The sequence below is a fragment of the Streptomyces griseus genome, from assembly GCF_900460065.1.
GTDB classification, from domain to species: domain Bacteria; phylum Actinomycetota; class Actinomycetes; order Streptomycetales; family Streptomycetaceae; genus Streptomyces; species Streptomyces griseus.
In genome coordinates this window covers 1-57,671 of sequence record NZ_UAVD01000007.1, presented here as the reverse complement: position 1 = coordinate 57,671, position 57,671 = coordinate 1, and the positions used below count along the sequence as shown (strand labels likewise).

The 57,671-nt window shown below is 72.8% G+C and carries 41 protein-coding genes and 1 pseudogene (1 of these 42 running past the window's edge); 29 read left to right on the top strand and 13 right to left on the bottom strand.

The annotated features are described in order from the left end of the window. The 3 genes from DTB53_RS04050 to DTB53_RS04040 form a co-directional block, all read right to left on the bottom strand. On the bottom strand, positions 1–682 hold the 5' portion of the coding sequence (locus DTB53_RS04050) for a phospho-sugar mutase (protein WP_012379336.1). 962 nt of this gene lie to the left of the window's left edge; the window shows 682 of its 1,644 coding nt (coding positions 1–682); the start codon lies at positions 680–682; the stop codon falls past the left edge of the window. A gap of 241 nt (positions 683–923) precedes the next feature. Next, entirely contained in the window at positions 924–1,748 is an 825-nt protein-coding gene (locus tag DTB53_RS04045) for a purine-nucleoside phosphorylase (protein WP_012379335.1), read from the bottom strand. A gap of 116 nt (positions 1,749–1,864) precedes the next feature. Next, on the bottom strand, positions 1,865–2,302 hold the full coding sequence (locus DTB53_RS04040) for a gamma-glutamylcyclotransferase family protein (protein WP_003966756.1): 438 nt from the start codon (positions 2,300–2,302) through the stop codon (positions 1,865–1,867). A gap of 272 nt (positions 2,303–2,574) precedes the next feature. On the opposite strand from DTB53_RS04040, the gene DTB53_RS04035 reads away from it, so the two are divergent. Continuing rightward, the gene (locus DTB53_RS04035) at positions 2,575–4,014 is read left to right on the top strand and encodes an NAD(P)H-quinone dehydrogenase (RefSeq protein WP_030702601.1); all 1,440 of its coding nucleotides are present in this window, start codon (positions 2,575–2,577) and stop codon (positions 4,012–4,014) included. Between the two features lie 197 nt (positions 4,015–4,211). Next, positions 4,212–5,168, top strand: a complete 957-nt coding sequence (locus DTB53_RS04030) for a DeoR/GlpR family DNA-binding transcription regulator (RefSeq protein WP_003966754.1) — start codon at positions 4,212–4,214, stop codon at positions 5,166–5,168. Positions 5,169–5,202: 34 nt separating this feature from the next. Here DTB53_RS04030 and DTB53_RS04025 read toward each other — a convergent pair whose 3' ends face one another. Beyond that, positions 5,203–5,745 carry a TetR/AcrR family transcriptional regulator gene (locus DTB53_RS04025; RefSeq protein WP_443030999.1) on the bottom strand — a complete coding sequence of 181 codons (543 nt, stop codon included), beginning with the start codon at positions 5,743–5,745 and terminating at the stop codon, positions 5,203–5,205. A gap of 196 nt (positions 5,746–5,941) precedes the next feature. After that, positions 5,942–7,696 carry an acetyl/propionyl/methylcrotonyl-CoA carboxylase subunit alpha gene (locus DTB53_RS04020; protein ID WP_003966752.1) on the bottom strand — a complete coding sequence of 585 codons (1,755 nt, stop codon included), beginning with the start codon at positions 7,694–7,696 and terminating at the stop codon, positions 5,942–5,944. Between the two features lie 354 nt (positions 7,697–8,050). Here DTB53_RS04020 and DTB53_RS04015 point away from each other — a divergent pair, with 354 nt between their 5' ends. Further along, on the top strand, positions 8,051–8,497 hold the full coding sequence (locus DTB53_RS04015; protein ID WP_042496297.1) for a hypothetical protein: 447 nt from the start codon (positions 8,051–8,053) through the stop codon (positions 8,495–8,497). 24 nt (positions 8,498–8,521) lie between these two features. On the opposite strand, the gene DTB53_RS04010 is transcribed toward DTB53_RS04015, so the two are convergent. The 4 genes from DTB53_RS04010 to DTB53_RS04000 all read right to left on the bottom strand — a co-directional run bounded on the left by DTB53_RS04010 (position 8,522) and on the right by DTB53_RS04000 (position 11,222). After that, a complete protein-coding gene (locus tag DTB53_RS04010; protein ID WP_003966750.1) occupies positions 8,522–9,133 on the bottom strand; it encodes a Maf family protein in 612 nt (203 codons plus the stop codon). A 42-nt stretch (positions 9,134–9,175) separates the two neighbouring features. Continuing rightward, positions 9,176–9,304 (bottom strand): morphogenic membrane protein MmpB, encoded by a 129-nt coding sequence (mmpB, locus tag DTB53_RS37260; RefSeq protein WP_012379330.1) that lies wholly within the window; start codon positions 9,302–9,304, stop codon positions 9,176–9,178. Between the two features lie 89 nt (positions 9,305–9,393). Continuing rightward, complete coding sequence (locus DTB53_RS04005; RefSeq protein ID WP_003966748.1) at positions 9,394–9,600, bottom strand: acyl-CoA carboxylase epsilon subunit; 207 nt, start codon at positions 9,598–9,600, stop codon at positions 9,394–9,396. A gap of 41 nt (positions 9,601–9,641) precedes the next feature. Further along, positions 9,642–11,222, bottom strand: a complete 1,581-nt coding sequence (locus tag DTB53_RS04000) for an acyl-CoA carboxylase subunit beta (protein WP_003966747.1) — start codon at positions 11,220–11,222, stop codon at positions 9,642–9,644. 155 nt (positions 11,223–11,377) lie between these two features. Here DTB53_RS04000 and DTB53_RS03995 point away from each other — a divergent pair, with 155 nt between their 5' ends. The 5 genes from DTB53_RS03995 (at position 11,378) to hutH (ending at position 17,525) form a co-directional block, all read left to right on the top strand. Next, positions 11,378–12,247 carry a biotin--[acetyl-CoA-carboxylase] ligase gene (locus tag DTB53_RS03995; protein ID WP_003966746.1) on the top strand — a complete coding sequence of 290 codons (870 nt, stop codon included), beginning with the start codon at positions 11,378–11,380 and terminating at the stop codon, positions 12,245–12,247. Positions 12,248–12,426: 179 nt separating this feature from the next. After that, positions 12,427–13,626 (top strand): adenylate/guanylate cyclase domain-containing protein, encoded by a 1,200-nt coding sequence (locus tag DTB53_RS03990; RefSeq protein ID WP_012379329.1) that lies wholly within the window; start codon positions 12,427–12,429, stop codon positions 13,624–13,626. 170 nt (positions 13,627–13,796) lie between these two features. Further along, the gene (locus DTB53_RS03985) at positions 13,797–14,609 is read left to right on the top strand and encodes an enoyl-CoA hydratase/isomerase family protein (RefSeq protein WP_012379328.1); all 813 of its coding nucleotides are present in this window, start codon (positions 13,797–13,799) and stop codon (positions 14,607–14,609) included. Positions 14,610–14,712: 103 nt separating this feature from the next. Next, on the top strand, positions 14,713–15,867 hold the full coding sequence (locus DTB53_RS03980) for a GGDEF domain-containing protein (protein WP_042496293.1): 1,155 nt from the start codon (positions 14,713–14,715) through the stop codon (positions 15,865–15,867). 107 nt (positions 15,868–15,974) lie between these two features. After that, positions 15,975–17,525 (top strand): histidine ammonia-lyase, encoded by a 1,551-nt coding sequence (hutH, locus tag DTB53_RS03975; RefSeq protein ID WP_003966742.1) that lies wholly within the window; start codon positions 15,975–15,977, stop codon positions 17,523–17,525. A gap of 69 nt (positions 17,526–17,594) precedes the next feature. Here hutH and DTB53_RS03970 read toward each other — a convergent pair whose 3' ends face one another. Further along, entirely contained in the window at positions 17,595–17,909 is a 315-nt protein-coding gene (locus DTB53_RS03970) for a hypothetical protein (protein ID WP_003966741.1), read from the bottom strand. Between the two features lie 107 nt (positions 17,910–18,016). On the opposite strand from DTB53_RS03970, the gene DTB53_RS03965 reads away from it, so the two are divergent. From DTB53_RS03965 to DTB53_RS03955, 3 genes are all read left to right on the top strand, one after another. Then, positions 18,017–18,466, top strand: a complete 450-nt coding sequence (locus tag DTB53_RS03965) for a hypothetical protein (RefSeq protein ID WP_012379326.1) — start codon at positions 18,017–18,019, stop codon at positions 18,464–18,466. 235 nt (positions 18,467–18,701) lie between these two features. Further along, a complete protein-coding gene (locus DTB53_RS03960) occupies positions 18,702–19,970 on the top strand; it encodes a L,D-transpeptidase (protein ID WP_042496290.1) in 1,269 nt (422 codons plus the stop codon). A 361-nt stretch (positions 19,971–20,331) separates the two neighbouring features. After that, complete coding sequence (locus DTB53_RS03955; protein ID WP_042496288.1) at positions 20,332–21,876, top strand: alpha/beta hydrolase; 1,545 nt, start codon at positions 20,332–20,334, stop codon at positions 21,874–21,876. Between the two features lie 198 nt (positions 21,877–22,074). Here DTB53_RS03955 and DTB53_RS03950 read toward each other — a convergent pair whose 3' ends face one another. Continuing rightward, positions 22,075–22,524 carry an RDD family protein gene (locus DTB53_RS03950; protein WP_042496285.1) on the bottom strand — a complete coding sequence of 150 codons (450 nt, stop codon included), beginning with the start codon at positions 22,522–22,524 and terminating at the stop codon, positions 22,075–22,077. Between the two features lie 664 nt (positions 22,525–23,188). On the opposite strand from DTB53_RS03950, the gene DTB53_RS03940 reads away from it, so the two are divergent. The 3 genes from DTB53_RS03940 to DTB53_RS03930 all read left to right on the top strand — a co-directional run bounded on the left by DTB53_RS03940 (position 23,189) and on the right by DTB53_RS03930 (position 26,051). Next, positions 23,189–23,371, top strand: a complete 183-nt coding sequence (locus DTB53_RS03940) for a hypothetical protein (protein WP_003966736.1) — start codon at positions 23,189–23,191, stop codon at positions 23,369–23,371. A 327-nt stretch (positions 23,372–23,698) separates the two neighbouring features. After that, positions 23,699–25,087: an NADP-specific glutamate dehydrogenase gene (gdhA, locus tag DTB53_RS03935; protein ID WP_003966735.1), complete on the top strand. Its 1,389-nt coding sequence runs from the start codon at positions 23,699–23,701 to the stop codon at positions 25,085–25,087. A gap of 505 nt (positions 25,088–25,592) precedes the next feature. Beyond that, on the top strand, positions 25,593–26,051 hold the full coding sequence (locus tag DTB53_RS03930) for a helix-turn-helix domain-containing protein (RefSeq protein ID WP_172595243.1): 459 nt from the start codon (positions 25,593–25,595) through the stop codon (positions 26,049–26,051). Positions 26,052–26,146: 95 nt separating this feature from the next. Here the strand turns inward: DTB53_RS03930 and DTB53_RS03925 are convergent, their stop codons facing one another. Further along, positions 26,147–27,091: an alpha/beta fold hydrolase gene (locus tag DTB53_RS03925; RefSeq protein ID WP_012379321.1), complete on the bottom strand. Its 945-nt coding sequence runs from the start codon at positions 27,089–27,091 to the stop codon at positions 26,147–26,149. A 104-nt stretch (positions 27,092–27,195) separates the two neighbouring features. On the opposite strand from DTB53_RS03925, the gene DTB53_RS03920 reads away from it, so the two are divergent. Then, positions 27,196–27,909 (top strand): TetR/AcrR family transcriptional regulator, encoded by a 714-nt coding sequence (locus DTB53_RS03920; RefSeq protein WP_012379320.1) that lies wholly within the window; start codon positions 27,196–27,198, stop codon positions 27,907–27,909. Between the two features lie 84 nt (positions 27,910–27,993). Here the strand turns inward: DTB53_RS03920 and DTB53_RS03915 are convergent, their stop codons facing one another. Further along, on the bottom strand, positions 27,994–28,209 hold the full coding sequence (locus DTB53_RS03915; protein WP_012379319.1) for a hypothetical protein: 216 nt from the start codon (positions 28,207–28,209) through the stop codon (positions 27,994–27,996). A gap of 325 nt (positions 28,210–28,534) precedes the next feature. On the opposite strand from DTB53_RS03915, the gene DTB53_RS03910 reads away from it, so the two are divergent. The 14 genes and pseudogenes from DTB53_RS03910 to DTB53_RS37240 all read left to right on the top strand — a co-directional run. Next, on the top strand, positions 28,535–29,287 hold the full coding sequence (locus tag DTB53_RS03910) for a HalD/BesD family halogenase (RefSeq protein ID WP_003966730.1): 753 nt from the start codon (positions 28,535–28,537) through the stop codon (positions 29,285–29,287). A gap of 274 nt (positions 29,288–29,561) precedes the next feature. Then, complete coding sequence (locus DTB53_RS03905) at positions 29,562–30,137, top strand: isochorismatase family protein (protein WP_003966729.1); 576 nt, start codon at positions 29,562–29,564, stop codon at positions 30,135–30,137. After that, entirely contained in the window at positions 30,134–32,563 is a 2,430-nt protein-coding gene (locus tag DTB53_RS03900) for a M20/M25/M40 family metallo-hydrolase (RefSeq protein ID WP_012379318.1), read from the top strand. Before DTB53_RS03905 ends, DTB53_RS03900 begins: the two co-directional genes overlap by 4 nt. 6 nt (positions 32,564–32,569) lie before the next feature. Continuing rightward, positions 32,570–34,645 carry an ABC transporter ATP-binding protein/permease gene (locus DTB53_RS03895; RefSeq protein WP_012379317.1) on the top strand — a complete coding sequence of 692 codons (2,076 nt, stop codon included), beginning with the start codon at positions 32,570–32,572 and terminating at the stop codon, positions 34,643–34,645. A 147-nt stretch (positions 34,646–34,792) separates the two neighbouring features. Then, positions 34,793–40,078 carry a non-ribosomal peptide synthetase gene (locus DTB53_RS03890; protein WP_012379316.1) on the top strand — a complete coding sequence of 1,762 codons (5,286 nt, stop codon included), beginning with the start codon at positions 34,793–34,795 and terminating at the stop codon, positions 40,076–40,078. Between the two features lie 88 nt (positions 40,079–40,166). Continuing rightward, a complete protein-coding gene (locus tag DTB53_RS03885) occupies positions 40,167–41,510 on the top strand; it encodes a cation:proton antiporter (protein WP_012379315.1) in 1,344 nt (447 codons plus the stop codon). A gap of 147 nt (positions 41,511–41,657) precedes the next feature. Continuing rightward, positions 41,658–43,004, top strand: a complete 1,347-nt coding sequence (gene glyA / locus DTB53_RS03880) for a serine hydroxymethyltransferase (RefSeq protein ID WP_003966724.1) — start codon at positions 41,658–41,660, stop codon at positions 43,002–43,004. Next, on the top strand, positions 43,001–43,984 hold the full coding sequence (gene sbnA, locus DTB53_RS03875; protein WP_003966723.1) for a 2,3-diaminopropionate biosynthesis protein SbnA: 984 nt from the start codon (positions 43,001–43,003) through the stop codon (positions 43,982–43,984). The genes glyA and sbnA overlap by 4 nt, the downstream gene beginning before the upstream one ends. A 114-nt stretch (positions 43,985–44,098) precedes the next feature. Beyond that, the gene (gene sbnB / locus DTB53_RS03865; RefSeq protein ID WP_012379314.1) at positions 44,099–45,133 is read left to right on the top strand and encodes a 2,3-diaminopropionate biosynthesis protein SbnB; all 1,035 of its coding nucleotides are present in this window, start codon (positions 44,099–44,101) and stop codon (positions 45,131–45,133) included. 8 nt (positions 45,134–45,141) lie between these two features. Next, positions 45,142–45,348, top strand: a complete 207-nt coding sequence (locus tag DTB53_RS03860; protein ID WP_003966721.1) for an MbtH family protein — start codon at positions 45,142–45,144, stop codon at positions 45,346–45,348. Next, a complete protein-coding gene (locus tag DTB53_RS03855; RefSeq protein WP_012379312.1) occupies positions 45,345–49,979 on the top strand; it encodes a non-ribosomal peptide synthetase in 4,635 nt (1,544 codons plus the stop codon). Before DTB53_RS03860 ends, DTB53_RS03855 begins: the two co-directional genes overlap by 4 nt. Before the next feature lie 263 nt (positions 49,980–50,242). Further along, positions 50,243–54,519 (top strand): annotated as a pseudogene (locus DTB53_RS37255) (amino acid adenylation domain-containing protein). Next, positions 54,519–55,184 (top strand): AMP-binding protein, encoded by a 666-nt coding sequence (locus DTB53_RS37245; protein ID WP_256656819.1) that lies wholly within the window; start codon positions 54,519–54,521, stop codon positions 55,182–55,184. The pseudogene DTB53_RS37255 and the gene DTB53_RS37245 overlap by 1 nt, the downstream one beginning before the upstream one ends. Further along, on the top strand, positions 55,171–57,671 hold a 2,501-nt coding region (locus DTB53_RS37240; protein ID WP_256656821.1), incomplete at its 3' end, for a non-ribosomal peptide synthetase. The genes DTB53_RS37245 and DTB53_RS37240, both read left to right, overlap by 14 nt.

The window sequence follows — 57,671 nt, the reverse complement described above, 5'->3', positions numbered from 1 at the left end:
GGGCCGTGTAGACCGTGCGCGCGGTACGGGGGCTGTCGGGGGCCAGGACCGCGTCCGTACGGGCGAGGTAGGCGGCCAGGACCTCGTCGCCGAGGGTCTCCCAGCCGTCCTCGGGGCGTACGACGCCCGCCAGCGGGCCGACCGCGTCGATGGCGGCCGCGATCTCGCCGTCCGCCGGGGGCACGATCTGGGAGCCGTCGCCGAGGTAGACCTTGTAGCCGTTGTCGCGGGGCGGGTTGTGGCTGGCGGTGACCTCGACGCCGGCGACGGCGCCCAGGTGCCTTATGGCGTACGCCAGTACGGGGGTGGGGAGCGGGCGGGGGAGCACGGCGGCACGCAGTCCGGCGCCCGTCATCACCGCCGCCGTGTCGCGCGCGAACTCCGCCGACTTGTAGCGGGCGTCGTAGCCGATGACGACGAGCCCGCCCTCCTGCCCCTGGGCCTTCAGGTAGGCGGCGAGCCCCGCCGCCGCCCGGATCACCACGGACCGGTTCATCCGCATCGGCCCGGCCCCGAGCTCCCCGCGCAGGCCGGCGGTGCCGAACTGGAGCGTGCCCGCGAAGCGGGCGGCGAGTTCCTGGGTGTCGCCCGCCTCGACGATCGCGCCCAGCTCCGCGCGCGTCTCGGGGTCGGGATCCTCGGCCAGCCAGGTATGGGCCTGCGCGATGAGGTCGTGCTGCACGGGGTCCGCCTTTCGGGGGTGCGGAGGGGGTACGGGGGTGGGGGCGGGTGTCGCGGGGCGTGGGTGGGCCCGCGCGGGCTGTTCCCCTCCCCGCCGCTTCCCGGAACCGGGGCTCCGCCCCGGGCCCCGGTCCTCTGGCGCCGGACGGGCCGGAAGGCAGCCGGGCGGGCCGAGGAGAGGCGGGAACGGGCGGAGCCGATCCCCGGAGGGCTCGGCCGGGACCGGTCCCGGAGGGCTCGGCTCAGACGCGGTCGAGCACCCGGGCCAGCAGCGCGCCCATCCGGGTCGCCGAGTCGCGGCCGGCCTGGAGGACCTCCTCGTGGTTGAGGGGCTCTCCGGACAGGCCCGCCGCCAGGTTGGTGACGAGGGAGAGGCCGAGCACCTCGGCGCCCGCCTCCCGGGCCGCGATGGCCTCCAGGACCGTGGACATGCCCACCAGGTCGCCGCCCATGACCCGGACCATGTTGATCTCGGCCGGGGTCTCGTAGTGCGGGCCGGGGAACTGGACGTAGACGCCCTCTTCGAGGGTCTCGTCGATCTCCTTGCACAGCGCGCGCAGCCGCGGGGAGTACAGGTCGGTCAGGTCGACGAAGTTGGCGCCGATGATCGGGGAGGCGGCCGTCAGGTTGATGTGGTCGCTGATCAGGACCGGCTGCCCCGGGCGCATGCCCTCGCGCAGACCGCCGCAGCCGTTCGTCAGGATGACGGTCCCGCAGCCCGCGGCCACCGCCGTACGGACGCCGTGGGCGACGGCGGCGACGCCCCGGCCCTCGTAGAAGTGCGTGCGGCCGAGGAAGACCAGGGCGCGCTTGTCGCCGATGCGGTACGACCGGACCGTGCCGCCGTGGCCCTCGACCGCGGGCGCCGGGAAGCCGGGCAGGTCGGTCACGGGGAACTCGGCCTCCGGGACGCCGAGTGCCTCGCCCGCGGGCGCCCAGCCGGAGCCCATGACCAGGGCGACGTCATGGGTCTCGGCGCCGGTCAGCTCGCGCAGGCGTGCGGCGGCCCCGGCGGCGGCTGCCCGCGGGTCGCCCTGGATGTTGTCCGGAATAACAGATGCGTTCACGCGGACGAGCGTAACCGCTCGATCCCTACGCGCGTAGATGTACGGGCGCAAAGACGTGCCGCGGGTCTTTGTGGTTTCGCACGAACACGGTCCGGCCGGACCGTCTCCGGCCCTGCTCAGCAGGGGCGCTTGCGCAGCTCCATCACATAGTCGTGCGGTGCGCCGGCGGACTCCGCGGCGTCCGCGATCTCGCCGAGATAGCGCGCCGACGGCAGTCCGCCCTCGTAACCGTTCAGCACGTACATCCAGGCCGGTTCCTCGCCGTCCAGGGTGTGCACGCGGATGCGCATCCGGCGGTAGATGTCGAGTCCGACACCCTCCCAGCGATCCATGGAGTCCTCGTCCATCGGCGCCAGGTCGTACAGGGCGACGAAGACCTGGGAGCGCGGCGCCTCCACCACGGTGGCCAGCGCTCCCTCCCAGCCCATCTGCTCCCCGCCGAAGGTCAGCCGCCAGCCGTTGAGCCAGCCGGTGCTGCGCATCGGGGAATGCGGGGCGCGGCGGGTCATCAGCCGCGCGTCGAGGTTGCCGGCGTACGCGGCGTAGAGCGACATGGGACCGAGGGTACGGGAGGTGGGCGCGGGAGCGGCGGTTCCTGTGACGAAGGCCCCGGTCGGGGGAGTGCGAGGGGGCCCGCGGCCGGGTCCCCGGCGGTCCGTCCCCGTGCGGCGGACCCCCTCCGTCCCGTATGGAGGGCCCCGGGGCGAAGCACGTTGGCGCGTGCGGGACAATGGAGTACGTACTGCATTCCCCCGGGGCGATCCCCCGGACCCCCGGCCGGGGCGGCAGACGGCCGCGGGGCAACCCAACGCGAGGCGGACTTTTCGTGACCCGGATCGTGATCATCGGCGGCGGCCCCGGCGGCTACGAGGCAGCCCTGGTGGGCGCCCAGCTCGGCGCGGAGGTGACCGTCGTCGACTGCGACGGTCTGGGCGGGGCCTCGGTCCTCACCGACTGCGTGCCCTCGAAGACCCTGATCGCCACGGCCGAGGTGATGACCACCTTCGACTCCTCGTACGAGGAGCTGGGCATCATCGTCGCCGACGACACCCCGCACGTGGAGCAGGCCGCCCGGGTTGTCGGCGTGGACCTCGGCAAGGTCAACCGGCGGGTCAAGCGCCTCGCGCTCGCCCAGTCCCACGACATCACCGCCTCCGTCACCCGGGCCGGCGCCCGCGTGATGCGCGGCCGGGGCCGGCTCGACGGGCTCCAGGCCGCCGACGGCTCCCGCCAGGTCGTCGTCACCGCCGCCGACGGCACCGAGGAGCGGCTGACCGCCGACGCCGTGCTGATAGCGACCGGCGGCCACCCCCGGGAGATCCCCGACGCGCAGCCCGACGGCGAGCGCATCCTGAACTGGACCCAGGTCTACGACCTCGACGAGCTTCCCGAGGAGCTCATCGTCGTCGGATCCGGCGTCACCGGCGCCGAGTTCGCCGGGGCCTACCAGGCGCTCGGCTCGCGCGTCACGCTCGTCTCCTCCCGCGACCGGGTGCTGCCCGGCGAGGACCCGGACGCCGCCGCCGTCCTGGAGGACGTCTTCCGCCGCCGCGGGATGAACGTCATGGCCCGCTCCCGCGCCCAGTCCGCCAAGCGCGTCGGCGACCGGGTCGAGGTGACGCTGGCCGACGGCCGGGTCATCACCGGCTCGCACTGTCTGATGGCGGTCGGCGCGATCCCGAACACCGCGGGCATGGGCCTGGAGGAGGCCGGCGTACGGCTCAAGGACTCCGGGCACGTCCTCACCGACCGGGTCTCGCGCACCAGCGCCCCCGGCGTCTACGCGGCCGGTGACGTCACCGGGATCTTCGCGCTCGCCTCGGTCGCCGCGATGCAGGGCCGTATCGCGATGTACCACTTCCTCGGCGACGCGGTCGCGCCGCTGAACCTCAAGGCCGTCTCCGCCAACGTCTTCACCGACCCGGAGATCGCCACCGTCGGCTACAGCCAGGCCGACGTCGACGCGGGCAGGATCGAGGCCCGGGTCGTCAAGCTGCCGCTGCTGCGCAACCCGCGGGCCAAGATGCAGGGCATCCGCGACGGGTTCGTCAAGATCTTCTGCCGCCCCGGTACGGGGATCGTGGTCGGCGGCTGCGTGGTCGCGCCGCGCGCCAGCGAGCTGATCCACCCCATCTCGATCGCGGTCGACAACAACCTGACGGTGGAACAGATCGCAAACGCATTCACCGTGTACCCGTCCCTGTCCGGATCGATCGCCGAAGTGGCCCGGCAGCTGCACACCCGCAAGCTCACGGGCGAGGGCTGAGGACCCGGGAAGTCCCCGCATTCGCGGCATCTCACCGCAACCGGGCGGCAGTCCGGGCGGCGCGGCGACCGCCCGACGATCACTCCCGGACAACAAAGGGGTCTCCTATACCACTTGGAGACCCCTTTGAAGTACAACTTCTGTTATTCGGCGCAAAGTGCTGAAAACCCACCGACAGTCAGGTTACTGTCAGTTCCGTGTTCGCTGCAGAACGTCGTCAGTTGATCCTCGAAATGGTGCGCGCCAACGGGGCGGTATCGCTCCGTGAGCTCGCCCGCGTCGTCCAGACCTCCGAAGTGACCGTACGGCGGGACGTGCGGGCGCTGGAGGCAGAAGGACTCCTCGACCGCCGGCACGGCGGTGCGGTCTTGCCGGGCGGTTTTACGCGGGAGTCCGGCTTTCCGCAGAAATCCCATCTCTCCACCGCGGAGAAGACGGCCATCGCCGACCTGGCCGCAGGCCTCGTCGGCGAGGGCGAGGCCATCGTGGTCGGCGCCGGCACGACCACGCAGGAGCTGGCCCGCCGGCTCGCGCGGGTCCCCGGGCTGACCGTCGTCACCAACTCCCTGCTGGTGGCCCAGGCGTTGGCCCACGCCAACCGGGTCGAAGTCGTCATGACCGGCGGCACCCTGCGCGGGAGCAACTACGCGCTGGTGGGCAGCGGGGCCGAGCAGTCCCTCCAGGGGCTGCGGGTCTCCCGGGCCTTCCTCTCCGGGAGCGGCCTCACGGCGGAGCGCGGCCTGTCCACCTCCAACATGCTCTCGGCCAGTGTGGACCGGGCTCTCGTGCAGGCCGCCGCGGAGGTGGTCGTCCTGGCGGACCACACCAAGCTCGGCTCGGACACCATGTTCCAGACGGTGCCCACCGAGCTGATCACCCGCCTGGTGACCGACGAGCCCCCGCTCCACGACGAGCGGGCCGCCGCCGAGCTCCAGTCCCTGGCGGACCAGGGCGTGGAGATCACGGTGGCCGGTCCGGACGCGTCCGGCGGGGACGGCCCCTCGCCGGGGCGTCAGCCCCGCCGGGACATGCCGCTCCCCGGCCAGCGGCGTACGCAGAACGGCGGTCTCGGGCCGCAGCTCCGCTCCGCGTCCGCCCTGGCGGACGTGCCGGGCGAGCAGCGGGCCAGGGTGGCGGACCTGCGACGGCGGTAGGCCCGCCTCGGGGCGGAGCCCCGAAGGGGCCTCGCTACTTCAGCCCGCGCAGCGTCAGCCGCAGCAGGCGCTCCGCCAACTCCGGGTCGTCGGGCGACTGCTCGGCCGCCAGCGCGATCGCGTTGGTGAGCTGGAGCAGGTCGTCGATCGAGACGTCCGCCCGCACCGACCCGCTCTCCTGGGCCCGGCGCAGCAGCCCCGCGCCCGCCTCCCGGAGCGGCAGATGGCACTGGACGAGCGCGGAGGTCCCGTCGCGCGAGGCGGACATCAGGCCGTGGGCCAGGCCGCGGTACTCACCCGCATGAGTGACGATCGCGCCCAGCCAGTCGACCAGCGCCCGGCACGGGGCCTCCGCCGCCGCCAGCTCCCGGGAGCGGTCCAGGAGTGAGCTCAGGGCGTCCTGGAAGACCGCGTTCATCAGGGCGTCCCGGTTCGGGAAGTGCCGGTAGAGGGTGCCGATGCCCACTCCCGCCCGGCGGGCGATGTCCTCCAGCGACGCGTCCGTGCCGTGCTCGGCGAAGGACCTGCGGGCCTCGCCCACCAGCCGGTCGTGGTTCCGGCGCGCGTCCGCGCGCATCGGCCGGACCGGTGGTCGTGCCGTGCTCGTCTCCATCGGGATCGCCCCTGCCATGGCTTCCGCCCCTCCCTCGGTCCTCGGACCGTCCGTGGGTTCCAGGATGCCACTGTGACGAAGGGGCGGTGCCACGGTGACGAAGGGGCCCGGCCCGCGTCATCACGACGCGGACCGGGCCCCTTCGGGGTGCGGCGGCCGGTCAGTCCTTGATCTCGCAGATCAGGGCGCCGGAGGAGACGGAGGCGCCGACCTCGGCGGTGAGGCTCTTGACGGTGCCGGAGCGGTGCGCGTTGAGCGGCTGCTCCATCTTCATGGCTTCCAGGACGACGACGAGGTCGCCCTCCTTGACCTCCTGGCCCTCCTCCACCGCGATCTTGACGATGGTGCCCTGCATGGGCGAGGCGAGGCTGTCGCCCGAGGCGGCCGAACCGGCCTTCTTCGTGGCGCGGCGCTTGGGCTTCGCGCCGGCGGCGAGGCCGGTGCGGGCCAGCGACATGCCCAGCGAGGACGGCAGCGACACCTCCAGGCGCTTGCCGCCGACCTCGACGACGACGGTCTCCCGGCCGGCCTCGTCGTCCGCGTCCGCCTCGGCGGGGGCGGCGAAGGGCTTGATGTCGTTGACGAACTCGGTCTCGATCCACCGGGTGTGGACGGTGAACGGGTCCGCGGTGAACGCGGGGTCCGCGACGACGGCACGGTGGAAGGGGATGGCGGTGGCCATGCCCTCGACCCGGAACTCCGCCAGCGCCCGGGCGGCGCGCTGGAGCGCCTGCTGCCGGGTCGCGCCGGTCACGATGAGCTTGGCGAGCAGCGAGTCCCAGGCCGGGCCGATGACCGAGCCGGACTCGACGCCCGCGTCCAGGCGGACGCCGGGGCCGGTCGGCGGGGCGAAGGCGGTGACGGTGCCGGGGGCCGGCAGGAAGCCGCGGCCCGGGTCCTCGCCGTTGATACGGAACTCGAAGGAGTGACCGCGCACCGCGGGGTCGCCGTAGCCGAGCTCCTCGCCGTCGGCGATGCGGAACATCTCGCGTACGAGGTCGATGCCCGTGACCTCCTCGGTGACGGGGTGCTCGACCTGGAGGCGGGTGTTGACCTCCAGGAAGGAGATCGTGCCGTCGACGCCGACGAGGAACTCGACCGTGCCCGCGCCGACGTAGCCGGCCTCCTTGAGGATCGCCTTGGACGCCGCGTACAGCTCGTCGTTCTGCGCCTGCGTCAGGAAGGGGGCCGGGGCCTCCTCCACGAGCTTCTGGTGGCGGCGCTGGAGCGAGCAGTCACGGGTGGAGACGACGACCACGTTGCCGTGCTGGTCGGCCAGGCACTGGGTCTCCACGTGGCGCGGCTTGTCGAGGTAGCGCTCGACGAAGCACTCGCCCCGGCCGAACGCCGCGACGGCCTCGCGGACCGCGGAGTCGTACAGCTCCGGGATCTCCTCCAGGGTGCGGGCCACCTTCAGGCCGCGACCGCCGCCGCCGAAGGCGGCCTTGATCGCGATCGGCAGACCGTTCTGCTCGGCGAACGCGACGACCTCGTCGGACCCGGAGACCGGGTCCGGGGTGCCGGCCACCAGCGGGGCGCCCGCGCGCTGGGCGATGTGCCGGGCGGCCACCTTGTCGCCGAGGTCGCGGATGGCCTGCGGCGGCGGGCCGATCCAGGTCAGCCCGGCGTCCAGGACGGCCTGGGCGAACTCCGCGTTCTCCGACAGGAATCCGTACCCGGGGTGGATCGCGTCCGCCCCCGAGTCCTTGGCGGCCTGCAGCACCTTGGCCATGTCCAGATAGCTGGCGGCCGGGGTGTCACCGCCCAGGGCGAACGCCTCGTCTGCGGCCCGGACATGCAGCGCGTCCCGGTCCGGCTCGGCGTAGACCGCGACACTCGCGATCCCCGCGTCCCGGCACGCCCGAGCAACGCGGACAGCGATTTCGCCACGGTTGGCGATGAGCACCTTGCGCACGATGACTCCCTCCTCGAAACAAGCTGAGTTTAGGGACTACCGACACGGCTGTACGACCCGTCCCCATTGGTGAGCTTGCCCACACGGAGTGTGATCCGAGGCTTGCCCCAGTAGTGGAATCCCTTGTGGCACCACGGTACGCCGCGATCCTCAACCGCACAGTAACCAGCCGGTGTGGTGCAGGTCTCTGTCTTTAGGGTCAACGCCTCACAGCATTTCTTTGTGGGGTCCCTACGAACGCTCGATGAATTCTTTGCCCGGCGTACGGGCCCGTCCGACCCCTTGTCCGAAGGAATACCCATGAGTAGGGTCCGCGCTACTCACGTACTGCAGGTAACAGGGGGTGGATCGGTCATGCGCAGACCGGTGGCGATAGTGACCGGGCTCGTACTGTTCGGGGAGGCGGTGGGCATCGTGCTCATCAACGCCGTCCTGGCCACGGTCGCCGAGAACCAGAACATGTCACTCGCCGGCCTGGACCCGGACGCCATGTCCACCGGCACCTGGGTGATGGGCGGCGTCTTCGGACTGCTGCTGGTCCTGTGCGGGCTGATCGCCCTGCTGGCCGGGGTCCGCGACCGTGCCTTGGGACGCTTCGGGCGCATCACCCTGATCGGCTGCTCGGTCGTCCACGGCGTCCTCGGCGCCGTGACCGTGGGCCTGGTGGGCTGGGGCGCCTTCGCGTTCATGATGCTCGTGCTGGCCCTGCTGGTGCTCACCCTGCTGGCGTACGGGCCCGAGCCCCGGGCCGGGGAGGGCGTCGGGGACGGGGCGGGCCCGGCGGAGGCCCGGGCGGTCTGAACCCGCACCGAGCCGCGCCGCTGCTCAGACCCACAGCTCCGTGACGGAGACGTCCAGCTCGCCCAGCAGCCGGCGCAGCAGCGGCAGCGAGAGCCCGATGACATTGCCGTGGTCGCCCTCGATGGAGTCGACGAACGGCGCCGAGCGGCCGTCCAGCGTGAACGCCCCGGCGACGTGGAGCGGTTCGCCCGAGGCCACGTAGGCGGCGACCTCGGCGTCGCTCGGCTCGCCGAACCGTACGACCGTGGACGCGGTCGCCGAGGCCGTGCGGCCGGAGGCGGTGTCGATCACGCTGTGCCCGGTCCGCAGGACGCCCGACCGGCCGCGCATCGACGTCCAGCGGGCGGTGGCCTCCTCGGCGTCGGCCGGCTTGCCCAGCGCCTCGCCGTCCAGCTCCAGCACCGAGTCGCAGCCGATGACCAGGGCGCCCGCCGCCTCGGGGCGCTCCGCGACGGCAGCCGCCTTGGCCCGGGCCAGGACGAGCGCCAGCTCGGCGGGGGTCGGTGCGCTCAGGGCGTCCTCGTCCACCCCGCTGACGATCACCTCGGGGCCGAATCCGGCCTGGCGCAGCAGGCCGAGGCGGGCGGGGGAGGCGGAGGCGAGCACGAGGCGGCGCTGATCAGTCATGCGGGCCATCGTAGAAGGGCCCGCCGGCGCCGCGGAGCCGCGGGGACCGCCTCAGCGGATGCCGAGGGCGAACATCGCCACCAGCATCGCCAGCGCCAGCACGACGCCCGCTCTGCGCATCATGGCCTGGGCGTCGCGCAGTTCCTTCGGCGGCTTGTTCTCGGGGTCGGACCACAGCATGCTCCCGATCCTGCTGGGCCGTCCGTTCCTACGCCTGAGTACGGGTACTCAAAGCCGCCCCCGTCCGGGCGGGGGCGGCTTCGCGCGCCTCAGGCCGGCCAGTACGTCCGCGCCCAGGCCCGGGGGCCCGGCCGCAGGCTGCCCGTACGGGCGATGCGCCCGGGATCGGACCACTGCTCGGGCGGCAGGGGCGCGCCGGAGGGGACGGCGGACGCCGCCGCGGCGCGCGCCCGGACCACCGCCAGGGCGGCGGCCAGCTCCTCGGGGGTGGGGTTGCCCCGTACGACCTTGATCATGGGCAGACCTTTCTGCGAGCGGCTGGGGAGGGGGACACGGCCTAGAGGGGGATGTTCCCGTGCTTCTTCGGGGGGAGGGATTCCCGCTTCGTACGGAGCTGACGCAGCCCCTTGACGATGTGGGCCCGGGTGTCGGACGGCATGATCACCGCGTCGACGTAGCCGCGCTCGGCCGCCACGTACGGGTTGAGCAGCGCGTCCTCGTAGTCCGCCATCAGCTCGGCCCGCGTCGCGTCCGGGTCGTCGGCGGCGGCGATGGTGCGGCGGTGCAGGATGTTCACCGCGCCCTGCGCGCCCATGACGGCGACCTGCGCGGTCGGCCAGGCCAGGTTCAGGTCGGCGCCCAGGTGCTTGGAGCCCATCACGTCGTACGCGCCGCCGAAGGCCTTGCGGGTGATGACGGTGATCAGCGGGACCGTCGCCTCCGCGTAGGCGTAGATCAGCTTGGCGCCGCGCCGGATGATGCCGCCGTACTCCTGGTCCACGCCGGGCAGGAAGCCCGGCACGTCCACGAAGGTGATGACGGGGACGTTGAACGCGTCGCAGGTGCGGACGAAGCGTGCCGCCTTCTCGCTGGCGTTGATGTCCAGGCAGCCGGCGAACTGCATCGGCTGGTTGGCGACGATGCCGACCGGGTGGCCCTCGACCCGGCCGAACCCGGTGATGATGTTCGGCGCGAACAGGGCCTGGGTCTCCAGGAACTCGCCGTCGTCCAGCACGTGCTCGATCGCGGTGTGCATGTCGTACGGCTGGTTGGCCGAGTCCGGGATGAGCGTGTCCAGCTCGCGGTCCTCGTCGGTGGTGGCGAGGTCCGCCTCCTCCGGGAAGACCGGGGCCTCGGAGAGGTTGTTCGACGGGAGGTACGACAGCAGCGACTTGACGTACTCGATGGCGTCCTTCTCGTCGCCCGCCATGTGGTGCGCCACCCCGGAGGTGGTGTTGTGCGTCCGGGCGCCGCCCAGCTCCTCGAAGCCGACGTCCTCGCCGGTGACCGTCTTGATGACGTCGGGACCGGTGATGAACATGTGCGAGGTCTGGTCGACCATCACCGTGAAGTCGGTGATCGCGGGGGAGTAGACCGCGCCGCCCGCGCACGGGCCGACGATCAGCGAGATCTGCGGGATCACCCCGGAGGCGTGCACGTTGCGGCGGAAGATCTCGGCGAACAGCCCGAGCGCGACGACGCCTTCCTGGATCCGCGCGCCGCCGCCGTCGTTGATGCCGATGACCGGGCAGCCGGTCTTCAGCGCGAAGTCCATGACCTTGACGATCTTCTCGCCGTAGACCTCGCCGAGCGAACCGCCGAAGATGGTGAAGTCCTGCGAGTACACGCAGACCGGGCGGCCGTCGACCGTGCCGTAGCCGGTGACGACACCGTCCCCGTACGGGCGGTTCTTCTCGATGCCGAAGTTGGTGGAGCGGTGCCGGGCGAACTCGTCGAGCTCCACGAAGGAGCCCTCGTCCAGCAGCAGCTCGACCCGCTCACGGGCCGTCAGCTTGCCCTTGGCGTGCTGCTTCTCGACCGCGCGGGCCGAACCGGCGTGCGTCGCTTCGTCGATGCGGCGCGTCAGGTCCGCGAGCTTGCCCGCGGTGGTGTGGATGTCGCTTAGCGGCTCGGACATCGGGGGGCGGCTCCCTGCCTGGTCACGGGGACGACGTCTGGCACCGGTCACGGGGGGACGGCCAGTCGTCAGTCCGGCTCTGGCTACTGACTCGTAGGGTATCGGCGCGCCTCCGGAAAGGCAGTGCGTCCTTTGCCACACCTAGGCTGGGTTGCATGACACCACCGGATGCGCCACACAACCGCTGGTCGGACCTCGACCGGCCGCCCCTCAACGTGACCGCGCTGCGGCGCGGGCTGCTGCGGCCGGACGGGCTGTGGACGTCGCTGGAGGTCGTGGAGTCCACCGGGTCCACCAACACCGACCTCGCCGAACGGGCCCGCGGCGGGGCGGCCGGCGAGGGCGCGGTGCTGATCGCCGAGGAGCAGACCGCGGGGCGCGGACGGCTGGAGCGGACCTGGACGGCACCGCCCCGCTCCGGGCTGTTCCTCTCGGTCCACCTGGAGCCCGGCGACATCCCCGTGGAGCGGTGGGGGTGGGTGCCGCTGCTGGTCGGCGTCGCCGCCGCGACCGGGCTCGCGAAGTCGGCGGGTGTCGACATGTCGCTGAAGTGGCCCAACGACCTGCTGGTCTCCGTGGGCGGGGAGGAACGCAAGACGGGCGGCATCCTCGGCGAGTTCGCCGGGAACGGCATCGTCGTCGGCCTGGGGGTCAACGTCACGCTCCGCGCGGACGAGCTGCCCGCGCCCACCGCCGGGTCACTGGCGCTCGCCGGTGCGGTCTCCACCGACCGCGAGACCCTGCTGCGCGCCGTCCTGCGCTCGTTGGAGGACTGGTACGGCCGCTGGAGGGCGGCGGACGGCGACGCGGCCGCGAGCGGGCTCCAGGCGGCCTACGCGGCGGGGTGCGCGACGCTGGACCGGACCGTGCGGGCGGAGCTGCCGGGAGGAACGTCCCTGGTCGGCGAGGCGGTCGCGATCGACGGCGACGGGCGTCTCGTCCTCTCCGCCGAGGACGGGCTCCGGCGTCCGGTGTCGGCCGGGGACATCGTCCACCTGCGCGGCGCGGCCGGCGGCCTGACCTGATCGGCCGTACGTCCCCCGGCGGGCGTACCGGTGGATACCGCGTATGCCTGAGATGTCACGCGCGACGCACCGATGACGGACAACCAAGGACGTGAGCTGGGGCACACCTGCCGTATCGTTGAGGCGATCCAGCGACAGATCGGCAGGGCAGTGCGCAGGGAACGGGCAGGAGGCGGCTGGTGACCGTCGGCGACACGACGTCCGGCTCGGGTGAGGAGCCCGCGGCGGACTCCTCGGTCCACGCCACACCCCACCACGAGGTCGACCACACGGTGGAGCCGACCGACGACCCCCTCGCCATCCGCCTCGAAGCGCTGATCCTGGGGGCGGACCGGCGCTACACGCCCTTCCAGGCGGCCCGCACCGCCGGGGTCTCCATGGACCTGGCCTCCCGGTTCTGGCGGGCCATGGGCTTCGCCGACATCGGCCAGGCCAAGGCGCTGACCGAGGCCGACGTCCTCGCCCTGCGGCGGCTCGCCGGTCTGGTGGAAGCGGGGCTGCTCAGCGAGCCGATGGCGATCCAGGTCGCCCGCTCCACCGGGCAGACCACCGCCCGGCTGGCCGAGTGGCAGATCGACTCGTTCCTGGAGGGGCTGACCGAGCCGCCCGAGCCCGGCATGACCCGCACCGAGGTCACGTATCCGCTGGTCGAGCTGTTGCTCCCGGAGCTCCAGGAGTTCCTCGTCTACGTGTGGCGGCGCCAGCTCGCCGCCGCCACCGGCCGGGTGGTGCAGGCGGCGGACGACGAGGAGATGGTCGACCGGCGGCTCGCCGTCGGCTTCGCCGACCTGGTCGGCTTCACCCGGCTGACCCGGCGCCTGGAGGAGGAGGAGCTCGGCGAGCTGGTCGAGTCCTTCGAGACGACCGCCGCTGACCTGGTCGCCGCCCACGGCGGCCGGCTCATCAAGACCCTCGGCGACGAGGTCCTCTTCGCCGCCGACGACGCGGGCACCGCGGCCGAGATAGCGCTCCGGCTGATCGAGGCCATGTCCCAGGACGAGACGATGCCCGCCCTGCGCGTCGGCATCGCCTTCGGCACGGTCACCACCCGCATGGGCGATGTCTTCGGCACCACGGTGAACCTCGCCAGCCGGCTCACCTCGATAGCTCCGAAGGACGCCGTCCTGGTCGACGGGGCGTTCGCCAAGGAGCTGGTCCGGCACGGTGAGGCCCCGGAGTCCGAGGCGCAGGCCGCCGAGGCGGTCGCCGCCGCCGCCGAACGGGTCCGGCTCGCCGAGAAGGAGGGCCGCGAGCCCGACGACGAGCCGCCGCTGCCGACGTACCGCTTCGGGCTCCAGCCGATGTGGCAGCGCCCGGTGCGCGGGCTCGGCGTGGTGGAGCCCTGGCTGCTGGCCCGGCGGGGGAAGACCGGCTCCTGAGCGCGGTCCGGCCCGGCGTCGGGACCGGGGCGTCCGGCCTCCGCCGCCGCGCCCGCGTCCGGGGCGTCACGTGCCCGTCCGCGTCCCGCCCTGTCGGGGCCGGGGGCGGCCTGTCTAGGATCCAAGGCGGTAACGCTCGTTAACAGGCCGTCCATGACAGGGGTGCAGCCATGACCGTCACGTCCGAGCAGCGGTACGGGGAGTTCGTCGTCGTACGACGGCACGAGGGGCAGGACCACGTCGCCGAGCTGGTCCTCGACCGGCCCAAGGCCATGAACGCCGTCTCCACCGACATGGCCCGCTCGATCGCCGCCGCCTGCGACGCGCTCGGCGCCGACCGGGACGTCCGGGCCACCGTGCTGACCTCCAGCCACGAGCGGGCCTTCTGCGTGGGCGCGGACCTCAAGGAGCGCAACTCCTTCACCGACGCCGACCTCGTCCGCCAGCGGCCCACCGCCCGCGCCGCCTACACCGGGGTCCTGGAGCTGCCGATGCCGGTGATCGCCGCCGTGCACGGCTTCGCCCTCGGCGGCGGCTTCGAACTCGCCCTCGCCTGCGATGTGATCGTCGCCGACGCCACCGCCGTGGTCGGGCTGCCCGAGGTGTCCGTGGGCGTCATCCCGGGCGGCGGCGGTACGCAGCTGCTGCCGCGCCGGGTGGGTGCGGCGCGCGCCGCCGAGCTGGTGTTCAGCGCCCGCCGCGTCGAGGCCGCCGAGGCCCGCGAACTGGGGCTGGTCGACGAGCTGGTCGAGGCGGGCCGGGACCGGGAGGAGGCCCTCGCGCTGGGCGCCCGGATCGCCGCCAACTCGCCGGTCGGGCTGCGGGCGGCCAAGAAGGCGCTCCGGCTGGGCCAGGGGCTCGATCTGCGGGCGGGCCTGGAGGTCGAGGACGCGGCCTGGCGGTCGGTGGCCTTCTCCGGCGACCGGGCGGAGGGGGTGGCCGCGTTCAACGAGAAGCGGCGTCCGGACTGGCCCGGCGAGTGACGACCCGCGTCCGTCACGCAGGGTGACTTCCCGGCGTGGAATAGTTGAAACTCGTTACGCATCAAAGTGATCAAAAGGGGGCAAATCTGCATAGGCTGGGAAAATGGGTGGTGATGACGTACGGCTGCGGGCCGTGGTCGCGCTTGCGCAGGCCATGGCCGCGGCCTACACCCCGCGCGATGCGTGGCGGGCGGCGGCGCTGGGCGCCTGTGAGGCGCTGAGCGGCAGTTTCGCCGCGCTCTCCGTGTGGGAGCGGGACCGGGGCAGGCTGCGGGTGCTGGTGAACGCCGGGCAACGGGCCGAGGGGGAGGAGGAGTTCCCCGAGGAGGAGGCCTACCCGGTCCACCAGTTCCCGGAGATCACCGAGTTCCTGCACGAGCGCTGGGCCGGCGGCGGCGAGCCCGACGCCTGGGTGGAGACCGCCGACGGGCAGCCCGGCGCGGGCGGTCCGGCGCGCGGCGCCCGCCCGTACTGCCACCAGCGGGTCGCGGCCCTCCGGCGGCGCGGCCGGGGCTGCTGCGTGGTCGCGCCGATCGTGCTGCACGGCCGGGCGTGGGGTGAGCTGTACGTGGCGCGGCAGGCCGGACAGCCCGTCTTCGACCGGGCCGACGCGGACTTCGCGACCGTCCTCGCCGCCGTCGTGGCCTCCGGGATCGCCCAGACCGAGCGCCTGGAGGAGGTCCGCAAGCTGGCCTTCACCGATCCGCTGACCGGTCTGGCGAACCGCCGGGCGGTCGACGTCCGGCTCGACGAGGCCATGGAGCGCCACCGTGTCGACGCCACGGTCGTCAGCCTCGTCGTCTGCGATCTGAACGGCCTCAAGGCGGTGAACGACACCCATGGCCACGCCGTCGGCGACCGCCTGCTGGAACGTTTCGGCTCGGTGCTCTCCCTGTGCGGGGCGATGCTGCCCGAGGCGCTGGCGGCCCGGCTGGGCGGCGATGAGTTCTGCCTGCTGACGGCGGGGCCCCCGGCCGACGCGGTGGTCGGCGTCGCCACCGAGCTGTGCGACCGGGCGGCGGTGATCGAGCTGGGCGACGGGGTCGCCTGCGGGGTCGCCTCCACCGGCGACCCGATCGGCCCGGTGCGCTCGGCCCGGCGGCTGTTCCGGCTCGCGGACGCCGCCCAGTACCGGGCCAAGGCGGCCCGCGCGCCGGGCCCCGTGGTGGCCGGGCGGGACGGCGAGGTCGTCCGGCTCGCGGACTCCCCGCCGAAGTCCGCGCACGACCGGCGCAGACTGCGCGGCAACCGGCCGTGAGCCGGGGTGCGCCCGTGCCGTCGCCGTCGCGGGGCGCCCCCTCCCGTAAGGGGCCCACCGCGGCACCACTAGTGACATGAAGGCTTTCACTACGTACGCTGCTGAATATGGATATGCACACTGTTGTGGTGGGGACGTCCGGAACCACCGCCGAGGACGTCGTCGCCGTGGCCCGCCACGGCGCCCGGGTCGAGCTCTCCGCCGCCGCCGTGGAAGCCCTGGCCGCCGCCCGTCTCATCGTGGACGCCCTCGCCGCCAAACCCGAGCCGGTCTACGGTGTCTCCACCGGCTTCGGCGCCCTCGCCAGCCGCCACATCGGCACGGAACTGCGGGCGCAGCTCCAGCGCAACATCGTCCGCTCGCACGCGGCCGGCATGGGCCCGCGCGTCGAGCGCGAGGTCGTCCGCGCGCTGATGTTCCTCCGGCTGAAGACGGTCGCCTCGGGGCACACCGGCGTACGCCCCGAGGTCGCGCAGACCATGGCCGACGTGCTGAACGCGGGCATCACGCCCGTCGTCCACGAATACGGCTCGCTCGGCTGCTCCGGCGACCTCGCCCCGCTCTCGCACTGCGCGCTCACCCTGATGGGCGAGGGCGAAGCGGAGGGGCCCGACGGCACCGTCCGCCCGGCCGGGGAACTCCTCGCCGCGCACGGCATCGCCCCGGTCGAGCTCCGCGAGAAGGAGGGCCTGGCCCTCCTCAACGGCACCGACGGCATGCTCGGCATGCTGGTCATGGCCCTCGCCGACCTGAGGAACCTCTACACCTCGGCCGACATCACCGCGGCCCTGTCCCTGGAGGCGCTCCTCGGTACGGACAAGGTCCTCGCCCCCGAGCTGCACGCCATCCGCCCGCACCCCGGACAGGGCGTCAGCGCCGACAACATGTCGCGGGTGCTGGCCGGTTCGGGGCTGACGGGCCATCACCAGGACGACGCCCCCCGGGTCCAGGACGCCTATTCGGTGCGCTGCGCGCCCCAGGTCAACGGCGCGGGCCGCGACACCCTCGACCACGCCGCCCTCGTCGCGGGCCGCGAACTGGCCTCCTCCGTCGACAATCCCGTGGTCCTCCCCGACGGACGCGTCGAGTCCAACGGGAACTTCCACGGGGCGCCCGTCGCGTACGTCCTGGACTTCCTCGCGATCGTCGCCGCCGACCTCGGCTCGATCTGCGAGCGCCGCACCGACCGGCTGCTCGACAAGAACCGCTCGCACGGCCTGCCGCCGTTCCTCGCGGACGACGCCGGGGTCGACTCGGGCCTGATGATCGCCCAGTACACCCAGGCCGCCCTGGTCAGCGAGATGAAGCGGCTCGCGGTCCCCGCCTCCGCCGACTCCATCCCGTCCTCCGCGATGCAGGAGGACCACGTCTCCATGGGATGGTCCGCCGCCCGCAAACTCCGTACGGCCGTGGACAACCTGGCCCGGATCGTCGCCGTCGAGCTGTACGCGGCGACCCGCGCCATCGAGCTCCGCGCCGCCGAGGGCCTCACCCCGGCCCCCGCCTCGGAGGCCGTCGTGGCCGCGCTGCGGGCCGCCGGCGCCGAGGGCCCGGGCCCGGACCGCTTCCTCGCGCCGGACCTGGCCGCCGCCGACACGTTCGTACGGGAGGGGCGCCTGGTCGCGGCCGTGGAGCCCGTCACGGGGCCGCTGGCCTGAGCCGGTCCCGGACCCGCGAAAGAGGCCCCGTGCCGTGGCGCGGGGCCTCTCGCGTACGCACGGGACCGCTCAGAGCGCCGGGCGCGCCCCGGATCCGGAGCGGCGCACGGAGTAGGTGACGAAGCCTGCGCCGAGGCCCAACAGGGCTGTGCCGCCGATGAGATACGGGGTCGTGTCCGGGCCGGGCCCGGTGTCCGCGAGGAGCGCGCCGGAGGCGTCGTCGGGGCTCCCGGCGGGCCGTTCGGCGGCTCGGGCGGACGCGGCGGCCGGGGCGCCCTGATCGCCGTGCTCACCGGTCGCGTTGGCCGACGGGACGAACCAGAGAGCGGCCAGCAGCGTGCCTGCGGCGGTGGCGGTCAGCAGTGTGCGACGAGTGACGGACACAGATTCGATCCCCTTGCGACAACCATGAGTTAGCCCCGTGGGCCGATGCTAAGCAAAGCAGCGGGTCGGTGGAAAGTCGCGGCCTCGCCGGGCCTTACGCTCCGGCCATGAGCACAGAAGAGACATCCAGGTTTGTTCGACTTCGCGTGGAGATGGTGCTGGAGATCACCGACCTCGACGCCCTCACCGGCACCGCCCTCGAATCCATCGCCGCCGAATACGGGGAGCCCGTCGCGGCGGTCGCCGGGAGCGACACCGCCGAGGAGCGGATGCATGCCGAGGCCACGGTCCGGGCAGACGGAGCGGAGGCCCTCGCCTCGCTGGTCGACCCCTTCGACCTGGTCAGCGAGGTGCCCGGGGTCGAGCTGGCCCAGGCCTCCTGGAGCAGCGAGAGCGTCGAGTACGACCCCGACGCGGAGGGCTGGGACGACGCGGACGACGGCGAGGAGGACCTCTTCCTGCCGCTGGACGAGGGTGACGAGGAGGGGCACGGCGACGCGGTCGCGCACAATGGGAAGAACGACGGCGAGGACGGTGACCCCGCGCAGCGGGTGTGACGCGTGAGAACACCGGCCCCGGCCCCGCCCACCGGCGGACCGGGGCCGCGCCGGGCGCCGACGGAAACCGGGGCCCGGCCGCGGGAACCACCGCTGCCGGGGCCGCGTCGATGAGTGGTGTTCCCCACATCCGTCCTGGATGTGGAACGGACCACCCTTTCCGGGTGTTCTTGGAACATTGACGGGGAAGGCCGCCTGGCGGTCCCGTCCGGGGATTTTGGGGAAATCGGCAACGATGGAGAAGCGTGTGATGACGGACAGCAAGCGGCGCAAGGGCCTCATGGCCGTGTCCGCACTGCTCGGCGGCGTGCTGGTGCTTTCGGCCTGTACCGACGACGGCGACAAGGGTGGCAAGGCGAACACCGGCACCTCGGAGTCGTCGCAGCAGGACGTCGACAAGGCGGCGGCCGCGGACGCCTCCGAGGCGCAGATAGCGATCAAGCCGAAGAACGGCGCGACCAACGCCAGCATCAACAACGCTGCCCAGGTCACCGTCGCCAAGGGCAAGCTGACCAAGGTCGTCATGACCACCGCGGACGGCACCCCGGTCGAGGGCACGCTGGCGGCCGACGGCTCCAGCTGGAAGCCCGCGGACCAGCTGGAGCGGTCCACCACGTACAAGATCGACGCCACGGCGGCCGACTCGAAGGGCCGCGAGGCCCACGAGAACAGCTCCTTCACCACCGTCTCGCCCGACAACAGCTTCATCGGGAACTTCACCCCCGAGGACGGCTCCACCGTCGGTGTCGGGATGCCCGTCTCGATCAACTTCAACAAGGCGATCACGGACAAGAAGGCCGTCCAGGCCGGCATCACCGTGACCTCCAGCAGCGGCCAGGAAGTCGTCGGCCACTGGTTCAACTCCCAGCGCCTGGACCTGCGCCCGGAGAGCTACTGGCAGGGCGGCTCCACCGTCACCCTGAAGCTGGCCCTCGACGGCGTCGAGGGAGCGGACGGCGTCTTCGGCGTCCAGCAGAAGACCGTGACCTTCAAGGTCGGCCGCAACCAGGTCTCCACCGTCGACGTGAAGTCCAAGACCATGACCGTCGCCCGCGACGGCAAGACGATCAAGACCATCCCGATCTCCGCGGGCTCGCCGGAGAACCCCACGTACAACGGTCAGATGGTGATCTCCGAGAAGCACAAGGAGACCCGGATGAACGGCGCCACCGTCGGCTTCACCGATGACGACGGCAAGGGCGAGTACGACATCAAGGACGTGCCGCACGCCATGCGCCTGTCCACGTCGGGCACCTTCATCCACGGCAACTACTGGGGCAAGGGCATCTTCGGCAACGCCAACACCAGCCACGGCTGCGTGGGCCTCGCCGACGTGAAGGGCGCGAACGACTCCAGCGCACCCGGCGCCTGGTTCTACGACAACTCCCTCGTCGGCGACGTGGTCATCGTCAAGAACTCCCCGGACAAGACCATCACCCCGGACAACGGCCTCAACGGCTGGAACATGAGCTGGGCCGAGTGGACGGCCGGCTCCCAGGCCTGATCCGACCGCCGCGTCCCCTCGGCACCACCCCCGTCCCCGCCCGAAGGCGGCGGCCCCGGAAGCCCCGGGTCCGCCGCCTTCGGCGTCTTCGGCGCCCGGGACGGGGCCGCTCTGGCCACCGGCGAGGCGCACGGCGCGGAACGGCCTCCCCGGACGGGAGCGGCCCTGCTGACCGACCCCTGGGGCGGCCCGACCGGCCCCTGGCGGCCCCGCGGGCCCACCCCGAGCGGCCCCGCGCCCGTCCATGAGAAACCCCTGAAAGAGGCGCCACGGCGGCGACAGCGCACCTAGCGTGACGGCGTGCGCCCCGGGCCCGAATCCGCTTGCCCGGAACAACCGCTCTCTTTCACGAGGAGAATGCATGCCGTTCAGGGGGAGAGCCGCACTGCGGCACCTCGCCGCGCGGGGCACGGCCATGGCCGCGGGAGCCGTCATGGTCGTCACCGCCGGCCTGGCCGCCGCTCCCGTGGTCCAGGCGTCGCCGCCGCCCGCCACCGAGCCGCTGCGATGGGCACCGTGCGAGGCCGCGACGAAGCCGGGCGCCGAGTGCGCCACCCTCTCGGTGCCGGTCGACTGGGCCCGCCCCGACGGGCCCCGACTCGACCTGGCCGTGGCTCGCCGCCAGGCCACCACCGGACCCGGCACCCGCGTCGGCTCGATGGTGTTCGGCCCCGGCGGCCCGGGCGACTCGGGTGTGGCGATGGTGGTCGGCAACATCGGGCGGTTCAGCCCCGAGGTCCGCCGCGGTTTCGACATCGTCAGCTTCGACCCGCGCGGGGTGGGCGGCAGCACCCCGGTGACCTGCTCCGCCGACCTGCTTGCCGCGCGGCCCTCACCGGAGCTGGGAAGCCAGGCCGACTTCGAGGCGACCCTGGCGTACAACAAGCGGCTCCGCGCCGATTGCCGGGCCCGCACCGGTCCGGTGTTCGACCACCTCGACACCGCGCAGACGGTCCGGGACCTGGACGCGCTCCGGGCCGCCCTCGGCGAACGGAAGCTGACCTTCCACGGGAGCTCGTACGGCACGCTGCTCGGGGCGCAGTACGCCGAGACCTACCCGCGCCGCGTACGTGCGATGGTGCTGGAGAGCGTCATGGACCACAGCGTCCCGACCACCCGTGAGTTCCTGCGGTCCGAGGCCGCCACGGCACAGAACTCCTTCGAGGAGTTCGTGAAGTGGTGCGACGCCGCCGCCACCTGCGCGCTGCGGGGCCGCGACGTCCGCGCCGTCTGGCAGGGCCTGTTGGACCGGGCCGGGCGGGGTGAGCTGGAGAACCCCGCGAAGCCGGGCACCGCGCTGTCCTCCTCGGACCTGGTCAACAGGGTCGCGTTCCGGAGGTTCTACGCGGCCGACCACGCGGGTCTCGCCACGGAGATCGCGCGCATGCACGCGAGCGAGCCGCTGCCCGCGTCGCCCACCTCGACGGCGCCGCTGCCCTCCGCCACCCCGGTCTTCTGCTCCGACTGGCGCCTGCCGGTGCGCGACCACCGGGAGTACGCCTCGCTCGTCTCCCTCATGAACAGGACCGCGCCCGACCTGCCCTACCTGCTTCCGATCCACATGACGGCCGCGTGCCTGGGCGCGCCGACCGCCAACCCGCAGCACCGCCTGCGCGTGACCGGAGCCCCGCCGATTCTGCTGTCCAACGCGCTGCACGACCCCGCCACCGGGTACGCCTGGGCGGTCTCGGTGGCCCGGCAACTGGGCCGCGGCGGCGTGCTCCTCACCTACGAGGGCCATGGCCACGGCAGCGTCACCAGCGGCCCGTGCATGCGCGACGCGGTGGACGGCTACCTCACGGAGCTCGTGGTTCCACCCCGGGGCACGAGCTGCCCCGCGGTGTCCCCCGACCGCTCGCCGCCCCGGCCCTCCGGTCCGGCGGAACCGGCCGGAAAGCGGCGGTGACGGCACGCCGCGCTCCCGGGACCCGCTTCGTGGAACGCTCCGGCGGGTGTCTCACCGGGCACCCTGGATGACTTCGCGCCGCCTGGGCGCCACCGCAGCCCTGTACGCCGTCTTCGTCTGCGGCCGGTACCTCGGCCAGCCCCTTCCCCCGTCGGCTGCGAGGAGGAGACGACGGCCTCTTCGTCCGGCCCGGCGGGCTCAGCCCGTACGCCCCCGCATCGCCGCCCGGTACGACCGCAGATCGCTGCGCCGGACCTGGCGCAGCCCCGCGAGATCCTCGGGCGTTTCGGCGCGGCGGCGGGCCGGGGCCCGGTCGGGGGCGTCGGCCTCCGAGCGGCGGAGCCGGTGCCAGGGCTGGCGCGGCAGCCAGAGGAGCCCGTACAGCCAGCGCCGCACCAGCAGGCGGAATCCCGGCCTCCCGGCGTCGGGCAGCCGGATCACCCGGACCCCCATGATCAGCTTTCCGGCGCTCGCCCGGACGGCCATCGTCAGCAGCACCTGGTTGGCGAACGACAGGGTGACCAACTGGACGACCAGCAGCGCGACCGCGTGCCCCGTCCCGCCCGAGTTCAGGCAGGACCGCACGAGGAGCCCGACGGCCAGCAGGCACAGGTAGCTGTCGAGGCCGACGGCCAGGTAGCGCCGCATGTCGCCCGTGCCCCGGGGAACGCGCGGCTGCCCCCGGGGCGTTGGGGCGGGATACGCCGAGCGGGCGTACGCCGGATACGCCGCCCGGGGAAGCGCGTCCCCGGGCGACGGCCGGCCCGCCGCGGTGGGCGCGGCCGGCCGGGGCCGAGCGGCTCCGCTCCCGGCACGGCGCACTCCGTACAGCGCCCGTAATGCGTCAGGAGGCTGCCCTCGCCGACGCCCCCGCGGCTTCGTCATGGGGGCATCATGACTGATCGTCAGTCGGGGTGTCCCAGTTCCTGACGGGTAACACCGGTGCCCTGACCTTGTTTTCACCGGACCATTACCCGTTGCCCCGTTGCCCCGTTGCCCCGTTGCCCCGTTGCCCCGTTGCCCCGTTGCCCTCTGGCCCTCTGGCCCTCTGGCCCTCTTGCCCCCTTGCCTCCGTCGGTCGTGGCGCGCACGCCTCCCCTCCCCGTTGCCTCCGCTCCGGCCGTGCCGCGCGTGCCTCCCCTCCCGGTGGTCCGGTCCCCGGACCCGCCCGCCCCGGTCCGTGCCTGCACCCCGCTCCCCGTCTCGGGGTACAGCCCGCTGCACCCCGAGACGGGGGTCCGCTCTCTCCTCGCGGCGCGCGCGGGCCGACAGGCTGGACGCATCACCGACCGACCACGGAGGCATCGCCGTCATGAAGTCCCTGCTCTGGCTCGTCCTGTCCGCCGCGCTCGTCGCCAACGTCTTCCTCAGCTTCGCGGTCGACAGAAACGGCCTCGAAATCGCCCTGAGCGTCGTCTCGGGCGTGGTCGTCCTCGCCTCCGGGGCCGGGCTCTGGATGCTGCGGGGCTCCCGCGAGAGCCGATCCGGAACGTGACCTTCGCCACTCGGAGGGGTCGGGCGGGGGAGCGGGCCCGAGTCGCCCGGGACCCCGGTCCCGGGCCTGGTCAGGGCCCTGCGCTGCGGGCGGGGCGCTGATCAAAAGGGCTGATCATGGCCAATATGTGGATGGTCCTCGAAGATCATCGGGCTGCGCGGGAGAATCGGACCGTACGACGGTTCCGCACCTCACCCCGGCGGGCATCGGCCGCGCGGTCCTCCCGGGAGGGAGCCCCGGGCTCCGGCGGGGGAGAGGCGGACCGGTGGCGCTCCCCGGGGCGGGGGCGTCGACGCGCACGAGCCGACCACGGAAGGTCTTGATCAGATGCCGGTCATCCCCGACTCGCCCGACTCCACCCGCACGCACGATGCCGCGGACCGCGTCATCGAGCCGCTCTACGCCGAGATCCTGCGCCGCAACCAGGGTGAGCAGGAGTTCCACCAGGCGGTCCGCGAGGTCCTGGAGACGCTCGGGCCGGTGCTGATCCGACGCCCCGAGTTCATCGACGCGCGGATCATCGAGCGCATATGCGAGCCCGAGCGCCAGCTGATCTTCCGGGTGCCGTGGTCGGACGACTCCGGCGACATCCACGTCAACCGCGGTTTCCGGGTGGAGTTCTCCAGCTCGCTCGGCCCCTACAAGGGCGGGCTGCGTTTCCACCCCTCGGTCAACCTCGGCATCGTGAAGTTCCTGGGCTTCGAGCAGATCTTCAAGAACGCCCTCACCGGCATGCCTATCGGCGGCGGCAAGGGCGGCTCGGACTTCGACCCCAAGGGGCGGTCCGACGCCGAGATCATGCGGTTCTGCCAGTCCTTCATGACCGAACTCCACCGTCATCTCGGGGAGTACACCGACGTTCCGGCCGGTGACATCGGCGTGGGCGGCCGGGAGATCGGCTACCTCTTCGGCCAGTACAAGCGGATCACCAACCGCTACGAGTCCGGCGTCCTCACCGGCAAGGGCCTCGGCTGGGGCGGCGCGCAGGCCCGTACGGAGGCCACCGGCTACGGCACGGTCCTGTTCACCGCCGAGATGCTGCGCAGCCGGGGCGAGTCGCTGGACGGCCAGACCGTCGCCGTCTCCGGTTCCGGCAACGTGGCCATCTACGCGGTGGAGAAGGCCCAGCAGCTCGGCGCGACCGTGGTGACCTGCTCGGACTCCAGCGGCTACGTCGTCGACGAGAAGGGCATCGACCTGGCCCTCCTCAAGGAGATCAAGGAGGCGGGCCGGGGCCGGGTCTCGGAGTACGCGGAACGGCGCGGCGCGCACGCCCGGTTCGTTCCCGGTACGGGGGTGTGGTCGGTCCCCGTGGACGTGGCCCTGCCCTGTGCCACGCAGAACGAACTCCACGAGGCGGACGCGCTGGCCCTCGTGCGCAACGGGGTCAAGGCGGTCGCGGAGGGCGCCAACATGCCCACCACCCCGGAGGCGGTCCGGGTGTTCCAGGAGGCGGGCGTCGCCTTCGCCCCCGGCAAGGCGGCCAACGCGGGCGGGGTCGCGACGAGCGCGCTGGAGATGCAGCAGAACGCGTCCCGGGACTCGTGGACCTTCTCCCACACGGAGGAGCGGCTCGCCGAGATCATGCGGCACATCCACGACTCCTGCTACACGACCGCCGAGCGGTACGGCAGCCCCGGCAACTACGTGGTGGGCGCGAACATCGCGGGCTTCGAGCTGGTCGCGGACGCGATGCTGGCCCAGGGTCTGATCTGACCGTACGGGGCGGGGCGCCGGCGCCGATGGGGCCGCCGCCGGAACCGCTGCCCCGCGCGGGGGAGGCTGCCGGACGCGGTCTCCCCCGGGCGGGGGAGCGGGTTGGCTCGCGCGGGGGATTCCGCGTCGTGCCCGCTCCGCGAGGGTGGAGTCATGACGCTGAGGACTCCGTACCGGCCCCCGCCCGTCGATGGCACCGAGCGGCCCGTTCCGCTCTGGGCGCTGCGCCTGGCCCGCGCGCTTCCCCTGATCCTGCTGCCGGCGTGGCTGTGGCGACGCCGTGAGTCACCCCGCCGCCCGCCCGCGGCCCATCACCATCGCCCTCGCGATCGCCCACTGCCGGCGTCGAACCGCCGCCGTCGCCGGGTGAGCGCCCATGGCCTCCCCGGCCCGGACCCTCGTCGGGAGCATGCCGCCCGTCACGCGGCTTCGCCGTCAGCAGATCCGCCCGGAGCGCAACGCCCGACCGGTGCCGGGGCGTCCCCGCGCTCCTACTCTGGGGACGGTGAGCATCCGAGCGACGAACCAGGCCGACGTGATCCCTCTGCGCCCGCTCCCGGCGGCTGTCCCGGCTCTCCCCCGGGAGCCGCTCTGGCGCGCCCTCGTGGGGGAGGTGCTGCGCCGCGAACGCCAGGCCCAGGGGCGGACGTTGAAAGACGTCGCCGAGGCGGCCCGGATCTCCATGCCGTATCTCTCCGAGGTGGAGCGGGGCCTCAAGGAGGCCTCGTCGGAGGTGCTGGCCGCCGCGGCCCAGGCGCTCGGCCTGAGCCTCGCCGACGTCCTGGCGCTCGCGGGGGAGCGGCTGGTCAGCCTCACGGCCGCGCGGTCCCGGTCGCGTTCGCTCGGGCCGGGCGCGGCCGGCGGACGCCGGTCCGTACGGCCCGCCGGGCCTGCGGGGCCGACGGGTTCCGCCGGCGCGACGCGCCCGTCGGGACCGATGGGTGGCGTGCTGCTGGCCGCCTGAGCCGAGTTGGCGTCACGCGGGTCCCTCGGGCCCGGGGCGTGACAGGGGCACCTGCCCCCGGGGGCCTGCGCGGTCGTTCGAGCCGGGCGAGGGTGTCACGCGGGACCCTCGGGCCCGGGAAGCCCGTCACGGGCGGTCGTCGATCCGGGGGCCCGGTCCGCGAGTGCCCGCAGCTCGGCGGCGACGGCGGTGTGCCGCTCGCGCGGGATGTCGTGGCCGACACCGGGCTGGAGGACGAGCCGGGCGCCGTGGATCGCCGCGGCGGTGGCCCGGCCCGCCGAGGGCTTGAGCAGGGGGTCGTCCGTGCCGTGCAGCACCAGCGCGGGGACGCGCAGTTCGGCGAGGGAAGGGCCGCTCCAGGGCGCCCCGATCTGGCGGGACTGGGCGTCCGGGTCGGCGATGCCGGTGTCCACGTCGGCGGTGATCCGCTCCAGGGCCTCCGCCTCGTCGAACGGGTAGCCGGGGGAGGCGACGAGCCGGGCTACGGCGAGCCCGGCCGCGATCCGCTCCTCCCGGTCCCGGGCGGGCTTGACGCGGGCGAACTTCGCGAGCGTGCCGAGTCGCAGATGGCGGAACGCGCCCAGGCCGCCGACGTCGCTGGGGAGCGCGGCGGACGAGGTGAGCGTGCGCACCCGGCCGGGGTGGCGCAGGGCGACGCGCTGGGCGACGACGCCGCCCAACGAGTGCCCGAAGAGGTGTGCCGACTGCCAGCCCAGCGCGTCCATGACGGCGACGGCGTCGTCGGCCATGTCCTCGGCGGTGTAGGCCGCACCGCGGCCGGCGGCCAGGGCGGTGAAGGGGTTGCCCCGCGCGGCGCGCTTCGGCAGCCGGGTGGACTCGCCCGCGTCCCGCTGGTCGTAGCGGGCGACGGCGAATCCGGCGTCGGCGAAGGCCGCGCACAGCTCCCCGGGCCACCAGTGCCGGGAGACCGCGAGACCCATCACCAGGAGCAGCGGCTCGCCGTCCGCGCCTTCCCGGAGCCGGTCGTGGGCGAGCTCGACCGCACCGTTGCGGGCGAAGCGGCGTTCGGTCCAGGTCATGGGGGCTCCTCCGGTGGGCGAAAATACTGCGAACGATGTTCGCAGTATTAGACTACAGCCAGTTCCGGACCCCGTTCGGGGGCCTTGAGGGAAGGTGGCGGACCGTGGCCGATCGCGAGACCCGGCCGACGACCGTCTGGTCACGCCCCCAGCGGGGTGCGCGCGGCCCCGCACCCGAACGGAGTCGCACCCAGATCACGGCGGCGGCCCTGGCCCTCGCCGACGCGGAGGGACTGGCGGCCGTGTCGATGCGCGCGCTCGCGCAGCGGCTGGGCACGGGGCCCGCCTCGCTCTACCGCTACGTGGGGAGCCGGGACGAGCTGCTGGACCTCATGGCGGACGCGGTCGCGGGCGAGCTGGACCTCTCCGGGTCCTCCGGCGGAGACTGGCTGGACGCCCTCGTCCACCTGGCCCTCCAGTCCCGGGACGCGCATGTCCGGCACCCTTGGCTGGCCGATCTGAACGACCGGCGCGGCGAGGTGCTGGGCCCGCACGCCATCGACTACCTCGACCACGCGCTCGGGATCCTGGCCCCCGCGCCCGGCACCGCCGGGCAGAAGCTGGAGGCCGTCGGGCTCCTCGGCGGCTTGGCCGTACTCTTCGCCCGCCGCGCGAACGGTGCGGCGGGCGGCGCGGCGCACGGCGGCGACCCGGCCGCCCGGGCGGCCCACCTGGCCGCCGTCGCCGCCGAGGGCCGCCACCCGCACCTGCTCGCAGCCCTCACCTCGGCCGGCCCGCCCCCGGCGGACCGGGACGCCCTGTTCGTCACGCTGCTGCGGCGGCTGCTCCCGGCGATGCTCGACCAGGGGGCGGCGTAGGCCCTGTCGTCAGACTGCCGCCTGCCCCGCGCGCCCTCGCGCCCGCCCCCCCGCACGATCTCAGGCCCGCCCCCTCGCACGGCCTCAGCGGCGGAAGGTCGAGTCGTTGAGCAGGTACGCGGTGAGCACGGTGGTCGTGCGGGCATGGCTGCGCGCCTTGCGGAGCAGGCTGAGACGGCGTCCGGCGTCCGCCGGGAGGTCCGCCGCCTGCAGGAGGCAGAGGGTCGTGAGCAGCCCGCTGAGCTGGGCGCGGGCCAGCGGATCGGGCGGTGCGGGGGCGGTCTGGGCCAAGTCCGCCAAGAGGGCTTCGATCTGATGTCTCGCTGAGACTCCGTGCTGCGGTTCCACGGGTTCAGTCATCGTGTCGCCTCTCCGGGGGGCGGTGGGTGGGCGTCGTGCGCGAACCACAAGAGCCTGAGTCGGCGGGGTGCTCGACACCAGGCGGTCGGGCGGCAGTTTTCCGGCGGTTCCGGCAGGGCCGGGGCAGGTTTCCCGTACCACCGGCAAGGGCAGCGGAGTTGGCGCCGATCTCCTTGTGGGGCTTCTTCGGCGCTGATTGTGTTCCCTCACAACTCGCCCGACGAACTCCGATAGCGGGCCCCAGCGCTGACGTAGGAGAACCCACATGTCATTCGAGGAAATCACCCCGGCCGGTATCGAGAAGGACCTCGCGAACCACTTCGCGGAGGCTTTCGACGACGCCACGCTGGTCGAGCTCTCGCAGAGCTTCCGGCGCAACGGCTACGTGAAGCTGTCGAACTTCGTCTCCGAAGACCTCTTCAAGACGGTCACCAAGGAGTGCCACCGCCTCCTCGACCTGCACCAGCAGCGCATCGACATCCACCTCAAGGAGACCAGCAACTCCCCGCGCTTCATGAGCACGGTGAGCCAGAAGGCCATCGAGCAGGACAGCGAGCTCGTCCGGACCGTCTACAACTCCGAGGCGATGATGGGCGCGCTGTCCCGCATCGCCGCCGAGCCGGTCCTGCCGTGCCCGTGGGACGAGGAGAAGTACGTCCTCATCCGCCAGCACAAGCAGGGCGACACGCACGGCTGGCACTGGGGCGACTTCAGCTTCACCGTCATCTGGATCATCGAGGCGCCGGAAGCGGAGTTCGGCGGCCAGCTCCAGGCCGTGCCGCACACGGACTGGAACAAGGAGGACCCGCGGGTCCACGAGTACCTCGCCAAGCACCAGATCAGCACCTACCCGCACGCCACCGGCGAGATGTACTTCCTGCGGTCGGACACGACCCTGCACCGCACGATTCCGCTGAACGCCGACCGGACGCGCATCATCCTCAACACCTGCTGGGGCAGCGAGAAGGACCAGCAGAAGACCGCGTCCCACGAGACCATGCAGGCGATGTTCAGCTGATCTCCCGGTATTCGAGCGGAAATTCCGGTCATCGCGGAGAGCCCGGTGACCCCGAATTCTCCGGTGACCCCGGTTTCTCCGATGACTCCGGTCTTCCCGGTGACTCCGGTATTTCCATCGGAATCCGACGCTGTTCCCGCCGGCCCCTCCGGCCGGCGGCGGCAACGCACATGACGGGCCGGTGCGTCCGGCCGCGCGTCCGCGGTGGCGACACCGTGGTGCCGCGGCCGGCACCGGCCCACAAACCCCCCTCGAACCGAAAGTGAGTATCTCTATGACCACAGCCCTCGTCCTGGTGGACCTCCAGGCCGGCCTGCTGAACGGTGAGGAAGCGGTGCCCGACGCGGACGCCCTGCTCGGCCGGCTGCGTCCGCTCGCCGAGAAGGCACGTGCTCTGGGGATCCCCGTCGTCCACGTGCAGGACGACGACCTCGGCGACACCACCTCCGAGGAGTGGCAGATCGACGCCCGGCTCGGCGCGCAGGAGGGCGACCTCCGGGTGCGCAAGGCGGAGTGCGACTCCTTCCACGAGACCGACCTCGACGAGGTGCTGCGGGCGCGGGGCGTCCAGCACCTGGTGATCGCCGGCCTGGTCACGGAGCTGTGCATCGACTCCACCTGCCGCAAGGCGGTCACGCTCGGATACGACGTGACGCTCGTCTCCGACGGCCACTCGACGAACTCCACGCACCTGCCCGTCGACGCGGTCATCGACCACCACCACCGCATCCTCGACGGCTACGGCGTCTACATCAAGCGCCGCCCGTACGAGATCCGCCTCCAGTCCGCCACCGAGGTCGACTTCGTCGCTCCCCCGGAGCCCGAGCTGCAGGGCGCGGATACCCCGTGACCACCACGACCTCTGCCCAGGTGAAGGTGGACCCGGCCGGTCCCGGGGACGCTCCGGGGGCCGGGCCCGCCAAGGCCCCCGCCCCCGGCCGGCGCACCCCGGCTCTGCTCGTCGCGCTGGCACTCGTCGCGCTGCTCGGCACGCTGGCCACACTGGCGCTGCGTCCGCCGCCCGCGAAGGGCACGGACGCGCCGCGAGCCGAGTTCTCGGCAGCACGCGCCGCCGGACACCTCACCGAGATCGCCCGCCGGCCGCACCCGCTCGGCAGCGCCGAGCACACCAGGGTCCGCGACTACCTCGTGGCGACGGCGCGGGCGCTCGGGGCAGAGGTCGAAGTCCGGTCGGGCGAGGTGGCGCAGCCCGACATGGGCAGCCCCATCCCCGCGGCGACCGTGCACAACGTCGTCGCCAGACTGCCCGGCACCGGCGGGCCGGACAGCAGGGGCGACGGGAAGGCGCTGCTGCTGGTGGCGCACTACGACTCCGTGCCGAACGGGCCGGGAGCGGCGGACAACGGAGCGGCGGTCGCGGCCCTCCTGGAGACGCTGCGCGCCCTGAAGGAGTCCGGGGGTGTACGCAACGACGTGGTTCTCCTGTTCACGGACGGGGAGGAACTCGGCGCCCTGGGGGCCGAGTTCTTCGTACGGGACCACGGTCTCGACGAGTTCGGCGCGGTGCTCAACTGGGAGGCGCGCGGCAGCGGCGGCCCGCTGATGATGTTCGAGACCGGCGAGGGAAACCTTCCGCTGATCGACGCCTTCGCCGAGGCCAACCCGCGCCCGGTGGCCAACTCCCTGGCGTACGAGGTCTACAAGCACCTGCCCAACGACAGCGACTTCACCGTCTTCCGCGACGAGGGCGTGGCGGGGCTGAACTCCGCCTTCATCGAGGGGTTCCACGACTACCACTCGCGCTCCGACACGGTCGAACAGCTCGACCGCGACAGCGTGCAGCACCACGGCGACGCCATGCTCGGCATGGTCCGGGCCCTGGACGGCGCCGACGCCGACGACTTCCGGGGCGCGAACGCGGTCTACTTCGACCTGTTCGCCCGTGTCCTCGTGCACTACCCGGCGACCTGGGCGCCGCCTCTGGCGGGGGTGACGCTGGCGCTGCTCGGCGGCCTGCTGGGGTGGGCGGTACGCCGCTTCGCCCTGCGGCCCCGGCAGCTCGCGGCGGCGGCGGGGGTGGCCCTCGGCGCGCCGGTGGCGGCGGGCGGCGTGGCCCACGGGCTGTGGACCCTCGCCCTGCTGCTCGCTCCCGACCTGGCCGCGCTTCCCCTGGCCGAACCGTACGGACGGGGCTGGTTCGTGGCGGCGTTCGGCGCCGTCGTGGGCGGGGTGCTCCTCGGGGCGGCCCGGTTGCTGCGCCGGTTCCGTCCGGCCGAGGCGGCGGGCGGGGTGCTGATCTTCGCCGGGCTGCTGCTCGCGGTGCTCACCCTCGTACTGCCCGGCGCCGGCTACCTCGTGCAGTGGCCGCTGCTCGCCGCGCTGCCCGCACTGTGGTGGACCTGCCGGACCCGGGAGCGGGCGAAGGGCGAGGGGCCTCCCGGGGGGCGGGAGGCGTGGACCGGGGCCCTGCTGTGGTCGGCCGGGCCGGCCGTGGCCGCCGTCCTCTTCGTGCCGCTCACCGGCAGTCTGCTGACGGCGCTCGGCATTCCGCTCGGCTCGGTGGCCGTGGTCTTTGTGACGGCCGGCGCGGTGTCGGCCCTGCCGCTCCTGGCCGGGCTCCCCGCGAACGGCCGGAGCGCCGCCGTCGCGGCCGGCCTCGCCCTGGCCCTGCTCGGCACGGGCGTCGCCGGGGAAGGGTTCGGCCCGGGGCGGCCACGGCCCGACTCGCTGCTGTACGTGCGTGACGACGTGACCGGCGAGGCCCTGTGGTTCAGCGCGGACCCGGCCCCCGACGCCTGGACGCGCCGGGTGCTCGGCGACGATCCGCGGCGGGCCCCCGTGAGCGACTACTTCCCGCCGCGCGGCGACGAGCCGGCGATGGTGGCGAAGGCGCCCCGCCTCGACATCCCCCGGCCGACGGTCACGGTCGTCGACGACCGCACCGGCGGCGGCACCCGCACGGTCCGCTTCCGGGCCGCGTCGCAGCGGCCGGCCTGGCGGATCCAGGTGCGGCTGGAGCGCGAACCACTGGCCGCCTGCACGGTCGCGGGCACCCGCCTGGACCGGGCGGCCCTGGAGGAGCAGACGGGGGGCGCGGAGGACGTCGTCTTCCACCACTACGGAGCACGCGGCTTCGACATCAGCTGCGAGGTCCCGGCCGGCACCCGGCTCGCGGTGGACGTCGCGGACTTCACCCTCGGCCTGACCTCCCACGTGTCGGAGCTGGTGGGGCCGCGACCGCGGGACACCGTCCCGGTGGCGTTCGGCTTTCTGCCGGAGGACTCCGTCATAGCCCGTACGACGGAAACGATCTGAGGACACATGACGCACACATCACGGGACAGCGCGATCGAGGTCCGCAACCTCACCCGGGTCTTCCGGACCGGAGGTTCGGGCGCGGACGTCAAGGCCAACGACGACCTGACCTTCAGCATCCCCCGCGGCCAGGTCTTCGGACTGCTCGGCGCGAACGGCGCGGGCAAGACCACCCTGGTCTCCCAGCTCCTCGGCCTGGTGCGGCCCACCTCCGGCGAGATCGTGGTCGAGGGCGTCGACGCCGTCGCCCACCCGGACGCGGTCAAGGCCATGACCGGCTTCCTGCCGCAGACCGGACTGTCGATGCGCCTGGTGGAGGTGCGGCGGGCGCTGCACTACACCGGCCGGCTGCGGGGCCAGTCCGAGACCGACGCCCGCCGCCAGACGGCCGAGCTGATCGAGGAGCTGGGCCTGGGCGACGTCCAGGACCGTTACGTGGACCAGCTCAGCGGCGGCATGACCCGGCTCGTCAACTTCGGCATGGCCCTGATGGGCCGCCCCAAGCTGCTCATCCTCGACGAGCCGACCAACGAACTCGACCCGCACAACCGCCGGTTGGTGTGGAACATGGTGTCGCGGCGCAGCGCCGAGGACGGCACGACGGTGCTGCTCGTCACGCACAACGTGCTGGAGGCCGAGTCGGCCGTCGACCAGGTCGCGGTCATGAACGGCGGCCGGATCACCGCGATGGGCACCCCGGGCCACCTCAAGGAGGTGCTGGGCGACCGCATCAGGCTGGAGCTGTTCGTCAAGGACGAGGACGGCCTCGCGCGCCACGAGCGGGAGCTGTTCGACGCGGTCGGCACCCTCACCGAGGGCAAGCGGGACGGCAGCTACCTGGTGCAGACGGACTCGGCGCGGATGCCGGAGCTGATGCGGGTGGTCCACGGCGAGCTCGGTATGGACCGGGTGGCCGACTTCCGGCTGACCCGGCCGACCCTGGAGGACGTCTACCTCACCCTCGACGGGCGCGCCGCATCGGCTCCGGCGGAGACCGAGGCCGCTGCGGAGACCACGGCGACCGCCGAGACCGCCGCCGCCACGGGCACCGCGACCGCCGTGGCGACCGCCCCGGTCACCGCACCCCGCACGTCGGTCGAGGAGTCGTCCCGGGCCCCGGCCGGCTCGACGGCGACGGCCGTCCTGACGGCGAGCGAACCCCGCACGGCGACGGCCCCGGCCGTCACCGGGACCGCCGGGACCGCCGAGGCGGCAGGGCAGGCAGGGGCGCGCGGGAGAGCCGACGCCTCCCGTGTCCCTCCGGTGCTGCCCCCCGCGTCCGGGGACGCCCCCGGGACCGGCGGCGGCGTGCCGTCGGCCGGTCTGGGCGCGCGGGCCCGGCGGATGGGCGTCGACCTCAAGTTCCTCTGGCTGGAACAGATGCTGGAGGTCCGGACCACCTGGTCGTGGGTGCTGATGTTCGGCCTCCTGATGCCGGCCGCCATGGTCTTCGGACTGACCCGGATCGGTGACGGCCTGTCCGACGAGGAGAGCCTGCTGTTCATCGTCAGCGGCGCGGCCATCTTCTCGGTGGCCAACGAAGGCATCGGCACGCTGGCGCAGCGCATCGGCGCACTGCGGCAGGACGGCATGATGGTCTACTACGCGTCGCTGCCCATCAGCAGGATCTCGTTCCTGGCCGCGATGGTCTTCTCCCGGCTGCTGCTGATCCTGCCGGGTCTGATCACCCCGATGATCACGGCGAAGCTGATGTACGACACGGACTTCGTCATCTCGCCCGTGCTCCTCCTGGTCCTGCCGCTCGCCTGCATGGCGCTGTCCGCCATCGGCCTGGCCATCGGGACGCTCGTGCGGAGCATGGACCTGCTGCTCGTGATCGTCAACCTGATGATCTTCGTGCTGCTGCTGGTGGCGCCGGTGCTCATCCCCATCGAGTCGCTGCCGGTGCCGCTCCAGGTGTTCGGCTACCTGCTGCCGCCCACCTACGCCGCGGAGTCCCTGCGCCTCGCGCTCGTCGGTGACTTCGGCTCGGCCTTCCTGCTCAACATCGGCGTGCTGACCGCGATGACCGCCGTCGGCCTGGCCGGCGCCAGCCGCTGGCTCCGCTGGCGCACCGCCTGAGCGCACCGCCTGAGCGCACCGCCTGAGCGCACCGCCTGAGCGCACCGCCCGGGCGGACCCGCCCGGCCAGACCCGGCGCGTACCGCCCCGAGCGGCGTCGCGCGCCGGGCCCCGACTCCGTACGACTGCGTGAGGAACCTTCCTGCCATGGACCTGCTGGACAAGACGGCCCCGCCCACGGACCTCTCGGTCACCGCCGCCACGACCTTCGTGGACGTCGTGACCGAACGCGCCGCGCTCAGCGGTGGCACCGCCTACACCTTCGTGAGCCCCGGGCGGGACGAGCGGCCCTCGCTGACCTTCCCGGAACTCGACGCCCGGGCCAGGGCGGTCGGCGCCATGCTCGCCGGACGCGGACTCACCGGCGAGCGGATCCTGGTCCTGCTCCCGCCGGGCCTCGACTACGTGGTGGCGTTCCTCGGCTGCCTGTACGCGGGCGCCGTCGCCGTCCCGCTGTACCCGCCGAGCGGCGGCAAGTACTCCGCCCGGCACCTGGCCGTCCTCGCCGACTCGCGGCCCGCCGCCGCGCTCGTCCCCGGCGCGGAGCCGGCGCGCGCCGCCGAACTCGCCGAGGAACTCCACGCCCCCGGACTCCAGTTGCTGTCCGTGGACGGCGAACTGCCCGGCGCCGGGGACTGGCGGCGTCCGCACATCGACGGGGACAGCCTGGCGTTCCTCCAGTACACCTCCGGTTCCACGGGTACCCCGCGCGGCGTCCGGGTCACCCACCGCAACCTGGTGGCCAACTCGGCGCAGATCCAGGAGCGGTTCGCGGCGGGACCGGACACCGCCGTGGTGAGCTGGCTGCCGCCGTACCACGACATGGGCCTGATCGGCGGCATCCTCCAGCCCGTCTACGCGGGAGCGACGGCCACCCTGCTCAGCCCGACCGCCTTCATCACCCGCCCGCTCCTGTGGCTCGAACTGATATCCGAGCTGGGCACCACGATCAGCGGTGGTCCGAACTTCGCGTACGACCTGTGCGTGGACCGCATCCCCGAGGAGCGGCTCGCCGGACTCGACCTGTCGCGGTGGCAGGTGGCGTTCAACGGCGCTGAGCCGGTCCGGGCGAGCACCCTCGACCGGTTCGCCGCCCGCATGGCGCCCTTCGGCTTCCGCCGTGACGCCTTCTTCCCCTGCTACGGCCTCGCCGAGGCGACCCTGATGGTGTCCGGCCGGCGCGTCGCCGGTGAGCACGTCGCCCGGACCTTCCGCGCCGACACCCTCGGCCCCGGCCGTCTCCCCGAGCCCGCGCCCGACGGGCTGCCCGTGGTCGACTGCGGGCCCGTCGCCGTGGACCTGGACCTCACCGTCGCCGACGCCGAGCGCGGCGAGGCCTGCGCCGAGGGCGCCGTCGGCGAGGTCTGGGTCGCCGGGGAGAACGTGGCGGACGGGTACTGGGGACACGCCGCGGCGGACGGCACCTTCGGCGCCCGGCTGCCCGGCGACCCCCGCACCTACCTGCGCACCGGCGACTACGGCTTCGTGCGCGACGGCCGCCTGTACGTCACCGGCCGCAGCAAGGACCTGATCGTGGTCCGGGGCCGCAACCACTACCCGCAGGACCTGGAGACCACGGCCCTCGCCGCGCACGACGCGCTGCGCCGGGGCGCCGCCGCCTTCGCCGTCGAGAGGGACGGCCGCGAGGAGATCTGCCTCGTCCTGGAGACGACGCACGGCCACGTGCCGGAGACGGCCGACGCGGTCATCGGCGCCGTCCGCTCCGCGCTCGTGCGGGAGCACGCCGTGGCGGCCGGCACCGTGGTGCTCGTCCGGCCCGGCCAGATCCCCCGCACCACCAGCGGCAAGATCCAGCGGTCCGCGGCCCGGGCGGCCTTCGCCGACGCCACGATGAAGGTGGTGCACCGGTCCGACACCGGCGACGGCCCGCTCCCCGCCCCGACGGCACCCCGGCCGGCCGCCCTCCCGGGGCGGGGCGCGCCGGACGACACCGTGCGCGCCGTCATCGCCGACGCCGCCACCCGCCGCCTCGGCGTCACCGTGGACCGGTCCGCGCCACTGGTCGGCCAGGGACTCGACTCGCTCGCCGCCGTCGAACTCCAGGCCTCCGTCGCCCGGGCGGCCGGCGTGGAGCTGTCGCTGGAGCAGCTGCTCGCGGGCGCGTCGATCGACGGACTGACCCTCGACACCCCCGCCGCGCCGGCCCCGCGGCAGCCCTCCGCCGCCCCCGGCGACCGCCTGCCGCTGACCACGAACCAGCAGGCCATGGTCTTCCTGGAGCAGCAGCACCCCGGTACGTCCGCGCTGCACATCTCCCTGGCCGTACGGCTGCTGACGGAGATCGACACCGAAGCCCTGCGGCGCACGTTCCAGCGGCTCGTGGACCGCCACGCCGTGCTGCGCACCGCCCTCCGCTGGGCGGACGGCGAGCCCTACCAGAGCGTGCTGCCCCGGCTCGACGCCGACTTCACGGTGGAGGACGCCCGCACCCTCGACGCCGCGGCCCTCGCCGCCCGCCTGGAACGCGCCTGCGAGGGAACGCCGTTCGCCCTCGACGAGGGCCGCGTGATGCGCGCGCTCCTGCTGCGCCGCGCCGACGGCGACATCCTCTCCCTCACCCTGCACCACGTCGCCGCCGACATGTGGTCGATGGCGCTGCTCACCGACGAGCTCGGCCGCCTCTACGCCCAGGAGCTCGGGCGGGGCCCGGCGCTGCCCGAGCCGGCCGAGGCCGCTTACCTCTCGCTCGCCGACCGGCAGCGGGACCTCCTGGAATCGCCGCGCGGCGAGCGGCTGTGGGAGTACTGGAAGGCAGAGCTCGACGGCTGCGAGCCGGTCGTCGAGCTGCCCGCCGACCGGCCGCGACCGCCGGTGCAGAACCACCGCGGCGACACGGTGACCTTCTCCCTCGACGCCGGGGTCACACGGGAGCTGCGGCGCCACGCCGAGGCCGGGGACACCACCCTGTTCGTCGCCCTCCTCTCCGTCTTCCAGCTCCTCGTGCACCGCTACACGGGGGAGGAGGACTTCCTCGTGGGCGTGCCGGGCTCCGGCCGGCACGAGGCCGACCTCCACGACGTCATCGGCTACTTCGTGAACCCGCTGCTCATCCGCTCCCGGGTCACCGAGGAGGCGACCTTCACCGAGCGGATGCGGGACACCAGGCGCACGGTGGTGGGGGCGCTCGCGCACCAGGAGATGCCCTTCCCCGCTCTCGTCCAGCGGATGCGGCTGCACCGCGACGCCTCCCGCTCGCCCGGCTACCAGGTCATGTTCAGCCTCACCAACCCCCACCTCCTCGGTCAGGACGGCCTCGGCGCGCTCCAGACCGGCAAGGGGGGCCTGCGCGCCCGGGTCGGCGAGCTGGACGTGGAGTCGGTCGAACTGATCCGCAGGACGTCCCAGGTCGACCTCGGGATGACGCTCTCCGAGGCGGGCGACGGCCTCGAAGGCCTGATCAGCTACAGCACCGACCTGTTCGACCGTACGACGGTCGACCGGTTCGCCGACCACTTCGCCCAGCTCGCCGCCCAGGTCGCGGCGGCGCCCGCCGAACCGCTGAGGCTGCTGCCGCACGCCTCCGAGGCCGAACAGCGCGAGGCCGCCGGCTGGAACGAGACCGCGACCGACTACCCGAAGCACAGCAACCTCCGCGCCCTCTTCGCCGACCAGGTGCGGGCGGCGCCCGACGCGCCCGCCCTGGTCCACGGCGGGTTCCGCCGCACCTACCGGGAGCTCGACCGCTGCTCCAACGCCCTGGCGGCCCACCTCAGGAAGCTCGGCGTCGGCCCGGAGACGCTCGTCGGCCTGTACGTGGACCGGGACCCCGCCGTCGTCGTCGCGATGCTCGCCGTGGTGAAGGCGGGCGGCGCCTACCTGCCGCTCGACCCCTCCCACCCCGAGCGGCGGCTGCGGCAGATCCTGGACGAGGCGCGCCCGGCCCTGGTGCTGACCCCGTCCGCCGACCGGGTGCCCCCGGTGGGCGACGGGCTGCCGGTGGTGCCCGTCGACCCGTACCTGGGCGCCGACGTCGCCGCCGACCCCGGCCACGACACCGCGGTGGACGGCGGCGCCGGTCCCGGATCGCTGCTCTACGTGATGTACACCTCGGGCTCGTCGGGCCGCCCCAAGGGCATCTGCATCACCCACCGCAACGTGATCCGCCTGGTGCGCGACACCAACTTCATCCACATCGCGCCGGGCGACAGGATGGCGCAGATCTCCAACGCCGCGTGGGACGCGGCCACCCTGGAGATCTGGGGCGCCCTGGCCAACGGCGCCGAGCTGCACGGCTTCGACCAGGCCACCGTGCTGAACCCGCCGGTCCTCGGCGAGGCCCTGCGCGCCGCCGCCGTCGACACCGTTGTCTTCGCCACACCGCTGTTCACCGAGGTCGCCGCGTACGACCCGACGGTGTTCGCGGGCGCCCGGGAACTCGTCGTCGGCGGCGACACGATGGACCCCAAGCGGGCCAGGGAGGTCGTCGAGCTGGGCGGGCCGCTGCTCATCAACGACTTCGGCCCGACCGAGTCGACCAGCATCGCCGCCACCTTCGCCGTCCGCCAGGTGCCGGACGGCACCTGGCGGGTACCGATCGGCCGGCCCATCTCCAACACCCAGGTCCACGTCCTCGACGCGTGGCTGCGACCGGTGCCCGTGGGCGTCCCCGGCCAGCTGTTCATCGGCGGTGACGGGCTCGGACGCGGCTACCTCGGCCGGCCGGAACTGACCGCGGGGGCGTTCCTGCCCGACCCGTTCAGCGACGAGCCGGGAGCGAGGATGTACGCGACCGGCGACAAGGTGCGCCGGCTGCCCGACGGCATGCTCGACTTCCTCGGACGCATCGACTTCCAGGTCAAGGTCCGCGGTTACCGGATCGAGCTGGGCGACATCGATTCCGCCGCCCTCTCCCACCCGGGCGTACGGGAGTCGCTGACCGTGGTGGACGAGAGCGCCGGGCACAAGCGGCTCGTCGCGTACTACTCGGGCACGCCCACGCCGCGGGAGCTGACCGGGTACCTCGCCGACTGGCTGCCCCGGTACATGATTCCGCCGGTCCTGATCCCGCTGCCCGAGCTGCCGAAGAACCCGAACCGCAAGATCGACCGTGCCGCGCTGCCGAAGCCGCCGGCCGGCCGGGCCGCGGCCCCGGACGCCGACACGGAGCTGACCACGCTGGAGCGCGAGGCGGTGGCACTCCTCGCCGATGTGCTCGGCACCCCCGACGTACGGGCCGACGACAACTTCTTCGAGATCGGCGGCCACTCCCTGCTGGCCATCCGGATGACGACGCGGATCCGGGCCCAGTACGGCGTGGAGATCAACCTCAACGCCTTCTTCGACGATCCGACCGCCCGCGGCGTGGCGCGCTGCGTCCGGGAACTCCTCGACGCCGGAGCGGCCGTGCCTCCGACGGCAGCCGCCCCCGGGCCGGTGGCCCTGGACCGGACCCGGTACGCCACGCGCCGCTGAGGCCGCCACCGGCGGCGGCCGTGCGACCGGTGTCCGGCGCCGCCGGACGGACCTTCCGACAACCCAGAAACAGAAAGGTGGTGCGGCCATGGCCGGACCCGTGAAGGACAGCGAGTCGGTCACCGCGATGGTGATGGTGGGCTTCGCGATCATCCTGCTGACCGGCGTCGTGCTGCGCCGCCTCGCGGCCCGTTTCCGGCAACCCGGCGTCATCGGGGAGCTGTTCGCGGGACTCGTCCTCGGACCCTCCCTCCTCGGGCTGCTGCCGGGCAACCTCACCGAGGTCCTGTTCCCGGCCGACGTACGTCCCTACCTGTCGGTCCTCGCCCAGGTCGGCGTGGTTCTCTTCGTCTTCCTCATCGGCTGGGAGTTCGATTCCCGGCTGCTCCGCGGCCGGGGGCGGATGGTCGTGGGCGTGTCCCTGTCGGCCATGCTCCTGCCCTTCCTGCTCGGGCTGCCGCTCGCGCTGCTGCTCTACCGGGGGCACAGCGTCGTCAACGGCGAGCAGGTGGGCCAGGTCCCGTTCACCCTCTACATCGGGGTCGTCATCTCCATCACGGCGTTCCCCGTCCTGGCCCGCTTCCTGACGGACCGCCGGATGCAGAACACCCAGGTGGGCGTGATGGCCCTGGCCTGCGCCGCGTTCGGCGACGCCATCGCCTGGTGCACCCTGGCCCTGGTGGTCGTCATCGTGACGGCCGGCTCCCTGCTCGGAGTGGCGGCCATGGCCAGCTGGCTGGCCCTGTTCCTCGCGGTGATGATCCTGGTCGTGCGCCCGCTGCTGGCACGCCTCGTGGACCGGATGAGCCTGGGCACCGGGGCTCCGTACCTGGTGGCCGTGGTGGGCGCCGGCGTGTTCCTCGCCTCCTGCGCCACCACCTGGATCGGGGTGCACGCCATCTTCGGCGCCTTCGTCTTCGGCATGGTCATGCCGCGGCCGATCCACCCGCAGCTCCAGAAGTACGCGCTGGAACCCGTCGAGCAGATCAGCAACTTCCTGCTTCCGCTGTTCTTCATCGTCGTCGGCATGTCGATCGACCTGACCGCCCTCTCGCTGGGCAACTCGATGGAGCTGGTGCTCATCCTGGCGGTCGCCTGCGCCGGAAAGCTCATCGGAGCGGCCGTCCCCGCACGCCTCCTGGGCATGTCCTGGCAGCAGAGCAGGACGCTCGGACTGCTCATGAACATGCGCGGACTCACCGAGCTCATCGTGCTCAACGTCGGTCTCGGCCTGGGCCTGCTGAGCCAGGAGGTCTACTCGATGATGGTGGTGATGGCGCTGTTCACGACCTGCCTGCCGGGCCTGTTCCTGCGCCGCGACGCCGACCCGACCCTCATGGAGCCGGTACCCGTGCCACCGGCGGCGTCATCCGCCACCGCACCGGCCACCCCACCCGCCGCCGCGTCGGCCTCCGTGCCGCAGAAGGTCTGAGACCGACTCCCGGCACAGCAGCACCGGACCCGGCACCCGGTCCTCCGCACCGTCCCGCCGCTGCGGGCCGGCTCCGCCCGATCGGGCACCGTCCGCTCCGGCCTTCAGATTCCACCTTTCCGATACTGCACAAGGGGCTGTATTGACATGCTCGCCACCGAAGATTTCGCCCGGCACGCGGCGCGGCTGCTGGCGTCGGAGGACGAAGAACTCGTCACCGCCATCGCCTGCGAGAACCACCGCCAGCAGAACTCCCTGATGCTCGTCGCCTCCTCCAGCGTCACCGACCCCTCGGTCCTCGCCTGCCTGGCGACCTCCTCGATGAACGTCACCGCCGAGGGCTACCCCGGCGCCCGCTACCACGCCGGCTGCGAGGCCATCGACCCGATCGAGCAGCTCGCGATCGACCGGGCCCGCGCGCTGTTCGGCGCCCGGTACGCCAATGTGCAGGCCCACTCGGCGACCACCGCCAACTATGCGGTGCTGTCAGCGGTCCTGAACCCGGGCGACGTCGTGCTGGGCATGCGGCTCAACCACGGCGGGCACCTCACGCACGGCTACAGCGTCGCCTACTCCGGCACGTACTTCACCCCGGTCAACTACGGCCTGGACGACCAGGGCCGCATCGACTACGACGAGGTCGCCGCCCTCGCCGCCGAACACCGCCCCAAGCTGATCATCTGCGGTGCCACCGCCTACCCCCGCACCGTCGACTTCGCGCGCTTCCGGGCCATCGCCGACAGCGTCGGCGCCCTGCTGATGGCCGACATCTCGCACATCGCGGGCCTGGTGGCCGCGGGCCTGCACCCCAGCCCCGTCGACCACGCGCACATCACCACCACCTGCACCCACAAGCAGCTCGCCGGGCCGCGCGGCGGCATCATCATGTCCGGCCGGGACGCCGACACCGTCCTGCCGGCCACCGGCCGGACCCTGGCGAAGACCCTGGACCGTGCCGTCTTCCCCTTCTTCCAGGGCGCGCCCATCCTGCCCGCCATCGCGGCGAAGGCACGCGCCTTCGCCCGCGCCGCGACCGACGAGTACCGGAACACGGCCCAGCGCATCCTGGACAACTCGGCCGCCCTGGCCGCCGAACTGACCGCCCTCGGCCACGAGGTGGTGACCGGGGGCAGCGACAACCACATCGTGCTGCTCGACCTGACCCGCGACAACGTCAGCGGCATGGCCGCCGAGCGGGCCCTGGAGTCGATCGGCATCGTCGTGAACAAGAACCGGGTCCCCGGCGACACCCGCCCCGCCGCCGTCACCAGCGGCGTCCGCATCGGCACGAACGCCGTCGCCCAGCGCGGCCTCGGCCCCCGCGAGATGCGCGTCTGCGCCGGGATCATCCACACCGTCCTCACCACCATGCGCCCCGTCGGCGACCGCGACTTCACCCTCGACGAGTTCACCGCCGCCGAGCTGCGCGCCGAAGTGGACAAACTGACCGCCGAGTTCCCGCTGCCCCGCTACGAGCCGAGCGGCCGGCCGTGAACCCACTGCGCAAACGCCTCGACATGATCGGCGCCTCCGTGGGCCGCACCCCGCTCCTCTGGCTGCCGGACGACAGCCTGAGCCTGTTCGCGAAACTGGAGTCGGTCAATCCCAACGGCAGCACCAAGGACCGCTCCGCGTACTGGATCCTCAAGAAGGCCATCGAGCGCGGCGACATCACGGAGAACACCACCGTCGTCGAGTCCTCGTCGGGGAACTTCGCGACCTCGCTCGCCGTCTTCTGCCAGTCCCTGGGTATCCGGTTCGTCCCCGTCATCGACGCCAACTGCAACGCCCTGACCGAGGCCGTCCTGCGCTCGTGCTGCGAGCGGGTCGAGAAGGTCGTCGCCCCGGAGGGCGCCGCCCTGCTGCCCGCCCGTCTCGCGCGGGTCGCCGAGCTCCGTGCGGAGATCAGCGACGTCTACTGGCCCAACCAGTACGCCAACGGCGACGCCGCGGACGCCCACTACCAGCTGACCGGCGGCGAGCTGAGCAGCGCGTTCTCCCGCATCGACTACCTCTTCGTCGGGGTCGGCACCGGCGGCACCATCGCCGGGCTGTCCCGACGCGTCAAGGACCAGTTCCCCGGCGCCACCGTCGTCGCCGTCGACGTCCACGGCTCCGTCGCCCTCGGCGGCGCCCCCGGCAAGCGGCACATCCCCGGACTCGGTTCGAGCATGGTGCCGCCCCTCCTCGACCAGGCCCTCATCGACCACGTCATGCACGTCAGCGAGTACGAGACCGTGATCGGCTGCCGGACCCTGTACGCCGAACACGGCCTGTACGCGGGCGGATCCACCGGCAGCGTCTACGCCGCGATCGGCCGGTACTTCGCCGAGCACCCGGTGCCCCCCGGCGAGCGGCCCACCGCCGTCTTCCTCTGCGCCGACCGGGGCATCCCCTACGCCCGGACCGTCTACGACCTGGACTGGGTGGAACGCACCCTCGCCCCCGACGCCGTGGCCACGGCCGCGCTCTGAACGCGCCCCGACCGTTCGCCCCGACGCCCGTCCCGTCCGTCCCGTCCGTCCGATGCGTCCTGTCCGTCCCACCCGGCTCGTCCGTCCCGTCCCGCCCGTACGAAAGGAACCACCGTGTCCGTCCGCACCCCGGACTCTCCGCCGTCGCTCATCTTCATCCCCGAGGCAGCCGTCGCCGCGCAGATCGAGGGTCACCGCGAGCGGTGCGTGGACCTCGTGCGTCGCGCTTACCTCACCCACGACAACGGCGACAGCGTCAACCCGCAGAGCGGCTTCCTGCGCCTCCCCGACCACCCGAAGTCCCGCATCATCTCGCTGCCGGCCCACCTGGGCGGCGAGTTCGGCGTCTCGGGCCTGAAGTGGATCTCCAGCTTCCCCGACAACCCGCGCACCTACGGCATCCCGCGCGCCTCCGCCGTACTGCTGCTCAACGACCCCGACACCGGCTACCCGGCGGCCTGCCTGGAGTCCTCCGTCATCTCCGCGACCCGCACCGCGGCCTCCGCCGTGCTCGCCGCCGAGACCCTCGGCGGCGGCCGCAGCGCCCGCCGCGTCGGCGTCGTCGGCACCGGCCTCATCGCCCGGCACGTGTGGAAGTTCCTCCGGGACCTGGACTGGCAGATCGACGGCTTCACCCTCTACGACCTCGACCCCGCCGCCGCCCGCTCCTTCGGCGAGGAACTGACCGCCGAGGGCGCCAAGGAGTTCACCGTCGCCGACGACGTCGCGCAGGCCTTCACCGAGTGCGACCTGGTGATCCTCACCACCGTCGCGGGCGAGCCGCACATCCACGACCCGAAACTCCTCGACCACGCCCCCCTGGTGCTGCACCTCTCCCTGCGCGACCTCGCCCCGGAGATGATCCTCGCCGCACAGAACATCACCGACGACACCGAGCACGCCGTACGCGAGCGCACCTCGCTGCACCTGACCGAACAGGCCGAGAACGGGCGCGACTTCATCACCGGCACCCTCGCCGACGTCCTGCTCGGGCGCGTCGAGGTCGACCGCTCCCGACCGGTCGTCTTCTCGCCCTTCGGCCTCGGCGTCCTCGACCTGGCCGTCGGCTCCTGGGTGCACTCCCGCGCCCAGGAGGCCGGCGCCGGCCGCGTCGTGAACGACTTCTTCGCATCCACCACCACCAAGTGAGGCACCCCATGAGCAGCGACACCCTCCAGTACCGCGTCGTCGTCAACGCCGAGGAGCAGTACTCCGTCTGGTTCCTGGAGCGCCCGCTCCCCACCGGCTGGACCGAAACCGGCACCACCGGCACCCGCGAAGCGTGCCTGGCCCACATCGCCGAGGTGTGGACCGACCTCACCCCCCGCTCCGTGCGGGAACGCCGCGGGAGCGTCGCGGCATGAACGACCTCGACACCCGCATAGCCGGGCTGTCCCCGGCCAAACAGGCCCTGCTCGCCCGCATGCTGCGCGAGCGCCGGGCCGCCGGCCGGCCGCAGATCACCCCGAGCGGCGACACCGGCCCCGCCCCCCTGTCCGCGGCGCAGCGGCAGTTCTGGTTCCTCTGGCAGCAGGACCCGGAGAGCTCCGGCGTCTACAACGTGCCGATGGCGCTGCGGCTGCGCGGAGCGATCAACGCCGGCACCATCGACCTGGCGCTCCGCCGCATCGTCGAACGGCACGCCGTCCTGCGTACCCGCTACGTCGACGGGGAGGCCGGGAGCGACGGGCCCGTCGCCGTGACGTCGCCGAACGCGACCGGGTTCTCCCTGGCCGTCGAGGACGTCACCGCCCTGCCCGCCGACGAGCGCGAGGAGGCGGCCCGTGCGATCGTGGACCGCCGCGCGGCCCACGACTTCGACCTCGCCGCCGAACTGCCCCTGCGGGCCGTGCTGATCCGGCTCGACGACGAGGACCACGTCCTCGCCGTGATCGTGCACCACATCGCCACCGACGGCGCCTCCGTGGAGATCCTGTTCCGCGAGTTCGCCGCCATCTCCCGCGCCGTACAGGAGGGCGAGCCGCTCGCCCTGCCCGAACTGCCGGTCCAGTACGCCGACTACGCCCGCTGGCAGCAGTCCGGCACCGGAGCCGAACGACTGGCGGAGGGACTGGACTTCTGGGGCGCCTGGCTGGACGGCGCGGACCCCTCCCTCGACCTGCCCACCGACCGGCTCCGTCCCGCCGACGGGCAGCGCAGCGGAGGGCGCCGGCGCCGGCGCATCGAGCCGGAGCTGGCCGAACGCGTCCACGCCTTCTCCCGGGAGCACGGCGTCACCCCGTTCATGACGCTGCTCACCGGGCTCGGTCTGGTGCTGCGCCGCTACAGCGGCAAGAGCGACCTGCTCGTCGGCACCCCGGCGATGAACCGGCCCACCGCGGAGACCGAGCACCTCATCGGCTGCTTCGCCAACACGCTCGCGCTGCGGCTGCGCCTGGACGCCGGGCACACCGCCGCCGAGGCGGTCCGCCGCATCCGGCAGGACGTCACCGCCGCGTACGAGTACCAGGACGTGCCGTTCGAGAAGGTCGTCGCCCGCACCGGCACCGAGCGCAGCCTGGACCGCAACCCGCTGTTCCAGGTGATGTTCGTCTACCAGCGCGTCGCCGACGGCTTCGGCCTGCCCGGCGTCGAGGCCGAGACCTTCGACACCCACAACGGCACCGCCAAGTTCGATCTCGACTTCTCCCTCCTGGACGGGCCCCGGGGCATCGAGATGTCCTGCGAGTACGACGCCGGGATCTTCACCGCCCAGCGCATCGACCGCATGCTGGCCCACCTGGAACAGGCCCTGGTCACCCTCATCGAGGCGCCGGACACCTCGGTCGCGGACCTCGGCGTCCTCACCGCCGAGGAGGAGGGGCGCGCCGCCCTGGAGTGGAACGCCACCGCCGCCGACTTCCCGCGCGAGCGCACCCTGCCGGACCTCTTCGCCGAGCAGGCCGCCGCCCGCCCGGACGCCCCGGCCGTACGGACCCCGTCGGGCACCGTCAGCTACGGGGAGCTGGCGCGGCGCAGCTCCCAGCTCACCCGGGTCCTGGCCCGGCGCGGGGTGGGACGCGCCGAGGTCGTCGCCGTCGCCGTCGAGCGGACCGCCGACCTGCCGCTCGCGGTGCTCGGCGTCCTCGGGACGGGCGCGGCCTACCTGCCGGTCGACCCCGACCAGCCGGCCGAGCGGCTCACCATGATGCTCCAGGACGCGGGCGTCCGGGCCGTCGTCACCACGGGGGCGGTACACGACCGGCTCCCCGCCGTGGACGTCCCGGTCCTCGTCCTCGACGCCGACGAGGTCCGCCGGGAACTCGACACGGAGTCCGACGCCCCCGTGGCCTGCCCGGCCGACGCGGGCGACCTGTCCTACATGATTTTCACCTCGGGGTCGACGGGGCGGCCCAAAGGAGTCCTGCTCGACCACCGCGGCCGGGTGAACAACTTCCACGACTTCAACCGGCGGTTCGACATCTCGACCGGTGACGCCGTCCTCTCGGTGTCCTCCCTCGGCTTCGACATGACGGCGTACGACCTCCTCGGCACCCTGATCGCCGGAGCCTGCGCGGTCCTCCCCGCACCGGAACGGGACCGCGACCCGAGCCACTGGCTCGACCTGATGCGGGAACACCGGGTCACCGTCTGGCACTCCGTACCGGCCCTGCTCGGACTGCTGCTCGACGGCATGGACGACCTCGGCGTCGAGGCGCTCCCGGACCTCCGCGTGGTCCTGCTCGGCGGCGACTGGATCCCCGTCACCCTCCCCGGCCGGCTCCGCACCCGGGCCCGCGACGCCCGGGTGATCGGCCTGGGCGGCGCGACCGAGGCCTCGATGGACTCGACCATCTTCGAGATCGAGCAGGTCGATCCCGGGTGGCAGAGCATCCCGTACGGCGTTCCCATGGCCAACCAGACCGCCTACGTCACCGATGGCGACCTGCGCCTGGTACCCCAGGGCGTACCGGGCGAGCTGTACCTCGGCGGCACCGGCCTGGCCTGGGGTTACGCGGACGCCCCCGGGCAGACCGCGGACCGTTTCCCGCCCAACCCGTTCAGCGGCGTGCCCGGCGACCGGATGTACCGCACCGGAGACCTGGCCCGCTACCGGCCGGACGGCAGTCTCGAACTCCTCGGCCGGGTCGACTTCCAGGTGAAGATCGCCGGTCACCGCATCGAGCTCGGCGAGGTGGAGGCGGCCCTGCGCGACCGTCCCGGCGTCGGCCGGGCCGTCGCGGCGGCCGTGACGATCGGCGAACAGCGCCGGCTGGTCGGCTACGTCGTACGGGAGGAGGGCGCGGGCCCGGTGGACACCACCGCCGTACGCGAGGACCTGGCCACGCGGCTGCCCGGCTACATGGTGCCGGCGTTCCTCGTCGAGCTGGCGGAGCTGCCGCTGTCGCCCAACGGCAAGGTCGACCGCGGACGGCTCCCCGTCCCGAGCACCCCGGCCGCGGCGGCCACGCGTACGGCGGGCCGCCCCCCGGCGACCCCCACCGAACTGCTCCTGGCCGGCGTGTGGCAGGAACTGCTCGGGCTGGAGAGCCTCAGCGCCACGGACGGCTTCTTCGCCCTCGGCGGGGACTCGGTGACCTGCATCCGCATGGTCACCCGGGCCCGCGCCGCCGGCCTGGCCGTCACGCCCCGCATGGTCTTCCAGCACCAGACCGTCGAGGAGCTCGCCGAGGCCGTCGACGCCTCGGCCACGACCCTGGCGGAGACGTCCCGGCAGGCGGCGGGCAGCCCGGGCGGCATGGAAGTGCCGCTCGACCGCTACCCCCTCGCACCCATCCAGCACCACATGCTCACCACCGCCCGGCAGCGGCCCTTCCCCGGCCTGTACGTCATCCAGTCCGGCTTCCCGCTCCCCGGCGAACTGGACGAGACGGCGTTCCGCCGGGCCTGGGAGTGGCTGTTCGCCCGGCACGCCGTGCTCCGCACGTACTACGAGGACCTGGACACCGACACCCCGGTCCAGGTCGTCGCCGACCGGGTCGAGCCCTGGTTCGAGGAGCGCGACCTGCGCGGCCTCGACCCGGCGACCCAGGAACGGCGGCTCCTCACGGAGCTGGACGAGCTGCGGCTCGCGGGCTTCGACCTCGGCCGACCGCCGCTGATCAGGCTGCTGCGCTACCGGATCTCCGACGATCTGCAACTGCTCGTCCAGCACCACCACTACAGCCTGCTCGACGGCTGGTCCTGCATGCGGCTGCGGCAGGAACTGCTCCTGGCCTACCAGGCGTTCGCGACCGGCACCGAGCCGGAGGCCGCCCCCGCACGCCCGTTCGCGGAGCACGTGGCCTGGGTGGGAAGCCTGGACCGGGACGCGGCGGCGGCGCACTGGGCCGACGTCATGGAGGGCAGCGCCGGACCGTGGGCGCAGGCCCCGCAGCGGACCGAGGGACGCCCGACACAGGTGCAGCGGGCCCTCGACCCACGGCTCACCGAGCGCCTCGACGCGGCGGCCAGGAACGCGGGCACCACCTACGCCACCTTCGCGCAGCTCGCCTGGGCGCGGGTCATCGCCGACCGCAGCGGACACGAGGACGTCGTCTTCGGGGTGACCTCGAACGGCCGCCAGGCCACGGCCGAGGCGGAGGCGGCCGTGGGCCCGTTCATCAGCACCCTGCCCGTCCGGTTCCGCTTCGCCCCGGACGAGCCGGTCACGGCCGCCGTGCGCAGGCTCCATCTGCAACGGCTGGAGGCGGAGGAGTTCAACGGGGTGGAGCTGGCCGTGATGACCGGCGGGCGCCCCCTGGAGTCCGTGCTCGTTTTCGACAACTACCCGGTGGACGCCTCGCTCGGCGAGGTCTCCGCGTCCGTACAGCCGGGGAACCCGCTGGCACAGCGCAGTCTCTCCGTGGCGCAGACCGAGTTCCCGATCAGGGTCGACGTGCTGCGCGGCGCCGAGGACGCCCTCGTGCTGACCTTCGCCGGCGACCGTGAAGCGCCGCACGACGCGGACGAGCTCGCCGACCGGTGGGTGGCCGCGCTGGGCGACCTGGCGGAGCGGTCGGAAGCCGGCCCGGAGACGCCGGGGACCGCCTGACACCTCCCGCAGGCCGCCGGACGGGGCGGACCCCCGCGCCCCGTCCGGCCCCCCCGCACGAGAACGGTCCGGCACGACGAGGACCGCAGCACCGCGACGACAGCACCCGTGACCGCGCCACGGTGACGGACAGCACCGCGACCGCACCACCGTGACGACTGCACCGCGACCGCACCACCGCAGCGACAGCACCCGCACCACATCGACGACCAGCAGCACGGAAACGACCGGCAGTACCGCCAGAGGGAACAGCGAGGAACCCCATGTCCACAGATCAGGTCTACGTCATGCCTGCCTCTCCGAGCCAGCTCGGCCTGTGGCTGCAGGGCGAGCTGGAACCCGGGTCGAGCGCCTACAACGTGCCCGTGGCCATGCGCCTCACCGGCCCCCTGGACGCTGCCGCCGTCGACGACGCCGTAACGCTGCTCGGTGTGCGGCACGAGATCCTCCGCACCACCTTCGGGCTGTCGGACGGGGAGGTGTCCCAGTTCATCCACCCCGAGCCGGCCTGGCGCATGGAACACGTCGCCCTGGACCACCTCACGCCCGAGGCCGCCGAGGCGGCGTGCCGCGAGGACAGCGGCGCGCGGGCCGCCGCACCCTTCGACCTCACCGAGGGACCGCTGCTGCGACCGGTGCTCTACCGGCTCGCCGAGCAGGACCACGTGCTGCTCCTCGCCATGCACCACATCGTCACCGACGGCTGGTCCATGGGCGTCGTCATGACCGAACTGCGCGCCCTGTACGCCGAGCGGAACCCCGACGCGCTGCCCGCCCGCGCGCTGCAGTACGCCGACTTCGCGGTCTGGCACCGGGACTGGCTGGCCGGCGGCGTCAGCGAACAGCAGCTGGAGCACTGGCGTGCCGACCTCGCCGACGAGCTCGTCCTCGACCTGCCCACCGACCACCCGCGGCCCGCGGTCCCCACGCACCGCGGCGAACGGATCACCGCGGTGCTCTCCGAGCGGGTCACCCAGCAGCTCCGGGAACTGGCCGCCTCCCAGCGCACAGGCCTGTTCGCCGCGTTCCAGGCCGCGTTCGCCGCCACCCTCTCCCGGTACAGCGGACAGCACGAGATCCGGATCGGCGTGCCCACGGCGGGCCGCCACCACCCGCACACCGAGGAACTGATCGGCTACTTCGCCAACACCCTCGTCGTCCGGACCGAGGTCGACCGGAGCCAGGGGTTCCGCACCCTGCTCGGCCAGGTGCGCGGCCGGCTCGCCACGGCGCTCGGCCACGCCGACGTCCCGTTCCGCGACGTGGTGCGGGCGCTCGGCCAGGGCCAGGACCGCACGGGGCAACCGCTGTTCCGGGCGATGGTCAGCGAGGAGAACATGCCGGAGGCGTTCGACCTCGCCCCCGGGCTGCGCGCGGACCGCTTCGACATCCCCAACCCCACCGCCAAGTTCGACCTGACCCTGTTCGTCGCCGACAGCCCCGGCGGCGCCCGGCTGACCCTCGAATACAGCACCGAACTGTTCACCGGGCAGACCGCCGAGCGGCTCCTGGACGCGGTGCTGGCACTGAGCCGCAACGCCGTCAACCACCCGGACCGGGCCCTGTGCACGCTGACGGCGGTGTCGGTCGAGGACCAGGTCCGGCTGTCCCGCTGGTCACGCGGCGCCGACGCCGTGGACGGCGGGGCCACGGCCCTCGACCTGTTCCACGCCCGGGCGGCCGACGCCGCCGGGACCGTGGCCGTCGTGGTGGGCACGACCCGGGTCACCTACGCCGAACTCGACCACCGCGCGGGCCGCGTCGCCGCCGCACTGCTCGCGGCTGGGGTACGCCCCGGGCAGGTGGTGGGTGTGCTGCTGCCGCGCTCGGTGGACCTCGTCGCGGCGATGCTCGGCGCCTGGAAGTGCGGAGCCGCCTTCCTCGCCCTGGACACCGGCCAGCCCGCCGAGCGCCTGGCCGCCCTGGTGCGGGACTCCTCGGCCGCCGTCGTCGTCGGCACCGGGGAGCGGGCCCGGGACGTGGCGGGCACCACCCGTCTCGTCGACGTCACCGACCTGCCCGAGCACCCGGCGCCCGGGACGACCGGCGCGGGCGCCGCGGCGTACGTGCTGTACACCTCCGGATCGACCGGCCGCCCCAAGGGCGTCGTCGTGCCGCACCAGGGCCTCGCCAACTACCTGCGCTGGGCCGTCGACGCGTACGGCGCGGGACGCACCCCGGTGGCCCCGGTCCACTCCAGCGTGGCGTTCGACCTCACGGTGACGAGCCTGTGGGTGCCGCTGATCGCCGGTGGCACGATCCACCTCGTGGACGAGGCCGATCCGCTGGACGGACTGGTCGCCGTGGTGAGCGGCCCGGTCCGGCCCAACCTGATCAAGCTCACCCCCTCCCACCTCCAGGCCCTCTGCCGGCTCATCCCCGAGGGCGGCCTCGCGGGCCTCGACGCCTGCTTCGTCGTCGGCGGTGAGGCACTGTCCCCCGTCCTCGTCGACCAGTTCCGCGCGGTCGCCCCCGACGCGACGGTCGTCAACGAGTACGGGCCGACCGAAACCGTCGTCGGCTGCTGTGTCCACACGCTCGCCCCGGGCGAGGCCGTGCCCGAGCGTCCCGGCATCCCGGCGGGGCGGCCCATCGCGGGCACCTCGCTGTACGTCCTGGACGAGCGCATGGCGCCCGTGCCGGTGGGGGTGCCGGGCGAGCTCTACATCGGCGGCACCCAGGTGGCCTGGGGCTACCTGGGCGACGGGGCGAAGACGGCCGCCGTGTTCGTGCCCGACCCGTTCAGCTCGGTCCGGGGCGCCCGCCTGTACCGCACCGGCGACCTGGTCCGCTACCTCCCCACCGGGGAGCTGGAGTTCCTGGGCCGGCGTGATCACCAGGTCAAGATCCGTGGTCAGCGGATCGAGCTCGGCGAGGTCGAGAACGCCCTGCGCGGCCTGCCCGGCATCACGGACGCCGTCGTCATCGCCCGACCCGACACCACGGGCGGCACGGCGCTCGTCGGCTACGCGACGGGCAGCGTCGACCCGGCGGACGCCCGCACGGCCCTGGCCCGGACCCTGCCGGAGGCGATGATCCCGGCCACCGTCGTCGTACTCGCCGAGATACCGCTCACCCCCAACGGCAAGGTCGACCGGGCGGCGCTTCCGGCCCCGGACCTGTCGGTGGCGCGGGTGGGGTATCGGGCGCCGGTGACGGGGGAGGAGTGCCGGTTGGCGGAGTTGTTCGCCGAGGTGCTGGGTGTGGAGCGGGTGGGTTTGGACGATGACTTCTTCACGCTCGGCGGCCACTCTCTGCTGGCCACCCAGCTGATTGCGCGTATCCGTTCGGACTTCGGTGTTCAGCTTCCGTTGCGGACGTTGTTCGAGAGCCCTGTGTTGGGGGTGTTGGCCGGGGTGGTGGTGTCGGCGGGGCGTGTGGGTGCGTTGCCGGAGTTGGTGCGGGTGGATCGTGGTGGTGAGTTGCCGTTGTCGTTTGCTCAGCAGCGGATGTGGTTTCTGCATGAGTTGGATCCGGAGGGGTCGTTCTACAACGTTCCGGCGGCTGTGCGGTTGTCGGGTGGGTTGGATGTGGGGCGTTTGCGTGGTGCGTTGATGGTGGTGGCGGGGCGGCACGAGGTGTTGCGGACCCGGTTCGTCGAGGGTGTGGCGGGTCCGGTGCAGGTTGTGGGTGATGAGCCGGCGATCGAGTTCGTGGTGCGTGATGTGTCGGGTGTGGGTGATCCGGATGCTGTGGCGTTGGGGGCTGCGCGGGATCTTGCCGGTCTGCCGTTCGATCTGGTTGCCGGTCCGTTGATGCGGGTGGTGGTGATGCGGGTGCGTGAGGGCGAGCATGTTCTGGCGTTGTCGATGCATCACATCGTGTCGGACGGTTGGTCGGTCGGGGTGTTGCTGCGGGAGATTCAGGCGGCGTATGCGGGGCGTGAGTTGCCGGATCTGGTGGTGCAGTACGCGGATTACGCGGCGTGGCAGCGTAGTTGGCTGACCGGTGATGTGCTGGAGGAGCAGCTGGCCTACTGGAGGCATGAGTTGGCGGGTGCGCCGTCGGCTCTGGATCTGCCGACCGACCGGCCGCGGCCCGCGACGCCGAGTCATCGGGGCGCCCAGCTCACCGAAGCACTCGACGCCATGACGGTCCCCGGCTGGCGGAGGCTGCTCAGGTCCGGGGAACGACTCTCTTCAGTGTTCTGCAGTCGGTGTTGGCGGCGGTGTTGTCGCGGCGGTCGGGTCAGGGTGATGTGGTGATCGGGGTGCCGGTGGCGAACCGGTCGCGGGTGGAGACGGAGGATCTGATCGGGTTCTTCGTCAATACGTTGCCGCTGCGTACTCGGGTGGCTGCGGGTGATTCGTTCGAGGAGCTGCTGGACCAGGTGAGCCGGACGGCTCTGGAGGGCTTGTCGCATCAGGACGTGCCGTTCGACCGGTTGGTCCAGGAGCTTGCGCCGGACCGTGACCGTTCGCGCAATCCGATCTTCCAGGTGATGCTCGCGTTCCAGAACGCGCCGACCCCGAACGGCCCCCGGCGACCTCGACCTGACCTATCTGCCGGTCGGCGACGGACCCGGCCAAGTTCGACCTGATGCTCCTCGGGAGGAGCCCAGGCGGCGAACTGCCCTCGCTGGAGTACAGCACGGACCTCTTCACGGAGCAGACCGCCCGCGCGGTGCTCGACGACATCCAGCGCGCGTGCCGTGCCGCGGCGGCCGATCCCGCATGCCCCGTCGGAGAACTCGCCCCGGTCTCCGAGAAGGAGAGCGAGATCCTGGCCGTTGGAACCGGACGGACCGCGCGGACCGGCTCGACAGTCTCGGTCGCCCGGGTCAGGGAGCATGCCTCCATCCGGCCGGGCGCCGTCGCGCTCACTGATGACCACGGGTCGCTGACCTATCGGGAGCTGGTGGGGCGGGCGAGTCGTGTCAGCCGTGAGCTGCTTGCCGCGGGTGTCGTGGCTGATGACCGGGTGGCCTTCCACGGTGAGCGTGGTGCGGACGCGGTGGTGGCGTTCCTCGGGATTCTGGGGGCGGGTGGTGCCTATCTGCCGCTGGACCCGAATGCCCCGCTGGCGCGGAAGGCCGACATGGTCACCGCCTCCGGCGCCCGCCTCCTCATCACGACAGCCGGCCACACAGCCCCGACCCACGCCATCGCCACCGAAGCCCGGTACCCACCCCGACGTCCTCGTCTGCCCGACTGCGGCCGACGCACCGGAGGAGCTCGTCCGCTCCGGTGCGCTGGATGGCGATGATCTGGCGTATGTGCTGTATACGTCGGGTTCGACGGGGCGTCCGAAGGGGGCGATGGTCCATCACGCGGGGATGAACAATCACCTGTTGGCGAAGGTGGATGATCTGGGTTTGACCGGTGGTGATGTGATCGCGCAGAACGCGGCGTTGACGTTCGACATCTCGGTGTGGCAGATGACCGCCGCTCTGGTGACCGGTGGGCGGACCGCGGTCTACGGGGACGAGACGGCGCATCACGCGACGGAGCTGTTCCTGCGCGCGGACCGGGACGCCGTGACCGTTCTCGAAGTGGTTCCCTCGCTCCTGCGGGCGGCTCTGGACGCGTGGGACACCGTCGAGGAGTCCGCCCCCGCCCTGCCGGTGCTGCGGAAACTCGTCGTCACGGGGGAGGCGCTGCCGCCGGATCTGTGCACCCGGTGGTTCGCCCGTTATCCGGGGATCGACGTCGTCAACGCCTACGGTCCCACCGAGTGCTCCGACGACGTCACCCATGCCACCCTCACCCCAGGCACGGAGACCCGTCACGCGCACATCCCGATCGGCAGCGCCGTGCGCAACACCCGTCTCTACGTCCTGGACGAGGATCTCCGGCCCCTGCCCGTCGGCGTCCGGGGTGAACTCTTCGTCGCCGGCACCGGCGTCGGCCGCGGTTACCTCGACGATCCCGCCCGCACGGCGGCGGCCTTCATCCCCGACCCCTTCAGCACCACACCCGGGGCGCGTCTCTACGCCACCGGTGACATCGCCCGCCACCTTCCCACCGGGGAGCTGGAGTTCCTGGGCCGGCGTGATCACCAGGTCAAGATCCGTGGCCAGCGCATCGAGCTCGGCGAGGTCGAGAACGCCCTGCGCGACCTGCCCGGCATCACGGACGCCGTCGTCATCGCCCACACCGACCCCAACAACCAGACCCGTCTCGCCGCCTACACCACCGGCCCCCTCCTCCCGGCGCAGACCCGCACCGCACTCGCCACCACCCTCCCCGAAACCCTCATCCCCACCCACATCACCACCCTCGACACCATGCCCCTCACCCCCAACGGCAAGGTCGACCGGGCGGCGCTTCCGGCCCCGGACCTGTCGGTGGCGCGGGTGGGGTATCGGGCGCCGGTGACGGGGGAGGAGTGCCGGTTGGCGGAGTTGTTCGCCGAGGTGCTGGGTGTGGAGCGGGTGGGTTTGGACGATGACTTCTTCACGCTCGGCGGCCACTCTCTGCTGGCCACCCAGCTGATTGCGCGTATCCGTTCGGACTTCGGTGTTCAGCTTCCGTTGCGGACGTTGTTCGAGAGCCCTGTGTTGGGGGTGTTGGCCGGGGTGGTGGTGTCGGCGGGGCGTGTGGGTGCGTTGCCGGAGTTGGTGCGGGTGGATCGTGGTGGTGAGTTGCCGTTGTCGTTTGCTCAGCAGCGGATGTGGTTTCTGCATGAGTTGGATCCGGAGGGGTCGTTCTACAACGTTCCGGCGGCTGTGCGGTTGTCGGGTGGGTTGGATGTGGGGCGTTTGCGTGGTGCGTTGATGGTGGTGGCGGGGCGGCACGAGGTGTTGCGGACCCGGTTCGTCGAGGGTGTGGCGGGTCCGGTGCAGGTTGTGGGTGATGAGCCGGCGATCGAGTTCGTGGTGCGTGATGTGTCGGGTGCGGGTGATCCGGATGCTGTGGCGTTGGGGGCTGCGCGGGATCTTGCCGGTCTGCCGTTCGATCTGGTTGCCGGTCCGTTGATGCGGGTGGTGGTGATGCGGGTGCGTGAGGGCGAGCATGTTCTGGCGTTGTCGATGCATCACATCGTGTCGGACGGTTGGTCGGTCGGGGTGTTGCTGCGGGAGATTCAGGCGGCGTATGCGGGGCGTGAGTTGCCGGATCTGGTGGTGCAGTACGCGGATTACGCGGCGTGGCAGCGTAGTTGGCTGACCGGTGATGTGCTGGAGGAGCAGCTGGCCTACTGGAGGCATGAGTTGGCGGGTGCGCCGTCGGCTCTGGATCTGCCGACCGACCGGCCGCGGCCCGCGACGCCGAGTCATCGGGGCGCCCAGCTCACCGAAGCACTCGACACCCCGACCGTCACCCGGCTGACCGAGGCCGCCCAACAACGCGGCACCACCCTTTTCAGTGTTCTGCAGTCGGTGTTGGCGGCGGTGTTGTCGCGGCGGTCGGGTCAGGGTGATGTGGTGATCGGGGTGCCGGTGGCGAACCGGTCGCGGGTGGAGACGGAGGATCTGATCGGGTTCTTCGTCAATACGTTGCCGCTGCGTACTCGGGTGGCTGCGGGTGATTCGTTCGAGGAGCTGCTGGACCAGGTGAGCCGGACGGCTCTGGAGGGCTTGTCGCATCAGGACGTGCCGTTCGACCGGTTGGTCCAGGAGCTTGCGCCGGACCGTGACCGTTCGCGCAATCCGATCTTCCAGGTGATGCTCGCGTTCCAGAACGCGCCGACCACCCAAACGGCCCCCGGCGACCTCGACCTGACCTATCTGCCGGTCGGCGACACCACGGCCAA

Bases quoted from the DNA above. Each gene is read 5' to 3' on its own strand.
- DTB53_RS03905 (WP_003966729.1), top strand. From the start codon at position 29,562: ATGACCACAGCCCTCGTCCTGGTGGACCTCCAGGCCGGCCTGCTGAAC.
- DTB53_RS03955 (WP_042496288.1), top strand. From the start codon at position 20,332: ATGCCGTTCAGGGGGAGAGCCGCACTGCGGCACCTCGCCGCGCGGGGC.
- DTB53_RS04005 (WP_003966748.1), bottom strand. From the start codon at position 9,600: ATGATCAAGGTCGTACGGGGCAACCCCACCCCCGAGGAGCTGGCCGCC.
- DTB53_RS04025 (WP_443030999.1), bottom strand. From the start codon at position 5,745: ATGCGCGCGGACGCGCGCCGGAACCACGACCGGCTGGTGGGCGAGGCC.
- DTB53_RS04015 (WP_042496297.1), top strand. From the start codon at position 8,051: ATGCGCAGACCGGTGGCGATAGTGACCGGGCTCGTACTGTTCGGGGAG.
- DTB53_RS04010 (WP_003966750.1), bottom strand. From the start codon at position 9,133: ATGGCCCGCATGACTGATCAGCGCCGCCTCGTGCTCGCCTCCGCCTCC.
- DTB53_RS03965 (WP_012379326.1), top strand. From the start codon at position 18,017: ATGAGCACAGAAGAGACATCCAGGTTTGTTCGACTTCGCGTGGAGATG.
- DTB53_RS03925 (WP_012379321.1), bottom strand. From the start codon at position 27,091: ATGACCTGGACCGAACGCCGCTTCGCCCGCAACGGTGCGGTCGAGCTC.
- DTB53_RS03960 (WP_042496290.1), top strand. From the start codon at position 18,702: ATGGAGAAGCGTGTGATGACGGACAGCAAGCGGCGCAAGGGCCTCATG.
- mmpB (WP_012379330.1), bottom strand. From the start codon at position 9,304: ATGCTGTGGTCCGACCCCGAGAACAAGCCGCCGAAGGAACTGCGCGAC.
- DTB53_RS03985 (WP_012379328.1), top strand. From the start codon at position 13,797: ATGACCGTCACGTCCGAGCAGCGGTACGGGGAGTTCGTCGTCGTACGA.
- DTB53_RS04040 (WP_003966756.1), bottom strand. From the start codon at position 2,302: ATGTCGCTCTACGCCGCGTACGCCGGCAACCTCGACGCGCGGCTGATG.
- DTB53_RS03995 (WP_003966746.1), top strand. From the start codon at position 11,378: ATGACACCACCGGATGCGCCACACAACCGCTGGTCGGACCTCGACCGG.
- DTB53_RS03890 (WP_012379316.1), top strand. From the start codon at position 34,793: ATGGACCTGCTGGACAAGACGGCCCCGCCCACGGACCTCTCGGTCACC.
- DTB53_RS03895 (WP_012379317.1), top strand. From the start codon at position 32,570: ATGACGCACACATCACGGGACAGCGCGATCGAGGTCCGCAACCTCACC.
- DTB53_RS03855 (WP_012379312.1), top strand. From the start codon at position 45,345: ATGAACGACCTCGACACCCGCATAGCCGGGCTGTCCCCGGCCAAACAG.
- DTB53_RS03860 (WP_003966721.1), top strand. From the start codon at position 45,142: ATGAGCAGCGACACCCTCCAGTACCGCGTCGTCGTCAACGCCGAGGAG.
- DTB53_RS03950 (WP_042496285.1), bottom strand. From the start codon at position 22,524: ATGCGGCGCTACCTGGCCGTCGGCCTCGACAGCTACCTGTGCCTGCTG.
- DTB53_RS03980 (WP_042496293.1), top strand. From the start codon at position 14,713: ATGGGTGGTGATGACGTACGGCTGCGGGCCGTGGTCGCGCTTGCGCAG.
- DTB53_RS37245 (WP_256656819.1), top strand. From the start codon at position 54,519: ATGCTCCTCGGGAGGAGCCCAGGCGGCGAACTGCCCTCGCTGGAGTAC.
- glyA (WP_003966724.1), top strand. From the start codon at position 41,658: ATGCTCGCCACCGAAGATTTCGCCCGGCACGCGGCGCGGCTGCTGGCG.
- DTB53_RS03940 (WP_003966736.1), top strand. From the start codon at position 23,189: ATGAAGTCCCTGCTCTGGCTCGTCCTGTCCGCCGCGCTCGTCGCCAAC.
- DTB53_RS04000 (WP_003966747.1), bottom strand. From the start codon at position 11,222: ATGTCCGAGCCGCTAAGCGACATCCACACCACCGCGGGCAAGCTCGCG.
- DTB53_RS03910 (WP_003966730.1), top strand. From the start codon at position 28,535: ATGTCATTCGAGGAAATCACCCCGGCCGGTATCGAGAAGGACCTCGCG.
- gdhA (WP_003966735.1), top strand. From the start codon at position 23,699: ATGCCGGTCATCCCCGACTCGCCCGACTCCACCCGCACGCACGATGCC.
- DTB53_RS03885 (WP_012379315.1), top strand. From the start codon at position 40,167: ATGGCCGGACCCGTGAAGGACAGCGAGTCGGTCACCGCGATGGTGATG.
- hutH (WP_003966742.1), top strand. From the start codon at position 15,975: ATGGATATGCACACTGTTGTGGTGGGGACGTCCGGAACCACCGCCGAG.